Source organism: Gracilimonas sp. BCB1 (assembly GCF_040117685.2).
Taxonomy (GTDB): Bacteria; Bacteroidota; Rhodothermia; order Balneolales; family Balneolaceae; genus Gracilimonas.
The window spans coordinates 173,015-229,440 of the sequence record NZ_JBEDYP020000008.1; the positions used below are offsets into that span (position 1 = coordinate 173,015).

62 protein-coding genes (2 of these 62 running past the window's edge) are annotated in these 56,426 nt (G+C 44.5%); 31 read left to right on the forward strand and 31 right to left on the reverse strand.

Annotation, left to right across the window (positions count from 1 at the left end):
- The 6 genes from ABFW99_RS03750 to lepB all read left to right on the forward strand — a co-directional run.
- On the forward strand, positions 1-2,207 hold the 3' portion of the coding sequence (locus ABFW99_RS03750) for an FtsX-like permease family protein (RefSeq protein WP_349354602.1). Its footprint begins 346 nt before the window's first position; 2,207 of the gene's 2,553 nt are visible here — the last part of the coding sequence; its start codon lies beyond the left edge, outside the window; it ends in the stop codon at positions 2,205-2,207.
- A 15-nt stretch (positions 2,208-2,222) separates the two neighbouring features.
- Complete coding sequence (locus ABFW99_RS03755; protein WP_349354603.1) at positions 2,223-3,401, forward strand: lipocalin-like domain-containing protein; 1,179 nt, start codon at positions 2,223-2,225, stop codon at positions 3,399-3,401.
- 171 nt (positions 3,402-3,572) lie between these two features.
- A complete protein-coding gene (gene hisE, locus ABFW99_RS03760) occupies positions 3,573-3,923 on the forward strand; it encodes a phosphoribosyl-ATP diphosphatase (RefSeq protein WP_349354604.1) in 351 nt (116 codons plus the stop codon).
- Positions 3,924-4,088: 165 nt separating this feature from the next.
- Positions 4,089-5,894, forward strand: coding sequence for a translation elongation factor 4 (gene lepA, locus ABFW99_RS03765; RefSeq protein ID WP_349354605.1), 1,806 nt, complete (start codon positions 4,089-4,091; stop codon positions 5,892-5,894).
- A gap of 5 nt (positions 5,895-5,899) precedes the next feature.
- Complete coding sequence (locus ABFW99_RS03770) at positions 5,900-6,484, forward strand: hypothetical protein (RefSeq protein WP_349354606.1); 585 nt, start codon at positions 5,900-5,902, stop codon at positions 6,482-6,484.
- Positions 6,485-6,495: 11 nt separating this feature from the next.
- Positions 6,496-7,599 (forward strand): signal peptidase I, encoded by a 1,104-nt coding sequence (gene lepB, locus ABFW99_RS03775; protein WP_349354607.1) that lies wholly within the window; start codon positions 6,496-6,498, stop codon positions 7,597-7,599.
- A 147-nt stretch (positions 7,600-7,746) separates the two neighbouring features.
- Here the strand turns inward: lepB and rlmN are convergent, their stop codons facing one another.
- The 5 genes from rlmN to ABFW99_RS03800 form a co-directional block, all read right to left on the reverse strand.
- On the reverse strand, positions 7,747-8,859 hold the full coding sequence (gene rlmN, locus ABFW99_RS03780) for a 23S rRNA (adenine(2503)-C(2))-methyltransferase RlmN (RefSeq protein ID WP_349354608.1): 1,113 nt from the start codon (positions 8,857-8,859) through the stop codon (positions 7,747-7,749).
- Between the two features lie 49 nt (positions 8,860-8,908).
- The gene (locus tag ABFW99_RS03785; protein WP_349354609.1) at positions 8,909-9,421 is read right to left on the reverse strand and encodes a Spy/CpxP family protein refolding chaperone; all 513 of its coding nucleotides are present in this window, start codon (positions 9,419-9,421) and stop codon (positions 8,909-8,911) included.
- Between the two features lies 1 nt (position 9,422).
- Positions 9,423-9,752 carry a hypothetical protein gene (locus tag ABFW99_RS03790; RefSeq protein WP_349354610.1) on the reverse strand — a complete coding sequence of 110 codons (330 nt, stop codon included), beginning with the start codon at positions 9,750-9,752 and terminating at the stop codon, positions 9,423-9,425.
- 3 nt (positions 9,753-9,755) lie between these two features.
- A complete protein-coding gene (locus ABFW99_RS03795; protein WP_349354611.1) occupies positions 9,756-10,385 on the reverse strand; it encodes an RNA polymerase sigma factor in 630 nt (209 codons plus the stop codon).
- Positions 10,386-10,448: 63 nt separating this feature from the next.
- Positions 10,449-10,940, reverse strand: a complete 492-nt coding sequence (locus tag ABFW99_RS03800; RefSeq protein ID WP_349354612.1) for a Spy/CpxP family protein refolding chaperone — start codon at positions 10,938-10,940, stop codon at positions 10,449-10,451.
- 139 nt (positions 10,941-11,079) lie between these two features.
- Here ABFW99_RS03800 and ABFW99_RS03805 point away from each other — a divergent pair, with 139 nt between their 5' ends.
- A complete protein-coding gene (locus ABFW99_RS03805) occupies positions 11,080-11,553 on the forward strand; it encodes a DoxX family membrane protein (RefSeq protein ID WP_349354613.1) in 474 nt (157 codons plus the stop codon).
- Between the two features lie 14 nt (positions 11,554-11,567).
- Here the strand turns inward: ABFW99_RS03805 and ABFW99_RS03810 are convergent, their stop codons facing one another.
- Both ABFW99_RS03810 and ABFW99_RS03815 read right to left on the reverse strand, forming a co-directional pair.
- Positions 11,568-12,296: a M48 family metallopeptidase gene (locus ABFW99_RS03810; RefSeq protein ID WP_349354614.1), complete on the reverse strand. Its 729-nt coding sequence runs from the start codon at positions 12,294-12,296 to the stop codon at positions 11,568-11,570.
- Between the two features lie 16 nt (positions 12,297-12,312).
- Positions 12,313-12,948 carry a peroxiredoxin-like family protein gene (locus tag ABFW99_RS03815; RefSeq protein WP_349354615.1) on the reverse strand — a complete coding sequence of 212 codons (636 nt, stop codon included), beginning with the start codon at positions 12,946-12,948 and terminating at the stop codon, positions 12,313-12,315.
- Between the two features lie 165 nt (positions 12,949-13,113).
- Between ABFW99_RS03815 and ABFW99_RS03820 the strand changes: the two genes are divergently transcribed.
- Positions 13,114-13,959, forward strand: a complete 846-nt coding sequence (locus ABFW99_RS03820) for a mechanosensitive ion channel family protein (RefSeq protein WP_349354616.1) — start codon at positions 13,114-13,116, stop codon at positions 13,957-13,959.
- On the opposite strand, the gene ABFW99_RS03825 is transcribed toward ABFW99_RS03820, so the two are convergent.
- A complete protein-coding gene (locus ABFW99_RS03825) occupies positions 13,956-15,221 on the reverse strand; it encodes a hypothetical protein (protein ID WP_349354617.1) in 1,266 nt (421 codons plus the stop codon). The two genes, ABFW99_RS03820 and ABFW99_RS03825, sit on opposite strands and share 4 nt — an antisense overlap.
- 148 nt (positions 15,222-15,369) lie before the next feature.
- Entirely contained in the window at positions 15,370-16,119 is a 750-nt protein-coding gene (locus ABFW99_RS03830) for a ZIP family metal transporter (RefSeq protein ID WP_349354618.1), read from the reverse strand.
- Positions 16,120-16,293: 174 nt separating this feature from the next.
- Between ABFW99_RS03830 and ABFW99_RS03835 the strand changes: the two genes are divergently transcribed.
- Both ABFW99_RS03835 and ABFW99_RS03840 read left to right on the forward strand, forming a co-directional pair.
- Positions 16,294-17,562 (forward strand): carbohydrate porin, encoded by a 1,269-nt coding sequence (locus tag ABFW99_RS03835; RefSeq protein ID WP_349354619.1) that lies wholly within the window; start codon positions 16,294-16,296, stop codon positions 17,560-17,562.
- Positions 17,563-17,581: 19 nt separating this feature from the next.
- Positions 17,582-18,622, forward strand: coding sequence for a porin (locus tag ABFW99_RS03840; RefSeq protein WP_349354620.1), 1,041 nt, complete (start codon positions 17,582-17,584; stop codon positions 18,620-18,622).
- On the opposite strand, the gene lgt is transcribed toward ABFW99_RS03840, so the two are convergent.
- Positions 18,619-19,452: a prolipoprotein diacylglyceryl transferase gene (lgt, locus tag ABFW99_RS03845; RefSeq protein ID WP_349354621.1), complete on the reverse strand. Its 834-nt coding sequence runs from the start codon at positions 19,450-19,452 to the stop codon at positions 18,619-18,621. The genes ABFW99_RS03840 and lgt overlap by 4 nt on opposite strands.
- Positions 19,453-19,594: 142 nt before the next feature.
- Here lgt and ABFW99_RS03850 point away from each other — a divergent pair, with 142 nt between their 5' ends.
- The 8 genes from ABFW99_RS03850 (at position 19,595) to surE (ending at position 26,028) form a co-directional block, all read left to right on the forward strand.
- Positions 19,595-20,248: a protein-L-isoaspartate(D-aspartate) O-methyltransferase gene (locus ABFW99_RS03850; protein ID WP_440707426.1), complete on the forward strand. Its 654-nt coding sequence runs from the start codon at positions 19,595-19,597 to the stop codon at positions 20,246-20,248.
- Complete coding sequence (locus ABFW99_RS03855; protein ID WP_349354623.1) at positions 20,233-21,384, forward strand: DUF368 domain-containing protein; 1,152 nt, start codon at positions 20,233-20,235, stop codon at positions 21,382-21,384. Before ABFW99_RS03850 ends, ABFW99_RS03855 begins: the two co-directional genes overlap by 16 nt.
- Before the next feature lie 70 nt (positions 21,385-21,454).
- Positions 21,455-22,435 carry a universal stress protein gene (locus ABFW99_RS03860; RefSeq protein ID WP_349354624.1) on the forward strand — a complete coding sequence of 327 codons (981 nt, stop codon included), beginning with the start codon at positions 21,455-21,457 and terminating at the stop codon, positions 22,433-22,435.
- Positions 22,436-22,467: 32 nt separating this feature from the next.
- Positions 22,468-23,085, forward strand: coding sequence for a histidine phosphatase family protein (locus ABFW99_RS03865; RefSeq protein ID WP_349354625.1), 618 nt, complete (start codon positions 22,468-22,470; stop codon positions 23,083-23,085).
- A gap of 112 nt (positions 23,086-23,197) precedes the next feature.
- Positions 23,198-23,887, forward strand: a complete 690-nt coding sequence (gene ubiE, locus ABFW99_RS03870; RefSeq protein WP_349354626.1) for a bifunctional demethylmenaquinone methyltransferase/2-methoxy-6-polyprenyl-1,4-benzoquinol methylase UbiE — start codon at positions 23,198-23,200, stop codon at positions 23,885-23,887.
- A 106-nt stretch (positions 23,888-23,993) separates the two neighbouring features.
- Positions 23,994-24,431 (forward strand): 3-hydroxyacyl-ACP dehydratase FabZ, encoded by a 438-nt coding sequence (gene fabZ, locus ABFW99_RS03875; RefSeq protein WP_349354627.1) that lies wholly within the window; start codon positions 23,994-23,996, stop codon positions 24,429-24,431.
- A complete protein-coding gene (gene panB / locus ABFW99_RS03880; protein WP_349354628.1) occupies positions 24,428-25,258 on the forward strand; it encodes a 3-methyl-2-oxobutanoate hydroxymethyltransferase in 831 nt (276 codons plus the stop codon). The genes fabZ and panB overlap by 4 nt, the downstream gene beginning before the upstream one ends.
- Positions 25,255-26,028, forward strand: a complete 774-nt coding sequence (gene surE / locus ABFW99_RS03885; RefSeq protein ID WP_349354629.1) for a 5'/3'-nucleotidase SurE — start codon at positions 25,255-25,257, stop codon at positions 26,026-26,028. Before panB ends, surE begins: the two co-directional genes overlap by 4 nt.
- Positions 26,029-26,375: 347 nt before the next feature.
- Here surE and ABFW99_RS03890 read toward each other — a convergent pair whose 3' ends face one another.
- Together ABFW99_RS03890 and ABFW99_RS03895 are read right to left on the reverse strand one after the other, a co-directional pair.
- Complete coding sequence (locus ABFW99_RS03890) at positions 26,376-27,227, reverse strand: esterase/lipase family protein (protein ID WP_349354630.1); 852 nt, start codon at positions 27,225-27,227, stop codon at positions 26,376-26,378.
- Position 27,228: 1 nt separating this feature from the next.
- Complete coding sequence (locus ABFW99_RS03895; RefSeq protein ID WP_349354631.1) at positions 27,229-27,669, reverse strand: hypothetical protein; 441 nt, start codon at positions 27,667-27,669, stop codon at positions 27,229-27,231.
- Positions 27,670-27,741: 72 nt separating this feature from the next.
- On the opposite strand from ABFW99_RS03895, the gene ABFW99_RS03900 reads away from it, so the two are divergent.
- Positions 27,742-28,890: a hypothetical protein gene (locus ABFW99_RS03900; protein WP_349354632.1), complete on the forward strand. Its 1,149-nt coding sequence runs from the start codon at positions 27,742-27,744 to the stop codon at positions 28,888-28,890.
- A 294-nt stretch (positions 28,891-29,184) separates the two neighbouring features.
- On the opposite strand, the gene coaBC is transcribed toward ABFW99_RS03900, so the two are convergent.
- From coaBC to ABFW99_RS03920, 4 genes are all read right to left on the reverse strand, one after another.
- Positions 29,185-30,381, reverse strand: a complete 1,197-nt coding sequence (gene coaBC, locus ABFW99_RS03905; RefSeq protein ID WP_349354633.1) for a bifunctional phosphopantothenoylcysteine decarboxylase/phosphopantothenate--cysteine ligase CoaBC — start codon at positions 30,379-30,381, stop codon at positions 29,185-29,187.
- Between the two features lie 2 nt (positions 30,382-30,383).
- Positions 30,384-30,677, reverse strand: a complete 294-nt coding sequence (locus tag ABFW99_RS03910; RefSeq protein ID WP_349354634.1) for a DNA-directed RNA polymerase subunit omega — start codon at positions 30,675-30,677, stop codon at positions 30,384-30,386.
- A gap of 8 nt (positions 30,678-30,685) precedes the next feature.
- Positions 30,686-31,258: a guanylate kinase gene (gene gmk / locus ABFW99_RS03915; protein WP_349354635.1), complete on the reverse strand. Its 573-nt coding sequence runs from the start codon at positions 31,256-31,258 to the stop codon at positions 30,686-30,688.
- A 72-nt stretch (positions 31,259-31,330) separates the two neighbouring features.
- Positions 31,331-32,212, reverse strand: a complete 882-nt coding sequence (locus ABFW99_RS03920) for a YicC/YloC family endoribonuclease (RefSeq protein ID WP_349354636.1) — start codon at positions 32,210-32,212, stop codon at positions 31,331-31,333.
- Between the two features lie 374 nt (positions 32,213-32,586).
- Between ABFW99_RS03920 and ABFW99_RS03925 the strand changes: the two genes are divergently transcribed.
- The 4 genes from ABFW99_RS03925 to ABFW99_RS03940 are packed head-to-tail and all read left to right on the forward strand — an operon-like array spanning position 32,587 to position 35,470.
- A complete protein-coding gene (locus ABFW99_RS03925) occupies positions 32,587-34,431 on the forward strand; it encodes a carbamoyltransferase family protein (protein WP_349354637.1) in 1,845 nt (614 codons plus the stop codon).
- 3 nt (positions 34,432-34,434) lie between these two features.
- A complete protein-coding gene (locus ABFW99_RS03930; RefSeq protein ID WP_020403364.1) occupies positions 34,435-34,584 on the forward strand; it encodes a DUF5989 family protein in 150 nt (49 codons plus the stop codon).
- Position 34,585: 1 nt separating this feature from the next.
- Complete coding sequence (locus ABFW99_RS03935; protein WP_349354638.1) at positions 34,586-34,972, forward strand: SxtJ family membrane protein; 387 nt, start codon at positions 34,586-34,588, stop codon at positions 34,970-34,972.
- Positions 34,973-35,008: 36 nt separating this feature from the next.
- Positions 35,009-35,470, forward strand: coding sequence for a DUF6174 domain-containing protein (locus tag ABFW99_RS03940; protein WP_349354639.1), 462 nt, complete (start codon positions 35,009-35,011; stop codon positions 35,468-35,470).
- Positions 35,471-35,483: 13 nt separating this feature from the next.
- Here ABFW99_RS03940 and msrB read toward each other — a convergent pair whose 3' ends face one another.
- The 6 genes from msrB to ABFW99_RS03970 form a co-directional block, all read right to left on the reverse strand.
- Positions 35,484-35,933: a peptide-methionine (R)-S-oxide reductase MsrB gene (gene msrB, locus ABFW99_RS03945; RefSeq protein ID WP_349354640.1), complete on the reverse strand. Its 450-nt coding sequence runs from the start codon at positions 35,931-35,933 to the stop codon at positions 35,484-35,486.
- 17 nt (positions 35,934-35,950) lie between these two features.
- Complete coding sequence (locus tag ABFW99_RS03950) at positions 35,951-36,841, reverse strand: N-acetylmuramoyl-L-alanine amidase-like domain-containing protein (protein WP_349354641.1); 891 nt, start codon at positions 36,839-36,841, stop codon at positions 35,951-35,953.
- Positions 36,842-37,182: 341 nt separating this feature from the next.
- On the reverse strand, positions 37,183-38,532 hold the full coding sequence (gene glmM, locus ABFW99_RS03955; RefSeq protein WP_349354642.1) for a phosphoglucosamine mutase: 1,350 nt from the start codon (positions 38,530-38,532) through the stop codon (positions 37,183-37,185).
- 6 nt (positions 38,533-38,538) lie between these two features.
- Positions 38,539-40,542 (reverse strand): tetratricopeptide repeat protein, encoded by a 2,004-nt coding sequence (locus ABFW99_RS03960; protein ID WP_349354643.1) that lies wholly within the window; start codon positions 40,540-40,542, stop codon positions 38,539-38,541.
- Positions 40,543-40,544: 2 nt separating this feature from the next.
- On the reverse strand, positions 40,545-41,090 hold the full coding sequence (locus tag ABFW99_RS03965; RefSeq protein ID WP_349354644.1) for a cob(I)yrinic acid a,c-diamide adenosyltransferase: 546 nt from the start codon (positions 41,088-41,090) through the stop codon (positions 40,545-40,547).
- A 43-nt stretch (positions 41,091-41,133) separates the two neighbouring features.
- On the reverse strand, positions 41,134-41,748 hold the full coding sequence (locus tag ABFW99_RS03970; RefSeq protein ID WP_349354645.1) for an IMPACT family protein: 615 nt from the start codon (positions 41,746-41,748) through the stop codon (positions 41,134-41,136).
- 295 nt (positions 41,749-42,043) lie between these two features.
- Between ABFW99_RS03970 and ABFW99_RS03975 the strand changes: the two genes are divergently transcribed.
- The 3 genes from ABFW99_RS03975 (at position 42,044) to ABFW99_RS03985 (ending at position 45,594) form a co-directional block, all read left to right on the forward strand.
- Positions 42,044-42,751 (forward strand): succinate dehydrogenase cytochrome b subunit, encoded by a 708-nt coding sequence (locus ABFW99_RS03975; protein ID WP_349354646.1) that lies wholly within the window; start codon positions 42,044-42,046, stop codon positions 42,749-42,751.
- Positions 42,752-42,784: 33 nt separating this feature from the next.
- Positions 42,785-44,707 carry a fumarate reductase/succinate dehydrogenase flavoprotein subunit gene (locus tag ABFW99_RS03980; RefSeq protein ID WP_349354647.1) on the forward strand — a complete coding sequence of 641 codons (1,923 nt, stop codon included), beginning with the start codon at positions 42,785-42,787 and terminating at the stop codon, positions 44,705-44,707.
- A gap of 128 nt (positions 44,708-44,835) precedes the next feature.
- Positions 44,836-45,594: a succinate dehydrogenase/fumarate reductase iron-sulfur subunit gene (locus tag ABFW99_RS03985; protein ID WP_349354648.1), complete on the forward strand. Its 759-nt coding sequence runs from the start codon at positions 44,836-44,838 to the stop codon at positions 45,592-45,594.
- A gap of 64 nt (positions 45,595-45,658) precedes the next feature.
- On the opposite strand, the gene ABFW99_RS03990 is transcribed toward ABFW99_RS03985, so the two are convergent.
- Positions 45,659-46,804 carry an aminotransferase class V-fold PLP-dependent enzyme gene (locus tag ABFW99_RS03990; protein ID WP_349354649.1) on the reverse strand — a complete coding sequence of 382 codons (1,146 nt, stop codon included), beginning with the start codon at positions 46,802-46,804 and terminating at the stop codon, positions 45,659-45,661.
- A 78-nt stretch (positions 46,805-46,882) separates the two neighbouring features.
- Here ABFW99_RS03990 and ABFW99_RS03995 point away from each other — a divergent pair, with 78 nt between their 5' ends.
- Complete coding sequence (locus tag ABFW99_RS03995; protein ID WP_349354650.1) at positions 46,883-47,359, forward strand: GNAT family N-acetyltransferase; 477 nt, start codon at positions 46,883-46,885, stop codon at positions 47,357-47,359.
- Positions 47,360-47,450: 91 nt separating this feature from the next.
- Positions 47,451-47,993, forward strand: coding sequence for a fasciclin domain-containing protein (locus ABFW99_RS04000; protein ID WP_349354651.1), 543 nt, complete (start codon positions 47,451-47,453; stop codon positions 47,991-47,993).
- Between the two features lie 71 nt (positions 47,994-48,064).
- On the opposite strand, the gene ABFW99_RS04005 is transcribed toward ABFW99_RS04000, so the two are convergent.
- The 3 genes from ABFW99_RS04005 to ABFW99_RS04015 form a co-directional block, all read right to left on the reverse strand.
- On the reverse strand, positions 48,065-48,304 hold the full coding sequence (locus tag ABFW99_RS04005; protein WP_349354652.1) for a DUF1059 domain-containing protein: 240 nt from the start codon (positions 48,302-48,304) through the stop codon (positions 48,065-48,067).
- Between the two features lie 19 nt (positions 48,305-48,323).
- Positions 48,324-48,794: a hypothetical protein gene (locus ABFW99_RS04010; protein WP_349354653.1), complete on the reverse strand. Its 471-nt coding sequence runs from the start codon at positions 48,792-48,794 to the stop codon at positions 48,324-48,326.
- A gap of 61 nt (positions 48,795-48,855) precedes the next feature.
- The gene (locus tag ABFW99_RS04015; protein ID WP_349354654.1) at positions 48,856-49,812 is read right to left on the reverse strand and encodes an endo alpha-1,4 polygalactosaminidase; all 957 of its coding nucleotides are present in this window, start codon (positions 49,810-49,812) and stop codon (positions 48,856-48,858) included.
- A 48-nt stretch (positions 49,813-49,860) separates the two neighbouring features.
- Between ABFW99_RS04015 and ABFW99_RS04020 the strand changes: the two genes are divergently transcribed.
- Complete coding sequence (locus ABFW99_RS04020; protein ID WP_349354655.1) at positions 49,861-51,792, forward strand: RecQ family ATP-dependent DNA helicase; 1,932 nt, start codon at positions 49,861-49,863, stop codon at positions 51,790-51,792.
- Positions 51,793-51,813: 21 nt separating this feature from the next.
- Here ABFW99_RS04020 and ABFW99_RS04025 read toward each other — a convergent pair whose 3' ends face one another.
- The 3 genes from ABFW99_RS04025 to ABFW99_RS04035 all read right to left on the reverse strand — a co-directional run bounded on the left by ABFW99_RS04025 (position 51,814) and on the right by ABFW99_RS04035 (position 53,419).
- Positions 51,814-52,158: a four helix bundle protein gene (locus ABFW99_RS04025; RefSeq protein WP_349354656.1), complete on the reverse strand. Its 345-nt coding sequence runs from the start codon at positions 52,156-52,158 to the stop codon at positions 51,814-51,816.
- 141 nt (positions 52,159-52,299) lie between these two features.
- The gene (locus ABFW99_RS04030) at positions 52,300-52,689 is read right to left on the reverse strand and encodes a DUF4296 domain-containing protein (protein ID WP_349354657.1); all 390 of its coding nucleotides are present in this window, start codon (positions 52,687-52,689) and stop codon (positions 52,300-52,302) included.
- Between the two features lie 10 nt (positions 52,690-52,699).
- Complete coding sequence (locus ABFW99_RS04035; RefSeq protein ID WP_349354658.1) at positions 52,700-53,419, reverse strand: SDR family oxidoreductase; 720 nt, start codon at positions 53,417-53,419, stop codon at positions 52,700-52,702.
- Positions 53,420-53,471: 52 nt separating this feature from the next.
- Here ABFW99_RS04035 and ABFW99_RS04040 point away from each other — a divergent pair, with 52 nt between their 5' ends.
- Complete coding sequence (locus ABFW99_RS04040) at positions 53,472-54,233, forward strand: type III pantothenate kinase (RefSeq protein ID WP_349354659.1); 762 nt, start codon at positions 53,472-53,474, stop codon at positions 54,231-54,233.
- 15 nt (positions 54,234-54,248) lie between these two features.
- On the opposite strand, the gene udk is transcribed toward ABFW99_RS04040, so the two are convergent.
- Together udk and ABFW99_RS04050 are read right to left on the reverse strand one after the other, a co-directional pair.
- Positions 54,249-54,872, reverse strand: coding sequence for a uridine kinase (gene udk / locus ABFW99_RS04045; protein ID WP_349354660.1), 624 nt, complete (start codon positions 54,870-54,872; stop codon positions 54,249-54,251).
- Positions 54,873-54,874: 2 nt separating this feature from the next.
- Positions 54,875-56,134: an N-acetylmuramoyl-L-alanine amidase family protein gene (locus tag ABFW99_RS04050; protein ID WP_349354661.1), complete on the reverse strand. Its 1,260-nt coding sequence runs from the start codon at positions 56,132-56,134 to the stop codon at positions 54,875-54,877.
- A gap of 213 nt (positions 56,135-56,347) precedes the next feature.
- Here ABFW99_RS04050 and ABFW99_RS04055 point away from each other — a divergent pair, with 213 nt between their 5' ends.
- Positions 56,348-56,426, forward strand: partial view of an AAA family ATPase gene (locus ABFW99_RS04055; protein WP_349354662.1) — the start only. The gene runs 2,948 nt beyond the window's last position; 79 of the gene's 3,027 nt are visible here — the first part of the coding sequence; it begins with the start codon at positions 56,348-56,350; the stop codon falls past the right edge of the window.

Genomic DNA, 56,426 nt, shown 5'->3' on the forward strand with positions numbered 1-56,426 from the left:
CTATAGCCGAAGCTCCATTCCGGGATTACGCTAGTCAGCAGGCCGGGATCGAATTATCCGATTTTATTAGTGGCAATAACACAGGGCTGGTAGCACAGCAAGTAGCAGAACAATTGAATGTTGAAGTAGGGGATTCACTTCTAGTTATTGTAGGGGGACGCCCGTTTAATGTTCAGTTAATCGGATTGATTGAGGCAGAAGATGACCGCAGTCAACAAGCATTAGAAAGTTTGTTGGTTGTGGATATTAGCACCGCACAGCGGTTGTTTAATATGGAAGGGAGCCTGACCCGGATTGATCTCATTCTTCCAAAAGATGGTGAGGAAGATCTGAAGAAAAAAATTCAAACCGTGTTACCCGAAGGAGCTTCTATTGTCCGCTCCGAATCCCGAACGGAAACGGTGGAGCAAATGACCCGTGCTTTTGAATTTAATCTGCAGGCCCTGAGTATGCTTGCCCTGTTGGTCGGGATGTTTCTCATCTATAATACCATGACCTTCTCGGTGGTTCAGCGCCGTCCGCTAATCGGACGGCTACGGGCGCTGGGAGTAACTAAATCTGAAATTCTAACAACGGTGCTTAAAGAAGCATTACTGATTGGATTCCTGGGAACAGGAGTCGGAATGGTAACCGGAATATTTCTGGCACAGGTGTTGGTGAAGTTGGTTACTCAATCCATTAACGACTTATATTTTGTGTTGTCTGTGCAGGAACTATCTATTGGGTTATTTCCGATGGTGAAAGGTGTAATGCTTGGGATAGGTGCTACTTTGATTGCTGCATTTTGGCCGGCGAGAGAGGCTTCAGAAGCGGAAGTTTCAACGGTATTAAGGCGATCATCCAACGAGTCTAAAGTTTCGTCCCGGATATCTCCAATTGCACTGTTAGGACTGATGATTGGTGCAGGCGGTGGTTTAATACTCCTGATCCCAAATGGAGGAATAGCAGCCGGATATTCTTCACTGCTTTTTATGATTGTAGGCTTTTCACTTCTCGTACCCTTGATTATTGTTGGACTGGCTAAACTGCTTCGTCCGGTGCTTGGGGCATTAAGCGGATTGATAGGGAAAATGGCGGTGCGAGGAGTAGTCACGGAACTTAGCCGGACATCGGTTGCTATTGCGGCATTGGTAGTGGCCGTTGCGGCAACGGTTGGTGTTGGGGTGATGGTGGATAGCTTCAGAACCACCGTCGTTTCCTGGCTGGAAGCTCAGCTTCAGGCGGATGTGTACGTACAGCCGCCCAGCTCGGTATCCCGGAAAGCTGACGCCACGCTGGAGCCTGAATTGGTAGTTCTGCTCCGCCAAACAGATGGAGTCGGTGATGCCGGAACAGTCCGAAGTGTAGAAGTTCGAACGAACAATGGTACAGATAATTTAGTGGCCATAAATCAGGGACCAAAAGTCGAACAGGCCTATCAGTTGAAATCACAAGCTGATGATTTTTGGCAACAGTTCACCCAGGAAAACATCGTGATGGTTTCGGAAGTATATGCCTATCGGAATGGGCTAAACCCGGGAGATACGCTGACTATTGAAACCGATACCGGAGAACAAAGCTTTACCATTCAGGCTATAAATTTTGACTACGCTTCCGACATAGGGACGATCACCATTAGCCGGAATATCTATAACCAATTTTTTGATGACGATGCTATCTCCGGCCTCGCACTGTATGCGAAACCCGGGGTGGAGGTGGAGACATTGGTAGAACGACTCCGGGAGAATTCCGCCGGAATGCAGGAGGTTTTTATCCGATCCAACAAAGGGTTGAGGGAAGCTTCCATTGAGATTTTTGATCGCACATTTACGGTAACGGTGGTCCTCCGAATGCTGGCTATTTTAGTTGCATTTATAGGAGTTCTGTCCGCATTAATGGCTCTTCAGTTAGAGCGCTCTCGGGAGCTGGCTGTATTGCGGGCCAACGGAATGACGCCCGGACAGCTATGGAATTACGTGGTAACTCAAACGGGGGTGATGGGAATAATGGCGGGACTGCTTTCTGTACCCCTTGGTATTCTGATGGCCTATGTGTTGGTGTATGTCATTAACCTTCGCTCTTTTGGGTGGACGTTACAGTTCATGATTACTCCTGAAGTTCTGTTTCAGGCCTTTGGGCTTGCAGTAATTGCGGCTCTTTTAGCGGGCATCTACCCATCCTGGAAAATGGCACAGGCAAATCCGGCTGATGCTCTTAGAAATGATTAAGTAAGAAGTATGTCTATGAAAAAAATTATTTGGATCTCAGCGGTTGCGATATTCATAGCCGCAGGAAGTCTGTATTTTATAACTCAGGAAGATGAAGAAATTTCAGCTACCGTTTCAGTAGCCGAAGCTATGGGCGGGGGTGATGAGGAAGGATACCTGAGGGCAACGGGGCCAAGAGAATTTGTTTTCCCTGATGATCACGGTCCGCATCCCGGATACCGGACGGAGTGGTGGTACTACACAGGTAACCTATTTACTGAAGAAGGCCGTCAGTTTGGCTATCAGTTCACCATTTTTCGGAGTCAGTTAAATCCACCTGCTAATGGCGAAGCCGGTGCTGCTCAAGGCGAAGATTGGAATACGGATCAGCTTTATCTCGGGCATTTTGCCATTTCAGATGTGCAGGAGGAGAATCATGTTTTTGATGAGCGATATAGCCGTGGTGCAGCCGGTTTAGCCGGCGCTCAAGCCGAGCCATTCGAAATTTGGCTGGAAGACTGGAAAATTACCCGCGAGAACGAAGAAGAAAGTAATGACAAGAATTTCCCGACCCGTATTAAGGGAACAATGGAAGACGGTTCAGCAATTAACCTGGTTGTGACACCGACCAAACCACTGACCCTCCAGGGAGAGAAAGGGTATGATAAGAAAGGGCCGGGGGAGGGAAATGCATCTTATTATTTGTCCTTTACCAGAATGGACGCCCGTGGAACCCTCACCATGAATGGCACAGAGTACAATGTAAAAGGGCAAAGCTGGATGGATCATGAGTGGAGTACTTCTGCTTTGGGGGAAGATCAGGAAGGCTGGGACTGGTTTTCCATTCAGTTATCAAATGGCTATGACCTGATGTATTACCAGCTGCGCAATGCGGATGGATCGGTGAGTACATTTACCACCGGCTCACTCGTTGATCCCCTGGGAAATAAGACGAACATCAATCCGGGGGAAGTAAATCTGGAAGTATTGGACCGGTGGGAAAGTCCGCACAGCGGAGCTGATTATCCTTCCGAATGGGTGCTGGAAATTCCCGGAGAAAACCTTCGGCTTGAACTGGCAACGCTCTTCGACGATCAGGAAATGGACGTTTCGGTACGATACTATGAAGGAACGCTATCCGTAAAGGGCGCCATGAACGGGGAAGAGGTAAGCGGACAGGGGTATATTGAGATGACGGGATATGGGGAGGAGTAGGGGTTAAATTCCAAGTTCCAAGTTCCAAGTTCCAATGACCAATGACCAATGACCAATGGCCGAATAACGAATAACGAATAACGAAAACTTTACCCCAGTATTAAATTTTAGGAAAACCGTTGTTTGGGGGTCATAAAATGGTGAACTTCACACCCGCAAATAAAAGCATACATGAGTTTAGAAATGGCTGATATTAAAACACTGACAAAAAAGGACTTGAAATTTCTGAAAGAGCTGGAAGAATTGCTCTACGATAGAAAGTCTGAAATGCCGGATGGTTCCTATACCACCTCCATGTACAAAAAAGGCATTGACAAGATCGCCCAGAAAGTAGGTGAGGAAGCTGTTGAAACTGTAATCGCTTCAAAAAATACGAAAGATAAAGAGACGATAAACGAAGCGGCTGATCTGATTTTTCACCTCATGCTGTTGCTTGCAGAAAAAGAAATTCCCCTTCACAAAGTTATAAAAAGGCTGCGCAAACGCCACGACAAAGGTACCCATAAGCATATCGGAGAGTGATTTCGTTAATCGTTATTCGGTACCAGATTAAACTTTTTAGATTGATTAATTAGCTAATTCGAGTAACGAATAACTAACTATATTTTTCACTGATAACGAAATTTTAACAGCTCCTGCCTTCTTTGTATCTTTGTTGTTTAAAGTGAGACGCACCGAATTCCGCACATGAATAACATTCGAAACTTTTGCATCATTGCCCATATTGATCATGGGAAATCAACCTTAGCAGACCGACTTCTTCAGCTTACCGGCGCCATCAGCGAACGGGAGATGAAAGAGCAAATGCTGGATGACATGGATTTGGAGCGTGAGCGTGGCATCACCATTAAAAGTCACGCCATCCGAATGGATTATAAAAGTCCTGATGGCAACAACTACATCTTCAACCTGATTGACACGCCCGGGCACGTTGATTTTGCCTACGAAGTATCCCGTGCCTTAAAAGCTTGTGAAGGCGCTATTCTTGTAGTTGATGCGGCCCAGGGAATTGAAGCACAAACCATTTCAAACTTATACCAGGCCATTGATCAGGACCTGGAAATTATACCGGTATTGAACAAAATTGATCTGCCTGGTGCTGATCCTGAAGGCGTGGGGCAGCAAATTGTGGATATGATCGGGTGTGAATATGAAGACATTCTTCACGTATCCGGTAAAACCGGTGAAGGTGTAGATGCGCTTCTTGAGGAGATTGTAAAGAAAGTTCCGGGTCCCAAAAGAGAAGAAGACAAACCACTGCGTGCACTTATTTTTGATTCCGTTTTTAATACCTACCGGGGTTCGGTAGCCTATGTTCGGGTGATGGAGGGTGTACTTCGAAAAGGAGATCTCTTCAAATTCATGTCTAACCATGAAGAGTATAACGCCGAAGAGATCGGTTACCTGAAAATGAAGCAGGAGCCCACCAAAGAGCTGCACGCCGGGGAAGTAGGCTATGTAATTGGGAGTGTGAAATCGCTGCAGGATGTCCGTGTGGGTGATACCATCACCAAAGTGGATAATCCAGCCAAAGACCCTATTCCGGGTTACCAGGAAGCTAAACCTATGGTGTTCAGTGGAATTTTCCCGACGGACTCCGACGACTTTGAAGACCTTCGCGCTGCCCTTGAAAAGCTTCAGCTGAACGATGCCTCTTTGACCTATGAGCCGGAAACGTCCAAAGCCCTGGGTTTTGGTTTTCGGGCCGGATTCCTCGGACTTCTGCATATGGAAATTGTGCAGGAACGCCTCGATCGTGAATTCGATATCGATATCATAACCACGGTGCCCAACGTGCAGTACGAAGTGGAGCTGGTTGAAAGCGGTAACCGGATTGAGGTAGATAACCCAAGCCAGATGCCCGGTGCCGGCGACATCGAAGCTATTTATGAGCCGTACATCAAGGCAAGTATCATTACCCCGGCTGATTACATCGGCCCGATTATGAAGCTGTGCCAGGAGCGGCGGGGTATTTACGTAAACCAGCTGTTCATGCAAAATAATCGGGTGGAGATTACGTATGAACTACCGATGGCCGAGGTGGTTTTTGATTTCTATGACCGGTTGAAATCCGGAACGCGCGGATATGCCTCTCTGGATTATGAATTTATCGAATACCGAAAAGGCGATCTTGTTCGTTTGGACATTATGCTGAACGGCGACCAGGTGGATGCATTGTCAAGTATCACCCACCGTGATAAGGCCTATTACCTCGGACGTAAAGTTTGTGGAAAATTAAAGGAACTTATTCCTCAGCAACAGTTTGAAGTAGCTGTACAGGCGGCTATCGGAAACCGGGTAATTGCCCGTGATACCGTTCGTGCGATGCGTAAAGACGTTACCGCGAAATGTTACGGTGGTGATATTTCCAGAAAACGAAAGCTGCTTGAAAAACAGAAAGAAGGTAAAAAACGAATGAAACAGGTAGGTACGGTTGAAATACCTCAGGAAGCATTCCTCGCCGTACTATCTATGGACGAAGACGACAGATAGGTTTTATGCAACGATTGACGAAACAATTCTTTTTCTTTTTTGTACTGATGGTGATGATATCCACGGCTGCACAGGCGCAGTTCGAAGAGCCGGATATCAAAAAAGTGAGTCAGGAAGACCGGGCTGAATTCCAGTCGCGTTTTGCTGATATAAAATGGACCGGGCAGGGATTCAATTATAATGAACTGGACCGAATGCCCGCAATTGAAATTCGTGCTGTTCTGCAGGGAGCGTATGGCGATCCAACCCAAAAGGTGGAGGATATCATTGAAAAAGACGGATATTTAAGGGATGGAAAATCCATACAATTTGAGTATTGGTTTATCATTGACGGATATATTCCGATGATGGTGCTGGATTTGGAAGGCCCTTTTGATGACGGCTTGGTATATGTAGGTGCCAGTCGCTATGTGGATTTAATGCCGCAGGTAAAGCGAACCCTAACCAAAGAGTTGCGGGAAACATCACCTAAAGAATACGTTGACTACTTTTATTCACCGGAAAGGGGACAGTGGTATAAAGTTTCCTATGAGGCCGGAGAATACAAGAAAGAGGAAATCAAAAAACCCTCTCATATCAAAACAAAATAAATAACCGGAACTTGGAAGAGAATAAGAACCCCGAAGAGCAGGGATTAAGCTCATACTGGAAGAAAAGGAAAGAAAAGAAAGAAGAAGAAAATAAGAAGGCTAAATCATGGCTGCGTGAGTGGGTTGACGCCATTGTATTTGCTTTTATTGCAGCAGCTATTCTTCGTGCATTTCTGTTTGGGTCGTACAAAATTCCCACTCCTTCCATGGAAAAAACCCTGATGACGGGAGATTTGCTCATCGTATCCAATGTAACTTACGGCCCAAGAACTCCGATGGGGTTATGTGTTCCTTTTTTGCAGGGATGGTGCGTGCCCGGCGTTCAGCTTCCATGGACCCGGCTACCCGGTTTCCGTGATGTAGAACGAAATGACATTTTCGTTTTTAATGTGCCATGGGAAGTGAAGCCCGTATCACAAAAAACCAATTACATCAAAAGAGCCGTAGCAATTCCCGGCGATACCATTTCAATTCAGGATAAAATCTTATATGTCAATGGTGGGAAATCGGTGCAACATGAAGGTGTACAACGTCATTATGTGGTGCGAATGGCAGAGCGAGTCCGTCTCAGCAACGCTAAAATGGAATCGGTAGGCGGAGAGTTAATAGGCTACACCAATAACAATACCTATGTAGTAAACATGACAGATGATGTGGCTTCAACTGTTAGCGGATGGGCCGAAGTAGATACCATGTTTTTAAATGTAACTCCCGAGGGGAGTGTTGACCGGAATTATGTACAGAGTTCGGGAGATTTCTCAAGAGCATTTAACAATTCAGATCAACTTCCTGAAATCGTAATACCGTTTGAAGGACAGGAAATTCAGATCACCAATGATAATTGGTTCATCTATAAAGATATTATTGAGCGATACGAGAGAAACGATCTGAGACGGGAAGGCGGAAAGATCTTTATCAACGGGGAAGAGACCAATTCCTATACCATTAAGCAGGATTACTACTTCGCTATGGGAGATAACCGCGATAACAGTCAGGATTCCCGTTTCTGGGGTTTTGTTCCCAGCGATCATGTTATTGGGAAAGCATCCATTGTATGGTTCTCCACCGACAACTGGGTGCCACGCTTCGAGCGAATTTTTACAATGATTGATTAAGGAGGGAGGAGTCAGCACTCAGAATACAGGAGTCGGAATGTTGTATTCTGAGTGCTGTATTATGAAGTCTCACTCTTTTATTACCTATTACTCTGGTTCCGGACGCTCTGCGTCTGAATGAAAGGCAGCCAGAGAAAATCCTTCTCTTTACTTTTTCGCCATCGTCTTACCTTTGGGAGCTCCTTCCCGGATAGCAAGCTGACCGCACCCTGCGTCAATGTCATCACCGCGGCTTCTTCGAACCGTTGCACGGACATCATTTTTGATCAGTTCACGCATAAAATTGTCCAGCCGATCTTCTCTTGCCCGCTGAAGCTCAACACCGGCTACATTGTTGTACATAATGATGTTGACCTTGCTGGGTGCCCACTTCACAATTTTGGCTAATTCACGGGCATCCTGGGGGCTATCATTGAAGTTGTCAAACAACAAGTATTCGTAAGTTATGGGTCGCTCAGTGGCTCTGTAATAATGTTTAACAGCATCTTCCAGGCTTTCCAGGTTCATAGAGCTGTTGATAGGCATGATCTTATCCCGCTTAACATCAGTAGGCGCGTGCAGGGAAATAGCCAGGTTAAATTCTTCCTGATCATCTGCCAGTTTCTTAATCTGCTTGGTAAGCCCAACAGTAGAAACCGTAATTCGTTTAGGGGAAAGTTCAATACTCAGCGGATCCGAGATTATGTGAGCTGAATTCGTGATGGCTTTATAGTTGTGCAGTGGCTCGCCCATTCCCATATACACAACATTGGTGATTTTCTTACCATACTTTTCTTCGGCCAAATCGTTAATGTATTGCACCTGATCCACAATTTCACCGTGCGTCAGGTTGCGGAATAGCCCCATTTTACCCGTTGCACAGAAAGCACACCCGAATACACAACCCACTTGTGAAGACACACAAACGGTGAGTCGGCGAGCGGCTCCGTCAGCAAAAAAGTCCGGGATTAATACGGCTTCTACTTTATAATCTTCTTCAGGATCGTTCAGCTTAAAGAGAAACTTAATGGTGCCGTCTTTACTTTCCTGCTGCTGAACCGGCTTTATTCGGTTGATGGTAGCTATCTCACGCAGTTTCTCTCTCAGGTCTTTAGACAGGTTGGTCATGTCTTCAAAGTCAGACACCCCTTTTTGGTAAAGCCACTGGAAAATTTGGTCGGAGCGAAAGCTTTGCAAGCCCAGTTCTTTACAAAAATGGGTAAGCTCTTCTTTGGTTAATGCTTTAAGGTCGGTTTTTTGGGCGGTTTCAGTCGTAGTCATAGGCTTCAAAGATACGCAATAATCGCCCGAACATCGACAAATGATTAGTTTACCGGTTTCTATGGGGTACTTGGATAGTACCACCTTTTCGGTCGTGCATAAAACTCTCTCTCATCAACTGCTCAAAGCGTTCCTGCTGATCGTTGTTGAGGACTTCTTTCATGTCCGTCATATGCGTATAAAACATATTCTCAATGAGATTGTACCGGTTGGTGAGTTCAGTCAGGATAGAGTCGCGCTTTTGGTCATTACCGGCTTCATCGCCCATAATAAAATTAAAATAGGCACGCCGGTCCTCGTTAAGCTCCTTTCGAAGTTCACGCATCTCTTCAAAATGAGATTTACGCAAAGCGGACAAGGAATCGGTCTGGGCATCGGAAAGCTGTAGCTCTCGTTGCATGTATCGGTGAATGACATTTGGATTCCGGTCACTGTCACGAAAGCTCCTTCCGTCACGATTACCTGACTTTTTAATCCAGATCGTGGTAAGTAGTGCAGCGTTTAGCAACACCATCACAAGAAAACCGGTTAGCGCCCACTTAAATTTGGTTTCAATGTTCATGTCACTCTTCCTCAAAAGTTTGGTAATAATTATTGTCGAAGGATTGGTAATCGGATGCCAGCTGATCAACAACTTCGGTTCGGGTAGTGGCAGTAGAGTCAGTGGCTGGGGGGTATTGGGAAATGGAAATCAGGTTTAAAACCAGCATAATGAATACGGCGGCGGCAGCAACGGCTACTCCAATACCTGAAGATTCCTGAGCCTTGTTGCGCTTTTCAAGCCGTGCAGTAACCCGGCTGTAAAAGAAGTCATCGGTGGTGGCACGCTCTATCCCGTCCAGCGATGCCAGGGTTTTATCCACTTCCCGATCTGTGTGCTTTTGATTTTTCATGATTCAATCCAGTTCATTTTGTTGATAATAGTTATACAACTGCTTTTTCAGGCTTTCTTTTCCGCGATGAATAAGTGATTCAACAGCCGGAACGCTTATTTCCATCACATCCGCTACTTCCTGGTAACTTAGTCCTTCTACTTTCTGTAAAGTGAAGGCCACCCGCTGACGTTCAGGCAGCTTATCAATTTCATTAAATAAAGTCGCAGCTCGTTCTTTGTTCTCGAGCTTAACACCGGGATGCATATAACCTGATACATCCTCCTGCTCATCCGGTTCACTGAAAACAGATCCAATGGCCTTAAAGAAACCAGATCGTTTTTTCCGTTTTCGATACCGAATCAACTCCAGGGATTTGGTAACAGCAATGCGATATATCCAGGTTGAAAGTGCCGCATCTTCGCGGAAATCGCCAATCGAATCGAACACCTGAATAAACACTTCCTGAGCCACATCTTCCGCATCGTGCGGATTTCGTAAAAACCCCAGGCAGGTGTTGTACACCTGATTTTTATGTTCGTTCACCAACTGCTTAAAGGCAGATTCATCGCGGCGGTTAAGCCGTTCAATATATTCAGAATCCTCGATAGAACTGATTTTAGGGTTTTTATGTGATGGTTTTGATGCCTGCATTATAGCTACCAAAAGGATTAAATAAAATGCAGGGAATTCAATCCCTGCATTCAAAGCTACTTACTAACGGTTTGATCTCATTTTCGATAATCTTTTCTGCATTCGAAGATGCAGATTGTCAAACTTAACGCGCTGATCATCATCGAGAAGTTCGCGGATTTGCTGTCGGTGTTCTACCCGGGTTGTTAACATAGTTTTGTTCAGCTCAGAAATTGTACCAATTACTTCCTGAACTTCTGCTTCATCATAATTATCTGCTACGGTAAGCGTGCGAAGCTTGGCATGGGCTTCCTGCAGTTGTGTTTTCAGCGGAAGCATTTCTTTTTGTCCATTCAGGTGAATTTCCCGAATCTGCTCTTTTTGTTCATCACTGAGGTCGAGCATAGCCATGACTCGCTGGTGCTGCTGGCCCTGGACATTTCGTTTTTGCTGAAACCGTTCTACGCGTTCACCTCTATCGCGGTCTGGATTCTTAGATCGTTGTTGACCGATTGCACTCACTGAAAGACTCAACAATAAAGCGGTAATAGCAAAAGATTTAACTAAGGTTTTCATGATATATCTCCTGATATAATTTTGGGTTCACTTACTTAGATGACAGAACCCTGAAAACCCTTCGCTGTAAATAAAAAATGCCTTCACAAGATCTTTATAAACATCCTGTACATTCAACAGCTGAATAAAATGGCCAGCTATGATACACGAGTATTTTGACAAACTAGATGACCGCATCACACAGTGGATGGCCCGGTATGGCCTTATAACATTACGGGTAGGGCTGGGCATAATATTCTTTTGGTTTGGAATGTTGAAGTTTTTTCCCGGATTAAGTCCGGCTGAAGGGTTGGTTAGAAATACCGTTTATTTTATGGATCCGGATCTATTCATTCCAATTTTAGCAGGTTGGGAAGTCCTTATCGGTCTTGGACTGATTATTGGAAAGTATATGAGAACAACTCTCTTTTTGCTTTTTCTACAAATGCCAGGAACTGTTTTGCCACTTTTCATTCTGCCGGAAGTTGTGTGGACCACTTTCCCTTTTGGCCTGACTTTGGAGGGGCAGTACATTGTCAAAAACCTTGTATTAGTTAGTGCAGGATTGGTATTAGGCGCTACCGTAAGAGGTGGGAGGTTAGTTGCAGATGTTGAGAAGGCTGAAAAAAAGTAGTTAGAAGGGCTGTATCAGCAATCTGAGATGCGGGACTTTCCATTCAGCTCATCTTTTAATGATTTCCACTCCGGTAAAAATTCGGACATAAAACGGTAGAAGCGTTTACTGTGCAGGCGTTCCAGTAAGTGCACCATTTCATGGATAACAACATATTCAAGAAGTTCGGGTCTTTTTTTGGCAAGTTCCAGGTTCAACCAAATTCTGTGATCACGAATGTTGCAGGTTCCCCATCGTGTTTTCATTTTCTTAACGCCAAATTCATTTACCTTAACGTTCATTCGGGGTTCCCACTTCTCAATGAGATTGGGAATTCTTTGCTTTAATTCTTCCCGATACCACTTCTTTAGTATGGAAGCTCTCTTTTGTTGATTGGTTCCGGGGCGGATGAATAACTTCAGTTTATCGCCATCAACCCAAACCCGTGGTGGTTTATTTTTTTCTATTACAACCAGCTCGAGGTCTTTTCCCCAAACCGGATGTAGTTCGCCGGATATAAATTTCTTAGGTCGAGGCTTAGCCTTTATTCGGTAGTTGGACAGGTGTTTTTGAATCCATGGAAGCTTGCCCTCAACAAAGTTTGCCACATCAGAATCAGAGATACGCCGGGGGACGGAAATCCTTACCCGGCGTTCGGCAGGATAAACTCGAAGGTTCAGGTTTTTCACATTTTTCCGATGTACTTCAACTGTAAGGCCGGATACATTTAGTTTACTTTTGCTATACAGTTTATACCCGGCCATTCAACAGTTGCCTTGTTTATTCTTCGTAATAGGCTTTAGCGGCGGTAAGTAATACACCGCCATCAATACGCTCTTTGTAATTTGGATTCACATAATTGAACCGGACTATCCCGTCGGTATTTACAATGTAAACAGCCGGGGCCGGCAGCAGATGGTGATCATACCCTGAATCTCCTTCAAGGTCAATACCCAATGACTTATATCTTTCAACGGTTTCATTATCAACCTTAAAAGCCAGGCCGAATGCTTTGGTGGCTTTCATCGGGCTGTCAGAAAGGAGGGTATATCCCAGTTCGTTTTCATTGAGCGTGGCCTTTAGTTTTTCGGGACGATCCGGACTGATGGCTAAAATCTGATACCCGATTTCGTATAGATCCTCTTCAATCTTTTTAAGGTCAGCAAGGTGTCGGCTGCAATAAGGGCACCAGCCACCCCGGTAAAAAACCAAGATGGAAGGCTGTTCGTACACTTTATCACGGAGATTAACGGTCTCGCCATCAATGTTCTTTACGGAGACATCCGGGATATCTGAGCTGATCAGTAGTGGTGTTACTTCATTGGCGCTGGCGGCATAATCCTGAGCTTGCAGAAAAGGCACGGATAGAAAAGATATAATAAATACTGAGAGGGTTGTTTTAAGGCAAAAATTCATGAATTACCGTTACTTGGATTAATATTTCTTTAAAGACGACCTGAATGGAACAATTTCTTACTCAATCTCCTTCATAATAGCATAAGATCAATACAGAAAACAAGTTAGAACAAATGGAAATAGGAAATATTTACGAATTAGTAACCGGAAAAGTAGAAGAAATGGTTGACTACCACCATCGAGATGCTGCCAAATCTTGCGGTAGCACTACTGGTCGTCATCGTTTTTTATGCCATAGCCAAGGGGATACGAAAATTTGTTGGTAAGGTGCTTTCCAAAGTTACGACTAACAAAACCGTAACCGGGTTAGCCCAAACCGTATTGGGAGTTTTGGTAATCGGTATCGGGGTATTTATTGCGCTTAGTATTCTGAACCTGGATGGTATGGTCACCAGCTTGCTTGCCGGTGCCGGTATCATTGGATTAGCTTTAGGTTTTGCCTTTCAGGATATCGCCTCGAACTTTATTTCGGGCGTATTGTTATCGGTTCGTCACCCATTCGGTATAGGTGATATCATAGAAACCAACGACCTTTTTGGAACTGTAGAGAAGCTAAACCTAAGAAATACGGTAATCCGTACCCCGCAGGGACAAATAATTTATGTGCCCAATAAAGTGGTGTACGAGAACCCGTTTATAAATTATACCAAGAACGGAGAGCGAAGAATTGATTTAGCCTGCGGTGTTTCCTACGGGGATGATCTCGAAAAAGCCCGTAAAATAGCCATTGAAGCTATAGAAAAATTGGACATGAGGGATACTTCCAGGGACGTTGAACTCTATTTTGATGAGTTTGGCGGGAGTTCGGTAAACTTCAAAATTCGCTTTTGGATCGCCTTTGATAAACTGCCTCAATATTGGGGAGCTCAAAGTGAAGCGATCATTGCATTGAAAAAAGCATTTGATGAGAACGACATTATGATTCCTTACCCAATCCGAACGCTGGACTTTGGAATCAGAGGCGGAGAAAAATTGAATGCCTCCATGATCCGCAACGGGAATAACGCTTAGAAACGAGGGTTAATCACGTTGTTATAAACGGAACCGAAGTTAAATTCAAATCCGAATGAGCCACCGTATTCATAAGAGGTGGCTTGTTGGGATAAATTAAGCAACCGTTCTTCTTCGGTTAAATCACCGGCGGGAAGACTAAGCTGATCGTTAATTAAAGAGTATCGTCCGGAAAAGAAAATCGAGAGGCCCCGTACGATTCTCATATTAACCCGGAAGCCCATATTCACGCGGTTCTTGCTGAAATCATGCATGTAAGTGCCGGCGTCAAGCCAACCGTAAATTCCTCCCCAGGGTTGAGTGAAATCCGTTCTGATAGTAAGTTCTTGCCTCCACAAGAACTCCTCGTCTTTGTTATAAATGGTGGTTTCACTGTAGTCGTAATAAGAACCAAGAATACCATACCGAAACGTTACTTCCCGCCGGTTAAACTCTTTGTATGGGAACAGGCTATACTCGATAGAGGGAGTGGCGCCGATGCTTAAATCAATGTTATTCTGGGTTGATGATTGGGCACGCTGGTAAGCACCTACCGTCCAGTGATCCCCTAAGCTAAAGGCCTGCAAGCCAAAAAATCGCTGGTTTTCAGTAATGTAAATATCGGTCGTTTCTTTTCCGGTGCTGTCTTCAGAAGTAAAGCTGCGCCGCCGGTAATTCTGATTATAGTTGAAATTGATTTTCCACTGGTCGGTAATACGCCGGGCATCAACGTTCCCATTTAGTCTGAGATTACCCTGCGATTGTTCGCCATCAAAGTCGGTACTTGCTCGTACACGGAATATCCAGCTGTTCCATGGGTCGGTTTCATTCACCACCGTGCTTTCACTTAGCGATCCGGAAAAATTTACGTTCAGATCTGAAAGCACTTCCCGCCCGGCCAGAAAATAGACCAGCCCCAGTTTCACGTGTTTCACAAGGCGGCGGCGCATTTCATCATTAGTATCTGATTTAGGGCTTACAAAAGTAAGAATCTGAGATTTATCCTCGATAAAACCCTGTCCCATAAAATTCAGAGTATGCTCCCAACCTCCGCTTCCTGTCTGTTGGAGGGTAACCAGAAGGTGTACTTCGGCATCCGATTGATCTCGTACAAAATTAATGAAATTCACCTCAGAGCGAACATAACTTCCGTTACACCCCCGGCAATCTAAATAGACGTTGAGGGTTTGTTTCTCCTCAGGGGTGTCAGTAGTCTCTGATTGTGCGAGCGAACATATGGGGATCAGTAAAAAGAGTAAGAGCAGGGTATGCCTAAAGTTCAATGTCTTAAAGAAAAAGCTTGAAAATTTATTTCACCTAAAATACGAAATGAACAATTCAGGCTTTGAAAAAAACTTAAAAAAGAATGTAAATGATGAACGATTCAGGCGTAATGATCAAAATCGTTAAATGAAGATTATTTGGTCTCGTTTAGTGCCCTATTAGAACCTGGAATGCACTCATGGCAAGGATCGCCAGTGTAACCCAAAGCCCCACTTTTTTTGGTGAGCATTTTTCAAGAGCTTCGGGAATGAGATCGGCAAAAACCATCCAGATCATAGCACCGGCGGCAAATCCCAGGCCAAAGGGAAGGTACTCTTTAAAAACTTCAACAAACAGAAAAGCAGGTATAGCCATCAACGGCTGTGGAAGACTCGAAAAAATACTCCAAAGCACAGCTTTAAAAGCCGAGGTTCCCTGGGGGACCATAACCAGGCTGATAGCCAGCCCTTCAGGAATGTTATGAACGGCAATCGCAATCGCGATAAAAACACCAAACTCCATGGTGTTGGCAAAAGAAACACCAACGCTAACACCCTCGGCAAAGGAATGGACCGTCATGATACCCAGGAAAAGCAACATCTGTTTACGCTTACCGGTAATAAGGTCTTCAACACCAACCTCAGTCCGGTCCTCCATCCAGCGATTAGCTAATACCACCAAAACCACGCCGCCCAGCATGCCTCCCAGCGTCATCCATTGGTCTATATTGTACCCTTCCATGATGAGGCTGAAACTGGCGGCAAGCATCAATCCGGAGGCGGCTGCATTGGATTTACCCAGCAGGGAAGGAGAAATATCCTTTATAAAAAAGAAGGGCACAGCTCCCAAACCGGTAGTAACCGCTGTGAGAAGCGCATACAAAAAAACTTTGGTGATGGGAAGCGAGAGTAATTCCATAATTCTATATTAGGTGGGCAAAGATAGAAATCAAGTAATTGATTCCCTAAGCAACCTCATAAATACTGGTAGTTTAAAGACAGTCAAAATAAAGATAGCAGGACGGTGAATGATCAACCCACCAATCACATTAAATAAGATGACTCTTCAAAGGTTCACAAAACAATAAATAGCTTGATTGCTCAACCAACATCTCTCGGTAAATGCGGATTAGTATTCGCTCTTTTTCTATTTTTGCAACCGGCAGCAACCTTTGCTCAAAATGCAGAGGAGAATGCAGCCAACCCATTTGAAGTCAGTGTAAGTTATACCGGAGATTTATTCGGGAATGTAGCCGGAGGGAGAGAAACCGGCATTCGGTACTTCGATAACATTGATGTAAACATGCAGGTAAACTTCGAGGAACTTCCGCTTGGGCTTTCGGGGACTACCTTTTATGTGTACGGTATTGGGAATCAGGGAGGGAGCATTAGCGGACTTGCGGGAGACCTGCAGGGAATAAGTAATATTGAGGCCGAAAACTCCTGGCGCATATTTGAAATCTGGGTGCAGAAAAAATTTTTTCTAGCCAACAGTTCCATTCTGCTGGGTTTGTATGATATCAACTCCGAGTTTAATGTTCTGAACAGCAGTCTTTTATTTCTGAACAGCTCACACGGATTAGATCCTACCATTGCGTTAAGTGGAGTTCTCGGACCGTCAACCTTCCCATACACCTCACTTGCTGCCCGTTTAAAAATAAATCCATTTAGCGGGTTGTATATGCAGGCAGCTGTTTTAGATGGAGTGCCCTCCGATCCGGGCAATACCCGGGGAACAAAAATTCAACTCCGGGAGCGGGAAGGAGTTTTCGTAATTGGGGAAATTGGGTTTCAGTCGCTGAGAGATAATAGTCTGCAAATGAGGAACCGGGTAACCCGATTGCAGAATATGCTGGATCCCGGTGTGGTCAGTAATAACAAAATTGCCTTAGGTGGATGGTTTTACAGTAAGGAAAGAAGCACTTGGGAAGTAACCGGTTTTCGGGAGCAGGAGTTTGGTTTCTATGCTATGGGGGAATACGAGATATTTTCAAATACATCAACATCACCACGAAGCCTGAGGGCTTTTTTCAGAGCCGGTGCAGTGAATCCGGACATAAATATGTTGAATGCATTTTTAGGCGGTGGCTTCGTTTTTGATGGGTTGATACCAGGACGCCCCGGTGATAAAACCGGTTTAGCAGTAGCCCATGCAATGGCAAGCCCTGAATACCGAAGCGTTACCTATCTGAACAGTTATAAACCGGAAAAAGCTGAAACTAATATTGAGTTTACGCATCAATTCGCATTAAATGATTATGTTCAGATTCAGGGAAACGTCCAATATGTACTCAATCCCGGGCTGGATGCCACACTGGATAATGCCGTTGTTGTTGGCACTCGACTGGTAATTGGGTTTTAACCGAAAACCAACATCTATTATGAACTGTTCAAAAAAGCTTTTTCCTACTCTGTTCCTGGCCATAGCACTCAGCCTGTTACACGTTTCAGCTACGGCCCAGGACGATTCATCATTTATGGACGAACTTCGGGATTTGTTTAAAAACGAATCTCTGTCTGTGGGGGCTTTGGTTCAGGTTCAGGCTTTGTATGATTTTGACGATCAGGCACCGGCCTCATCCCGGAGTTTTTCACTTCCCACGGCACGAATAAAGTTAAGCGGAAAGCTGGACGGAGGATTTAACTATGTAGTTCATTTTGATGCGGCCGACAATCCTATTCTGTTGGATGCTACCGCAGGATATAGCTTTAACAATGCATTTAATGTGACCGCCGGCGCCCAGAAACCGGGGATCAGCGCAGAATTCCTGAAAGGCCCTCAGGATCTCGATTTCGTGAGCCGGTCGCAGGTAGTTAAGGCATTAACAGAAAACCGCGACATAGGGGTGAAATTACATGGCCGGTTTGACCAGGGCTTTGGATATTCGGTTGGGATGTTCAATGGAAACAACCTGCAGCCCAATGACAACGACGCTTTCTACTATGCCGGCCGGTTATCTTTTGATGCTGAATTTAAAGATGGGACCAACCTGGCATTAGGGGCAAACGGTTCGTACGGAGAACAAGATGATAAGTCCATAGCCGCGGGAACCATTCCTTCCATAGATGGAGATTATGCTATTTTTGGAGGAGATTTACGGGTTGAAAACAGCGGATTTATTATGGGAGGGGAGTTCCTTTCTGCATTGATTGACTATAATCAGTCCGGAGAATTTGATGATACAATTATGGGCTATCAGGTAACGGGCGGTTTTAAATTTCTTGAAAAAGCACAGTTTTTAGTGCGTTGGGATAGTTTTCAATCGGAAGACATTCCGGCCTTAAACAGCGACTTACTTGTCATTGGATTAAACTGCCTGCCCACTGAGCAAACGAAAATCAGGCTCAACTATATTTTCCCGCCCGAACAGGCTGAGCTGGAAAATCACCGTATAGCCATAAATTTTCAGATTGGGTTTTAAGGATTTGCCGGCGATTTCGAATAGCTACTCCAGTCTACTCTTTTAAGCACAATATATAAACCAATCAACACAAGGGGGATGCTGAGTAACTGCCCCATGTTAAAGATCCACTCGCTGGCAAAATTGGCCTGTGGAATTTTGGTGTATTCCAGGAAGAACCGTCCGGAGAACAGCAGGATTAAAAACATCCCAAACAACGAACCTTCCGGAGGGTGTGCCTTATATTTTTTATAGATATACCAAAGAACGGCAAACACAAGGAGGCAAAGCATAGCCTCATACAACATAGTTGGGTGGCGTGGAATGGTACCGGCCGGTCCGGGCAGATTGGTGAAAACAATACCCCAGGATACATCGGTGGCATGTCCGTAAATTTCAGAATTGAAGAAATTACCGGTTCTGATGAAAGCTCCACCTACGGCTGTAGGAATTACAACCCGGTCAGCCAGCCACCAGAAACTCATTTTCCGGGCTTTTTTAGACTGGTAATACATGGCTACAATAATCCCGATGGCTGCACCGTGGCTTGCCAATCCGCCATTCCAAATAGCCAGCACCTGATCTAAATTCCGCAGGTAATAGGAGGGATCATAAAAAATGACGTGGCCGAGGCGGGCACCAATTACGGTTCCCACTAAAATCCAGGTGAGCATACTTTCCATTTCCTCGACTTTACGACCGCCGTCTTTCCATAATTTCACCCCAAAGAAATAACCGGATACAAAAGCTCCGGCAAACATCAATCCGTACCAGCGAGGGGCAAGAGGGCCAATGGAGAAGAGTTCAGGGTCGATGCCCCATGTCAGGTTTTGCAAAAGTGCGATGATCATTCAGTCGGGTTATGGAAAGTTCAGCAGAAAATAACAGCACTGACGGGAAAGTGAAACTAAAAGCTAATTTATTAACTCATTTTTTACACCAAATGCCTATACTTGATTAAAGACAAAACAGGGAACAAAAAGGGAAGTTAGTTTGCAGGAAGATCGCAGATTTGTCCGGCCAAGAAGGCAGTTGGTAGAAATGCTACGCAAGAAAGGCATCGAAGATGAGCGTGTGTTAATGGCTATTGGGAAGATCCCCCGCCATAAATTGATTGATACCGCCCTGCATACCAAAGCTTACAACGACACTGCTCTCCCAATCGGGATGGGCCAAACCATCTCTCAGCCGTTCACGGTAGCTGCCCAAACTGAGTTACTCAATATCGATAAGGGCGAGAAGATACTGGAAATCGGAACGGGTTCCGGTTATCAGTGTATGGTATTGTGTGAACTTGGAGCGGATGTTTACAGTGTGGAGCGGCACAAGGAATTATATCATCGTGCAAAAGAAGCCCTTCATGAATTAGGTTATCGAGCTATGCTGAAGGTGGGAGATGGAACACTGGGGTGGTCCACCTATGCCCCGTATGATGGTATTGTTGTTACAGCAGGGGCTCCGGTTGTGCCGGACGACCTGGTACAGCAACTGGCCATTGGAGGCCGGTTGGTGATTCCGGTGGGAGACGACACCAAACAAATGATGTTGCGCATTACCCGGGTTTCCGATAATGAATTTGAGCGTGAAGAACTGGCTGATTTTAAATTTGTGCCGCTTATCGGCGAAAAAGGATGGGGTGGCTCGTAGTGACTAAACCGGAGCAAACGTCAACCTCACCCAAAGACACCACTACTTTTAAAGAAGCCCCGTTTTTAGCCCTTAAGGGCTTTTTGATGGGATCGGCTGATATTGTGCCTGGCGTTAGTGGCGGAACCATGGCCCTGATTGTGGGTATCTATGAGCGCTTGCTGAATGCCATTAAAAGCGTAAACGGTAATTTTATAAAGCTGTTTTTTACCCTGAAATGGAAAGCGGCGTTTAAAGAAATTCACATCTTTTTCCTGGCATTTCTGTTTTTGGGAATCTTTTCAGCACTGGCCTTTTTCACCAAGGTGGTGCCACTGCAGGTGTACATGTTTACGCATCCCGAAATTGTGTATGGACTCTTTTTTGGGTTGATTGTGGGCTCTATCTACATTTTGATCAAAGCGCTTGAGCGATTCACCAAAACAGAACTGCTAATGCTGGTGCTTGGAATGGCTTTTGGAATCTGGATTGTATCGCTGGTTCCGGCCGATACACCTGAACACCCGGCCTTTGTGTTTCTAAGTGGCTGCATTGCGATTTGTGCCATGATACTTCCGGGTATCTCCGGTTCATACCTGTTACTCATTATGCGGAAATATGATTACCTGCTTACTGAAATCGGGAAGCTGGGCGGAGTGGAAACGGTAGACGGGCTGATTGGCTTGCTGCCTTTTGTGCTGGGAGCTGTTGTTGGATTAGCCGCTTTCTCGAGATTTCTCTCGTGGCTGCTTTCAAAATATCACTCCCAAACCATTGCGGTGCTTATTGGCTTTCTGATTGGTTCGCTCTATGTGATTTGGCCGTATCAGCATCGGGAGTTTGTACAACGCGCTGAAGTGACACAGGTAGAGTATATGAATCATCCCAAGGTGCAGGAGTTGATGGAAAATCCACCTAATACAAATCTTCCGGAATACGAACGTATCGGTGAAATCAGGAATGCTGAATCTACGTTTGAGGAGATGAAACAGGTAGAGATTGAAACAGTGAAGAATAAGCTGATTAAAACGGAGCCTTATGTGCCGGGTTGGATGGGAGCCAATCCCGGCGATGATCCAAATGTATGGGGTGGTATCATCGGGATGTTGATTGGAGTTATTTTAGTGGGAGGTTTAGACCGGCTCCGCGATAAATAAAGATGGAACATTAGCGGCCGCTAACTTATTTTATTAATAGAGTTAGTTATTCAATAAAACAGGAGTGGTTATGAATGTTGAGCGTGTATTAATACCTACCGATCTTTCCGAGAAATCGAATGCTGCTTTGAAATCAGCCGATCTTTTTATTGACCGATTCGACTGTACCGTTGATTTAATGCACGTTATACCCCTGTCAAAATACTTAGGCGATAGTTTTGATAAGATCGGGGTTCCATTGAGCATGGATAAAGACGTGTATCCCAAGCTTATTGAAAACCAGCGGAAGGAACTGAGTGCATTCGCCAACGAGCATATCAAAAAGAAAGACAAGCGCGGCGAATACATTGTAAATATTGATCGAAAGCCGTCCGACTCCATTCTGCGCCAGATTGAGAAAGGGAATTATGATTTGGTCATGATGAGTGCCAAGGGTGATCACTTTGCTGATTTTTTCCACGGCAGTGCTACCGATAAAGTAATTCGCCGTTCCAAAACGCCGGTACTAACCCTCTCAGAGAAGATGGTATCGGATCATATAAATACCATCGTAGTTCCGTGCGACTTTTCGAATCACTCCCTTGCTGCCATCCCGTTAGCATTTGATGTAGCTCAAAAATTTGGAGCTAAACTGGAGTTGCTGAATGTAATAGAAATGTATGCCCACGATGTGCATGGTGTTGAACCTACTACCATAGGAGTAGATGAAGAAGCTGTTTATGGAGGATTAAAAGGCCGCTTAAAAAGCTTTTTTGATGATTACGAGGAGTATAATTTTTCGGTGGAAGATGGCGAGGGTGATTTCAAAGACACCCTGGTGCACCGGGAGGGTGGAGAAGAAAAAAGCATTGAAGTCAAGACCATAATCCTGAAATCCATTGCTGCTCACCACGAAATCATCGATTATGCCAACGAAAATGCCGATCTGGTGGTAATGAGTACGCACGGTCGCACCGGACTGTCTCGCATGTTACTGGGTTCTACCACTGAACAGGTAATTCAGCACCTCGAAAAGCCGCAGATTACTATTAAGCCGGAGCTGAAGGAGTAGAATGATTTTTGAAGAAACCGATTCTTAGCTAAATGAAGCAACTATTCATCATTCGCCACGGAGAGACGGATAACAATAAGCAGCATATCATTCAGGGGAGGAGCCTGGATGCTTCCATCAATGAGTTGGGGCGACTGCAGGCGGAAGCCATATGTGAAGCTCTTGAACCCTATGAAGTGGATAAAATCGTCGCAAGCGGATTACGCAGAACCCACGAAACGGCACAACCTTTGGCATCACAAAGAAAGCTGGATATCCATAAATACCCGGAACTCGACGAGATTAATTTTGGCGTTCTCGAGGGAAAGATTTTTACAGAGATTAAAGATGAAGTAATGGAAGTACATGAAAAATGGAAAAGTGGAAACGTTGATTATGCTCCCGAAAATGGAGAGTCACCCCGACAAACCTATGCAAGAGCCAACACCAAAGTAGAGGAGGTCCTGGAGTCATCAGCTGAGGAGAGCATTGTATTTATGATTCATGGCCGACTAACCCGTATTTTATTATCCGAGTGGCTGGGGCACGGGTTGAAGAACATGCACAAAATTGAACATCAGAACGGAGCCATTAATCATCTCACCTGGCATGATGGAAAATTTAAGGCTGTGGAGCTCAATAAAACCGACCATTTGATGGAGCTGGTCTGACCGGTTTTTTCTTGTCATCAGGGTTGCATTATTTCCTTATATTCTAAGTCTGTAAAAGAACCATTTCAGCCTGCTTTGGGTTTTATAGCCAAAGCAAAATTAACTGATATTTATGAGTGAAAAAGTAAGATCTATGTTTGCCGACATCGCCGATGATTATGATCGGGTAAACAGCGTACTGTCTTTCGGGGTGCATCACGCATGGAGGAAAAAGGCGGTATTGGAAAGCGGAGCTCACGAAGGGGATCATGTGCTGGATTGTGCAACCGGAACCGGTGATTTGGCGATCGAGTTTAAAAAGGCTGTGGGAGAATCCGGCTATGTTTTGGGTACCGATTTTTGTGCTCCTATGATTGAACCAGCACCTGCAAAAGCAGAGAAAGAAGGATTGAAAATTGATTTCGAAGTGGCCGATGCAATGAATCTTCCCTATGAAGACGACAAGTTTGACATTTCCAGTATCGCCTTCGGCATCCGAAACGTGGATGACCCGGTGGTTGCTTTGAAAGAACTGGCGCGAGTGGTAAAGCCCGGCGGAAGAGTTACAGTCTTGGAGTTCGGGCAGCCAAAAGGACTCATGAAATATCCTTATGAACTATACAGCCAGCATATAATGCCGGCTATCGGCGGATGGCTGAGTGGAAACCGGGAAGCTTATACCTATCTGCCACGGACAAGTGCAGAATTCCCCGCCGGTAATAAATTTTTAGCTTTGATGGACGAGTCGGGTTCTTTCAAAGAGAAGCGAGCCGTAAAGCTAACCGGTGGCATCGCATACGTTTATGTAGGAGTGGTTCAATAATTGTATATTCAAAAAATTCAATAGTGCCACTAAATCACGAAACAGGGATATATCAATCCTAAACTTGGTGCTTTAGAGCTTTAGTGGCAGTTAAAACAAACATTTTATGAAGATAGAAGACATCAAAAAAGTTCTCCCTCACCGATATCCTTTTTTACTTGTAGACCGCGTGCTGGAAGTTCAAGAAGAAAGCATTAAAGCCCTCAAGAACGTAACGGCCAACGAAGAGTTTTTTAACGGGCACTTTCCGGGTCAGCCAATTATGCCTGGGGTATTACAGGTTGAAGCATTGGCTCAGGCCGGTGCTATCATGCTGATGACACAAAAAGCGGAAAATCCGGATGAGACGCTGATGGTGTTTACCGGCATCAACAACTGTAAGTTCAGACGACAGGTAGTACCCGGAGATCAGCTGATTCTTGAAGTTGAAATGGGATCGATGCGCCGGAATTTTGTAACCATGAAGGGTAAGGCCACTGTTGACGGTGAAGTTGCTTGCGAACTGGAAGCATCGGCCGCATTGGTGCCGAAGGATAAGGCATGAGCACTCAAAAAAGTTCAGACCGCCCGGTAAAGATCACCACTCAAACCGTGGTGGATATGAAGAGAAAAGGCGAGAAGATTTCCATGCTTACCGCCTATGATTTTACCATGGCTCAGATTATCGATCAGGCGGGCATTGATATCATTTTGGTTGGAGACTCGGCCAGTAACGTGATGGCCGGTCATGAAACTACGGTTCCTATGACCCTTGATCACATGATTTATCACACCTCATGCGTAGTTCGCGGTGTGGATCGGGCTTTGGTGATAGCAGACTTACCCTTTATGAGTTATCAGGTAACCACCAAAGAAGCTTTGATTAGTGCAGGACGGATGATGAAGGAGGCCGGAGCTCACGCTATTAAAATGGAGGGCGGAAAACCGATCATCAATTCAGTGAAGAAAATTGTAGAAGCCGGAATTCCTGTAATGGGCCATTTGGGATTGACCCCGCAAAGCATCTATAAATTCGGAACATATAAAGTTCGTGCCACCGAAGAGCAGGAAGCCGAGGAACTAATTCGCGATGCCAGGTTACTCGAAGAAGCCGGATGTTTTTCAATCGTATTAGAAAAAATTCCTGCTAATCTTGCTGCAAGGGTCACGGAAGAAATTTCAATTCCGACTATTGGAATCGGAGCCGGAGCCGGATGTGACGGGCAGGTGCTCGTAATCCATGACATGCTCGGTCTGAATAAAGAATTTAACCCTCGATTCCTGAGAAGATATGCAGATTTGAATTCGATGATGACCGACGCGGTTCAAAATTACATCAAAGACGTTAAAAGCAAAGATTTTCCAAACGAAGAAGAACAGTACGGCGGATGAGCGATTCAAAAGAGCGACCTTTTATTTTAGTTAGTAATGATGATGGAATTTTCTCACCTGGTATCAAAGCGCTCGCTGAAGTAGCAGCCGAATTTGGTGATGTATATATAGTTGCACCTGATAAAGAGCAAAGTGCCGTTGGGCACTCCATTACCATTCAGGTTCCACTCCGATCAAGCAAGTTCACTGTGGCTGATAAGTTTGAGGGAGAAGCCGTTAACGGAACACCGGCGGATTGTGTGAAACTGGCTCATGGACAGCTTTTAGACCGGAAGCCGGATTTAGTAGTGAGCGGAATCAATCATGGAAGTAATGCAGGTATCAATATCATGTATTCGGGAACCGTGAGTGCTGCCACGGAGGGAACCATTTTGGGATATCCATCTATTGCCGTCAGTTGTACCGAATTTAATGAAGATGCCAACCTCCGGGGATGTCAGGAAGCCGCACGGCGTGTAATTAAACATGTATTGAAAAATGGATTGCCAACAGGAGTTACCCTGAATGTAAACGCTCCTGCCGGCGAGTTTACCGGCATCAAATGGACCCGACAAGCCGATAGCCGATACGTTGAGGAATACGAAAGCCGAACGGATCCTTTCAACAGAGCCTACTACTGGCTGACCGGTAAATTCGAATTGCTGGACGAAGGAAAAGATTCGGATATCCATGTACTGAATGAAGGGCTTGCTTCGGTTACGCCCATCCAATATGACCTTACCGCTTATGATCTGTTAGAGGATAAAGAAGACAGTGACCTTCAAGGGTAGGTAAAGCTACTCCCTACCTGATTTAGTAGCCGGTTACGACGCAGAGCGTCTTAACCAGAGAGAGTCTTGAAATAGTAAAAGATCACTTATTGAACCTTGTTCTGACGCTCCGCGTCGGAACGAAAAATTTGAGATGCCGACGCGTGCTTCCTTTCCACAACGTTTCCCAATAGCTACATTTTCGGTCTCTTAATCTCTACTCCGCAAAGAGAGGAGTTTGCCGTGCCTCTTTTAATTCAAATCTTAATCTTGAAATAAATCCCTTAAAAGCGTCCTTCTCCTTGATAAGGAGAAGACAGAAGAGGTCAAAGAATACAGGCTATAATGCCAAATATTGTTGTGAATGATCAATGCCCGTTTTTAGCTAATCTTTTCAATAGATTCAGCCAGAATTTCTCATAAATTTTTTGCGACTCCTTATTCATTTGTAAGTGCATTTGAGCCAAATGAGAAAGAGGAACCGTTTCAAGGTGTGTTCCCCATTTTGCACTTTCAACAGATACAAAAGCATCGTTCTCGCCTTCCTTGTCAAAAATCTGGTTATTCTGAAATTTTAACATGGGGTTGATAGAAAACTTAGTTCCCTTTCCTACTGCAGCTGAATAGGAGTAATAGTCTACTTCTTCAGCGTCAGGGTGATCGGGATTGAAAACATCAGTTACATAACCACAGGTAAGTTGCTCGAGTGAACCAAGAGCATCACTTTTGGTTTTGGGGTACATGTTATCCCCAAACCAATCGAACATTTCACTCAGTTTTTCAGTAACCAATTCCGGAGCTTTCAACACCAAATCAGCCAGGCTGGAACCGTGGTGGGGCGTTGCGATAGTAGTCAGGCTTTCCACCCGGTGAGCAATTTCCAGTTTGGACAGGGCACATCGCATATCAAGTCCGCCCATGCTGTGAGAAACCACATTCACCTTTTCACAACCGAACTCTTCACAAAATTTTTCGATGAGTAAAACCCAGTTTTCAGCTCGTGTTTCTATCCGGGCATAAGGGACCACATTAGGGGCGATAGCAGGCACTCCGTGTGCACGAATATCCATGCAAGGGTCGTGCATGGGACCCGATTTAATTACAGAACCTATAGCACCATAGCCATGGCACATAAACACAGGGTATTTAAGCTGTACCATTTCAGGCTGTGGAAACTCCTTAAGCTCAAATCGTTTCAAAAGGGTAGATCGGTCGGGCATGTTATTCTTTTGGGGTGGCTAAACTGTCAAGTTCGGGATTAGTGGTTAAACGGAGGGTTCTTAAAACCGTTCCCTGATCATAAACATAAATATCCATATCGTAAGAAGGGAAATGCACTTTGGCCGGTGCTTGTATATCATATTTAAACAAATCCTTATGCAAATCTACATGAAAAAGTGTTTTTGAGAATCTTGATGGTACTTCAATACGATATGCCTTTCGGGTAAAGATGGTGTCAATTCTTATGTCCGATACTCTGATTTGCTCAGCCTTGATTTGAGCATCCTGAATGTGAACACTCAGAAGCGAGTCGAGTTCACGGGTGTTTTCAATTTGATAGTTCTTGTAATCAGGTGAAGATGCGAGGATAATTCCGCTTACAATACATGACAGTACCAGCAAAACTGTGACTAACTTCTTCCCTTTTTTCTTGTCCAGCATAAACCGGGTTGGGTTCTTAACTTCTTAGATTTACCTTAGGCTGAATCTATAAACTTCTGCTGAAAAAAAGATATGTCTTTTCAGATTCAAAAAATTGAAACTCAACAACATATAAACGCTTTTCACCGGCTTCCCGAACGGCTCAACAAAGATAATAAATGGTATCGGCCGCCTTTTCGGTTTGAATTGGAAAATGTATTCAGTCGAAAGAAAAACGAACGGTTTCGGAAAGGTGGGGAATGTGAGCGATTTCTGGTTCTGAAGAATGGTGATTTTGTGGGACGGTTTGCGGTTTTTACTGATCCGGAAAAAGATGAGCGATATGATCCAAAGCTGGGTGGAATCGGCTTTATTGAGATGCAGAATATCCCGGGGATTGCCGGATCAATGATCAGTTTTGCAAAGAATTGGCATCGGGATAGAGGCTATGCCGGATTTCGGGGCCCCATTAATTTCGGGGAGAACGACACCTTCTGGGGAATTCAGATCAGCGGGTTTGAAGATCACAATGTATACGGAATGCTGTATCATCAGGAGTACTACGAAAAGCTGATTGAAGAAACTAATCCCGAAAAATTTGATGATGTATACATGTACCAGCTGGATTTAGAACAGCCGTTGCCCGAACGTTTGCTGAAAATAACAGAGCGATTGAAATCAAAAGATCATGTTGAAGTCCGCCCGATTGATAAGAAGAACTTGCAGCGGGACGGAGAGATGATTCGTCAGATCTACAACCGGGCTTTCAGTGATCAGGTAGTTGGAGAAAGGGAGGAAGAGTTCATCGGTGTCACTCAGCAAACGATCCGACAAATGATCAAGAAGCTGAAGCCTGTGCTAATGCCGGAAACGTCACCGATTGCTTTTGTACATGGAGAGCCGGCTTCATTCCTCGTTAGCGTTCCTGATTTACATGAAATTTCAGCTAAAACAGGGGGTACTCTGAAGTGGTGGCAGCTTTATCATTTAATTGGCTTCAAAAAAAGAGCTCAAAAATTCAGGCCCCTGGCTTTCGGAACGGACCCTCGATTTCGGGGAAGAGGTCTGGAAGCATTGGTGTTTATTGAAGGTTTTAGGTGGACCCGGGAACACTATCCAAATCTAAAAATACTGGAGGGCGGATTTGTTAGCGAAAAGAACTGGATCATGCGCCGAAGCCTGGAGGCATTGGGTTGTGAGATTGCCAAAACCTACCGGGTTTATAAGTGGATGTGTGAGTGATGAGGTGATGAGGTGATGTGGTGATGAGGTGATAGGGTGGTGGGGTGATGACGGTATGAACAATTCATAAACCAAGCGAGGAATAGCGCAAATGTCCACTTGTGCGATGCTAAATCAAAACAGTTGTAGCTAAAGTCCATCCAAGCGGGCACTTGAATTAGATCAAAGGTGTGAGTGATTAGGTGATTAAGTGATAGGGTGATTTTTAGAATTCAAAAATCAAATCTGGTATGCTAATCTGCTCAAGCGGGATCTTTCGGAGGCATGTTCAAGGTGACACCATTCATCACCTGATCAATCACCGCTTCTAAAAATCGTATTCAGAATCTCGATGGAAATATCTTTTTTGCTTCCCTGAAATTTTTGTTCGGAGTTTTTACTCAACAGATTAACGGCATTGGTTTCCGCTTCAAAACCGGCATCTTTATCGTTCAGAGAGTTGGCGATGATAAAATCGGCATTTTTCTTATTGAGCTTGGAAGTGGCGTTTTCGATGAGGTTTTCGGTTTCCATAGCAAAACCGATCAGAACCTGTCCGTCTTGTTTATGCTCACCCAGCCAGGATAAAATATCCGTTGTTCGCTTAAGCTTAATCTCATTGCCGGCTTTATCTTTCTTCACTTTATTGTTGTGTACTTCTTCCGGGGTGAAGTCAGAAACAGCAGCAGCCATGATGATCACATCTGCAGCGGCAAATTGCTTAACAGTATTAAATAAATCGGCTGTGCTGGTAATTTTAACAGAGTGGATGCCTTCCGGAGTGGGAATTGAAAGAGGGCCGTGTATCAACGTTACATCTGCGCCGAGGTTTTGAGCAGCCTCCGCCATAGCTACGCCCATTTTCCCAGAACTTGGATTGGATATAAATCGAACCGGGTCAATATGCTCCCGGGTTGGACCAGCTGTAACGATCACTTTTTTTCCTTCTAATGGACCTTTTATCGATCCAATGATATCAGAAGCTTTTTCGAGGATGGATTCTATTTCAGGTAAGCGCCCTTTTCCTTCTAATCCGCTGGCAAGGTAACCGGATTCCGGCTCTAAAACATGATATCCATTTTTCTGTACCTTTTTCAGGTTATCAGAAACTCCGGGCGATTCATACATCTCACCGTCCATGGTCGGGCAAATCAGTATTGGACAACGGGCAGCTAACACGGTGCTGGTGAGCATATTGTCAGATAGGCCGGTAGCGATTTTAGCGAGTGTGTTGGCCGTACAGGGAGCAATCACGAAAAGATCGGCCCATTCGCCCCAGTTAATATGGCGGGTCCAATCGCTGGAATCACCTTCATCGGGGAAAATATCTACGGCAACTTCATGGGCAGACAGGGAGGCGAACGTCTCTAAACCAACAAAGCGGGTGGCTGAAGGCGTCATGGTGACGCGGACTTCGGCTCCCGCTTTTTGAAATTCTCTGAGTAAAAAAGCAGCTTTATAGGCTGCAATTCCTCCGGTAACACCAAGAATGATGCGTTTACCGGAGAGCATGATTAATCCTCTTTTTCAGGATGTCGGTAATAAATTTGGTCTTCCTGCATTTCCACAATAGCACGCTGAGTGGCGTGTGGAAGTTTTTCGAAGGCTTTGGAGATGTTCTCCTGCTCTTCGTTGAAAGAAAACTCGTCTTCTTCTTCAAATCCTTCGAAGTACTGAAGTTTTTCGTCCAGTTCTAATTTTTCCTGAGCTGCAATCTGGCGTGCTCTCTTGGAAAGGATCACAAGTAACTCATATTTGTTACCTGTTTTGAATTTCAGTTTTTCAATGTCTAATGTTTGGACTGCCATGGATGGTATCAGTTTTGATTCATGAATTCGACAACGGCTTTCTTAACCTCTGCATAAGCCGTATCCAAATTGTCATTTATAATAACCTGATCGAATTGATCAGCATATGTAAGTTCTTCTTTGGCGCGTTCGAGCCGCAAAGCCAGTGTTTCATCATCTTCGGTTCCGCGGGCAAGCAAGCGCTGCTTCAAAACATCTATTGAAGGCGGTTTAATAAATAAACTAAGACTTTCGTCTCCGTAAATTTTCTTTATGTTCACCGCACCTTTTACTTCGATGTCAAGCAGAACAAAATAGCCTGAATTTAGTTTTTTATCAACTTCAGAACGCAGTGTGCCGTATTTCTTTCCGCCATAAAATTCCTCCCATTCCAGAAACTCACCGTTAGCTTTTTTCTGGTCAAAATCAGCCTCAGAAAGGAAATAATAGTGTTTTCCTTCCACTTCGCCTTCCCTTGGGGGGCGGGTGGTTGCTGAAACTGAGAACTTGAGATCTTCAAACTCTTTGAAAAGCCGGCGCGCGAGGGTCGTTTTTCCGCCTCCGCTGGGTGCGACTAAAATGATGACTTTACCTTTTTTCATAGATAGTTGTACTAAGACTTAAGACACAAGATGTAAGAAAAGTTTTCTTACATCTTGTGTCTTACATCTATTTTATTCGACGTTTTGAACTTGTTCACGGATTTGCTCCAGCGCTTCTTTGCATTTTACAACGTACTGGGCAATGTCAGAGTTGTTGGCTTTGGAACCAATGGTATTCAGCTCCCGGTTAATTTCCTGGGTCAGGAAATTGAGTCTTCGGCCGGCCGGTTCGGGTTGTTCCACAGCTTCAATAAAAAATTTGAGGTGTGAACGCAGGCGTACAATCTCCTCCGTTACATCCATCTTATCTACAAGAACAGCCACTTCCAATTCAAGGCGTTCCGGGTCAATTTTGTCTTCCTCAATCAGGTTGTTGATTCGCTCCAGCAGCTTATCGCGAGTGTCTTTTGCTCTCCCTGCCGTTTCTTTGGTAATGATTTCGAGATTTTCATCGATAAACTCGATTCGATCCACCAGGTCATTTTTAAGCTGACTGCCTTCCTGAGTTCGCATTTTAAGAAGAGATTCTATGGCTTCTGAAAGTGCCTGTTCAACTACTTCCCATTTTTGCTCAAGTACTTCTTCGTCTTCTTCCTCATTAATAAAAACATCCCCAAACTGGGTTATGTCTTTGATGGATATGGGATCTGAAATACCGGCTGCCTCCCTTAAAGTATCCAAAATCCGCGAGTAACCTTTCACTTTCTTTTCATCCACTTTGATGGAAGGCTCACCCGTTTCTGATTCCGACAAATAAACCGTGATATTAAGCTTACCACGATTAATCGTTTTCTGAACCAGCTCCTTAACCTGCAGTTCTTTGTCTTGCAAACGCTGGGGGAGGCGAATACTAAGATCCAGATAGCGACTGTTTAGTGATTTGATTTCAACCGTGGCCGTGATGCCGTTTTCAGAGGCTTCTCCGCGGCCAAAGCCGGTCATTGATATAATCATGATAATCTTGATGATGAAAATTGAGCGAGAAAATACGAAAGTATAGCCCCTTTAAAAACTTTACTCGAATTGGGAGTGATGGGGTGATGAAGTGATGGGGTGATGTGGTGATATGGTGATATGGTGATATGGTGATGTGGTGATGTGGTGATGTGGTGATGTGGTGATGTGGTGATGTGGTGATGTGGTGATGTGGTGATGTGGAAAATTCGTAAATCAAACCTGACATGGTAAGTAGTTCAGGTATGGATCTTTCGGAGGTATCCTCAAGATGACCCCACTCATCACTTTATCACCATATCACCTATCACTCACCACTAATCCATTCAAGGAAAGGGAAGTTTTGTTATCTTGGCAGCCACTCAATTTTTGATATGACTATTTTAGGAATTTCAGCTTTTTATCATGATTCGGCGGCTTGTATTATTCAGGACGGCAGAATTGTAGCTGCAGCCCAGGAAGAGCGGTTCACCCGAAAAAAACATGATGAAGGATTTCCGTCTCATGCCATCCGGTTTTGTCTCGATTTTGCTGACATCAAGCTCAGTGAACTGGATGCCATAGCTTTCTATGATAAGCCCTTGCTGAAGTTTGAACGCCTGTTGGAAACCTACCTTTCTTTCGCACCGCGAGGGGTGAAGTCTTTTATAACCGCTATGCCCGTTTGGTTAAAGGAAAAGATGTTTATGAAACGGGTAATGCACGAGGAGCTGGCTAAGATTGGAGAGTATGACCGAAAAGAGTTAAAGCTCCTATTTCCTGAACATCATTTGAGTCACGCTGCCAGTGCATTTTATCCATCCCCTTTTGAAGAATCAGCTATTTTGACGATCGACGGGGTGGGAGAGTGGGCCACGGCTTCAATTTGCTCCGGAAAAGGTTCGGAAATTACCATACATCGCGAGTTAACTTTCCCGCATTCTCTGGGATTATTGTATTCAGCTTTCACTTATTATTTGGGATTCAGGGTGAACTCCGGTGAATATAAACTCATGGGCTTAGCTCCTTATGGAAATCCGGATTCCAAAATGGTAGAGGAATACATCTCTAAAATTAAAACAGATTTGATTGAGCTCAACGGAGATGGCTCAATTTACCTGAATCAGGATTATTTCGATTACGCTACCGGACTCAGAATGGTGAAAGAAAAGAAATGGGAGGAGTTATTCGGATTTCCGAAGAGGGAGGAAGAAGCAGAACTGCAGCAGCATGAGGCAAACCTTGCTCTGGCCATTCAGATAGTAACGGAAGAAGTAGTGCTGAAAATGGTGCAGGAAGCCCGGCGCTTGACAGGTTCAAAGAACCTTTGTCTTGCTGGCGGAGTAGCTCTTAATTGTGTGGCTAACGGAGTAATTCAAAATGAAGGTGTTTTTGACGAGATCTTCATTCAGCCGGCAGCCGGAGATGCAGGCGGATCGGTGGGTGCAGCATTAGCAGGTCATTATATTTATTTTGGAAAGAGCAGGGGTCTTCAAAAACCTGATGCTATGCAGGGCAGCTATCTGGGGCCGGATTATCATGAATTTGAAATTCTGCAGCAGACCAAAAAATATAAACCGGTTTATAAAAAACTGGATGATTCTGAGCTCTACCCCAAAGTGGCAGAATGGCTGGATAACGGAGATGTTGTTGGATGGTTTCAGGGGCGCATGGAATTCGGTCCGCGGGCATTAGGTGCCCGATCTATTCTCGGAGATCCGCGCAATGCCGACATGCAGAAAAAATTGAATCTGAAGATTAAATACCGGGAATCGTTCAGGCCGTTTGCACCGTCGGTGCTGGCTGAAGATGCCGGGAAGTATTTCGAGTTGAAATCAGACTCACCTTACATGCTCTTGGTTCAGGAAGTGAAAGAAGAGCATCGTAACGAGCTTCCGGAGAGCTATCACAACCTTCCACTTCGGGAAAAGCTGGCCTATCAGCGATCTGATTTCCCGGCTATCACCCACATCGATTTTTCTGCCCGTATTCAAACGGTTCACAAAGAAACCAACCCGAGATACTGGGAGCTGTTGAATGCATTTAAGGAGCTGACGGGAGCGGGAATGTTGGTTAACACCAGTTTTAACGTGAGGGGAGAACCCATTGTTTGTACACCGGAAGATGCATATCGTTGTTTTATGAACACAGAAATGGATTATCTTGTGGTCGGCAATTATGTTTTTGATAAAGCTGATCAGCCCGAATGGGAGAAAGAAATTACATTTGAAAATGACTGATATATGGAAACACTGAAGGACTTATGGAATTTCATGAAGCAGCGGAAAAAATTCTGGCTGGCTCCGGTGATAATCGTGCTGCTTCTGCTTGGATTTTTAATCGTGATTGGTGGCGGTTCATCTATTGCTCCATTCATTTATACCCTGTTTTAATATGCTGGAACCCCGATCTCTTGAATTCATTGAAAAAGACCCTGCTACCCCCAAAACCCAATTGGTGATGGTAACGGGACTTTTGGTGCTTGCGGCAATTTTTGACAGCGAGCACATTGCTTATCTGGCGTTAGCTGTTGGGCTGTTGTCTTTTGTTCCGCCCATCGGTAATCGAATGGTATGGGGCTGGTATAAACTGGCAGAGGGATTGGGTTGGTTCAATTCCCGGGTGCTACTTTCATTGGTTTATTACCTTATAGTGACTCCCATTGCACTGTTGTTTCGATTATTTGGGAATGACCCTCTGTTGCTCAAAGACACCAAAGGGAGTATGTTTCATTTCAGGGATCATACTTATTCTAAGGAAGACTTAGAGAATCCCTGGTAAGTTTTAATTATACTTTCATCTTAAAAGGAGATACTTATGAGGGTGTTTCTATCCATTTGTTTGGTATTCTTAATTACATCCTGCAATGCTGAAAATGGTATTGTTACGGTTTCGATCGACGAAGATTTCAGCGAAATTCAAGATCCAAGAGAACGCTGGCAGGCTTACCAATTATCTGATTATCAAATCGTCCAGCAAAGAATTTGCGAATGTCTTGGTTTAGAATACACCACACTAATCATAGCTGATTCCGTTCAAAAAATAAGTTATGATTCTAAAAGAACGGATGAGTATGATGAATTTGCATTAAGAAATGCGATAACTATTGACCAAGCCTTTGATCTGATTGAAGAATATGGGGATATAGCTGCTTCAATATCTGTTAAATACCATCCTAAATTTGGATATCCAGAAAGGCTATTTATAGATATAAATGAAATGACAGCTGATGAAGAGATTATTTATGAGATTAGAGATCTCAAAAAAATAAAAGATTAGCTGCTGCCTTTAATTAAGCCTCTTCTACAAGTTCCAGGCTAACTGCATTCATACAGTACCTCAATCCGCTGGGTTCAGGTCCGTCCGGAAAAACGTGCCCCAGATGAGCATCACACACATTGCAAAGAGCCTCGATCCGTACCATACCGTGTGAGGTATCCATTTCATATTTCACGGCATTTTCTTCTACGGGTTGGGTAAAAGAAGGCCAGCCCGAGCCGCTTTCAAATTTAGAAGTCCCGTCAAAAAGTTCGGTTCCGCAGCAAACGCAGGCATATAAGCCGGGATCAAACCGATAGCACATGTCGCTGGAGCCGGGACGTTCCGTTCCTTTCAACCGGGTGATAGAGAATTGTTCATCCGTGAGTTCCTGTTTCCATTCTTCCTCGGTCTTCTCAACTCTGCGGCTTGGATCGGGATTGCCATTTTTTGCAAAATCTTTAAGGTCTTTCCAGGTAAGCATTCTTGAGATTGTTTAAATCAATTTAAATTATCTACCGGACGTGCAATCATGATTCCGGTGTTTTTTGAATTTGGTTTGAGGAAGGAACTCAGTGGCTCATCAGAAACTTCAACCTTCAGGTTCGATTGGGATGCATGCATCAGGTGCAGTTTGCCATTTACTTCTACCAGAACACCAACGTGAGCTACATCCAGGCCTTCTATGCTGGTTGTAAGCCCTATGATGTCTCCCTCACGTAACAGATGCATTTTCTCATCAATTTGTTCCTTGGGGATGTAGAAATAATCTTTACCGGAGATTTCCTTCTCCTGCTCAGCAACAACAGAAATGAAAGCAGGGTTTCGTTGAAGGTGTTTGTAACTGTCCGGGTGGGTTGACATGAAATTGACTTCCACATCCAGTGGCGCTCCAAAACTGTCGGCGGGAGTAGTTACCAGGTTGTTGGCAGCGTTGTTATAAATCCAGTCGCTGAAATAGTGTAGACGGGTAGGATAATCACCTTTTTTACCATCACGATACCGGATTTTTTCAAGTTCATGTGTGTATTGTTTGAAGGTAGCCTGATTAGATTTTAACGTTCGTGCCAGGGCCAACAGGTGCTCCGCATAGGTAGTACAGTCCAAATCCCTCAAATTGACAATCAGCTTTTCTTCATCGGTTACTTCCAGGGCAAAAGCGACATACTCATTCCCCAAAAAATACCGCCCGATATCCGGGATCAGCTTATGGATAGGCTGATCTTTTTTGGGCTCAAATTTCCGGATGATATCCGAAAAGATGGCTACGTCCTGCTGCGTATAAACGACATCATCAGGTAGCTCTTGCTCTAAAGTATCGGTATTCTGCGCAAAAGCATGGCTGCTTAAAGCCACCATAAATACTACGAGGAAAGTCAGGTTAGTTTTCACAACGGTTGTTTTTAAATTCGCTATTCTCACTAATAGTAAGAATTAATTTGGTAACAGATTATTGTGTTTTGTCAGATTCAGTCTTCTCAAGCAGCTTATCTACTCCTATACCAGATACTTCTTCTTTCTCGAGAATCAGGCTGGCGACTTTATCTCATGCTTCCCGGTTTTCTATTTCTTTTCTCTATGCTGTTCCTTTTTTTCTTCAGATAAACCAGGTGTTGTATGTACACCATTTAGAACAATGAAAGAGACCGATTTGGTTTCTCCAAACTAAAACAGCCTCGATTTATCCGAACCGGGTAATTAAATATTATTTTATAAACTGCAGGGGCAGACTATCACTTCAGTAAATCAAAGATTTTATCGGCAAAAGCCTTGGCCGCTTCCGGTGATTTTCCTTCAGAATAAATCCGGATAATGGGTTCGGTATTGGATTTTCTAAGATGAACCCAGCCTTCTGCAAAGTCTATCTTAACGCCATCAACCATGTTGGGCTCAAGGCTTGAGAAGTGTTCCTTCACCATTTCGAGTACTTCATCGGCATCTTTGCCCAGCTCATCCAGCTGGATTTTATTCTTACTCATAAAGTAATCAGGCAGTGTTGCTCTGTAATCGGAGGAGCTCATGTCTTTCTCGGTAAGCAGCTGCAACACCATCGCAATGCCAACCAAAGCGTCCCGACCGTAATGCAGATCGGGGCAAATCACCCCGCCATTTCCTTCACCGCCAATCACAGCTTCCTGTTCCTGCATCACTTTAACTACGTTAATTTCGCCTACTGCAGACCGATAGCAGGTTTGGTCGTACTCACGCGCAACATCATCAGAGACCCGGGAAGAGGATAAGTTAGTGGCGCAAGGACCGGCTTTTTTGCTCAAAATAAAATCGAACGCCGCTGCTTGAGTGTATTCTTCCCCAAAAAGCTTCCCGTTGTTATCTACCAGTGCCAGCCGGTCGGCATCGGGATCGGTTACAACTCCTAAATCAGCCTTCTTCTCTTTTACCAACTCACAAATTTCGGTGAGATGCTCAGGTAAAGGCTCCGGGTTGTGAGGGAACAACCCATTGGGAGTACAATGGATTTTATGCACTGTTTTTACCCCGATTCTTTCCAATAAACGCGGGATGGCTTCTGAACCTGCGCCGTTCACGGCATCCACTGCAACCGAGAAATTTCTGGCAGCGATTTTATCTGCATGGATGTATGGAAGGTCCAATATCTTATCGATGTGATGATCCAGCAAATCCTTATCTTCCCGTATAACACCGATTTTGTCGTAAGGCTGATATTCAAACTGCTCACTCTCCGAAATGCGAATCACCTCATGGCCCTGATCGGCATCCAGGAATTCACTTTTGTTGTTCAATAATTTGAGGGCATTCCACTGAGCCGGGTTATGACTGGCAGAAATAATGATTCCACCGGCAGCCTTGTGTTTCAGAACTCCCATCGCAACGGTGGGAGTAGGTACCACGCCTACCTTAATGACATCACAACCAACGGATGCCAGGGTGGCTGCGATGATGTCTTCACAAATCTTTCCGGTAACGCGGGAATCCCGACCCAAAACTACCGTTCCTCCTTTCAGCCAGGTTCCGTAGGCGGCTGTAAATCGGGTTAAATTTTGAGGGGTAAGGTCGGTTCCAAATATGCCCCGAATGCCCGAGACGGATATCATTAATGCCATGATGAATTAGTTTCTTCTTGAGTTTATAATTCTTTCGAGTTGCTGTTTCCATTGCTGAATGCCCGGATAATTGGGGTTCAGCTCGATAACGCGGTTCGCAATTTCCAGCGCTTTTTCAAATTCACGATTGGTCCCATAGGCTCCGGAAAGATTATACAACATCTGCGGGTCTTTAGGGTTGATTTGCCGGGATTCTTCCAGAAAACGGATCGCTTCTTCCGCATTGCCTTTGTTCAGTTCGATAGACCCTAGCATCTTAGTGGTGAATGCCTCACGCGGAGCCAATTCGTATGCTTTTCTTAAATATGGTTCTGCGTCCGTAAAATTATTTTGATTAATTAGCATCCGCGCAGCATAAACATAAGGAGAGTCGTTCCAGGGCTGATTTCTAATCAAGCCTTTATATTCCAGCAGGGCTTTGTCGGTCATTCCCTGATTCTTGTAATAATTACCCAGCTCTACTTTAGCCGCATCCCAGCGGATATTCTTGTGTACCACACCAAAAGCGAGGCTGTCAACGATTCCCTCGGGGTCATAACTGAATTGATAAGGATTATCGGTTCCGTCAATCACAAAAGGAAACCCTTGTTTCAAAGTACGCAACCGGTGGTGAACAATCCTATTGTCGAAATCAGAGATATACATCTCATCATAATAGGAGCCGGGATTCAGATTATCCGCAGAGGTTATGCCTTGATCTGTTAAATCACCAAGCAGAGATTCGGCAAAACTTCTGCCCATTAAAAAATATCCCTCCTGATTGGGGTGAAGGTGTTCCAGCATCAGGTTATTTCCGATGATGCCATCCGGTGAGGCATCTTCAAAAGCATCATGGACCGGAACCAATGTTGTACTGGGATAAGAGTCAGGAAGTGAGTTAATGATTTTATTGATATCAGAGGGAGCTCGGAATTTCAGTCCGTCCAGATCTTTGGCATATTCAAATTGCTCTTTAGCAGATGCGGTATCGCCGTTCTGATATAATGATTGAGCAGTACCATAAATTTCGTCCGCAGGCGGATTTTGATCCTCATCAATAGACACAAAAGGCGGCTGGTCTTTAACATTGCTGGCTATGGTTGAGAGGTAAACCGGTACATCCGCATCGGCAAATCTTTGAATGATCGCTTTCATGTTACTCCGAAACTGAATCATAGCCAGTTCATATTCGGGTCCGTTCAGTTCTATGGATTGATCGCTGATAATGCGCTCCATCAGAGTACCCGTTGCAGGCTGCTCGTTGCTGAGGGCGGAGGCGAGCCATTGTCCGGAATTCACAATCATCTCCCGCAGCAGCATGAAAGTTTTGAAACGCTGAAGTTTTAAGAAAAACCGAACAAACCCCGGAAAAGCCCCCAGGTTTTCGTTGGAACCAACACCAAGAGCACCGTAAAATTCATTATGTCCGGCATAAATCATGATGGCATCCGGTTGCTGTTCCAGAATCTCATCCACCTGATCGAAAAGGGTGTAGGTGCTGATGGCCGAGGTTGCAACGTTCACCACTTCCACCTTGCGGTCGGGCATGGCGTCGGAAAGCATATCACTTACGACCCGGGAATAGGTACCGTTATAACCATAAGGATATCCTGCTGCACTGGAACCACCCATGGCAAAAACCCGAAAGCCATTTTCCGGTTTTTCCTGTAAAAACACATCAGAAGAAGGGTTGGGAATGGTTTTGGTGTAGAAGAAGTAGCGGGCAGCAAAGTTTGGGTTGGGCATATAGTATTCACCCTGCGGAATATTCGGATCGATGAACAATTCCGTATTTCCCATATAATCGACCCCGCGTAAAACCACCTCTAAAACCACAAAAAACAGAACAGGGATAGATAGGGTAATAGCATAGAAAGCGGCCTTCTTTTTAAACGGAAGGGGCTCGCTTATTTCATCGATATAGGCCTGTACGTCTTTCTTATCCTGATTCAGTTTTTCAGCAATTTCGGCAGCACTTTTCTTTTCGTGATGCTTGCGGATGTACGCTTTGGCCTTATTGGTCAGGGACATACTTATCGGGCTGGAATCCAGGTTTTTTCTTCCGTTCCGGCTTCTTTGTTTTCAAACCGAGCCAGTACAAAAAGAAAATCAGAGAGGCGATTAATATACATGATGGCCACTTCTGAAATTTCTTCTTCATGCCGGCACTCTACTGTAATACGTTCAGCCCGTCTGCAAACCGTGCGGGCAAAATGTAAGGCAGCTCCGGCCTCGGCGCCACCCGGTAAAATGAAATTCTTGAGAGGTTCTAAGGTTTCCTCCATTTCATCAATGGCTTTTTCCAGAAATTCGACTTCCGAATGACCGATACGTTCAATGCGCACTTCTTTGGATTGCGGGGTTGCAAGGTCAGCTCCCAATACAAAAAGCTGCTGCTGAACGGTTTTAATAAGTTCAGCACCCTTCTCAGATAAACCGTGAGCCGCTGCCATTCCTAAAATGGAGTTCAGTTCATCCACGGTACCGTAGGCATCGATACGCTTGGAGCTTTTGGAAACACGCTGCCCGCCAAACAAGGAAGTATTTCCGCTATCGCCTTTCTTGGTATATATTTTCATAACATCCTTTTTTTAGAAAATAGGGGTTTGAAGCGTAAGTTTCTTAACCGGGAATGAAATGTTCCCCCAGTTTTTGAGAAGTAATATTCAGGTGTTCCATTCCGGATAGCTCTTTCTCGAATCCGGGCGCTGTTTTTATGGGACAAGCAACTTTTAGTATGACCTTTTCCAGGTACTCCGATTCCATTATTTTTAAGTCATAATTGTTAATCAACTGTTGAATGGTGTTTTCTTCAGGGTAGTGATATTGAACTTCAAAAAGCCGGACCGGTTTAATAGAAACTAAAGAGGCCTTTTCGAGGCATTGCTTAGCTGCAAGCCCGTAAGCTTCAATTAAACCGGACTTGCCCAGCTTAGTGCCACCATAATATCTAACCACTACAATACCCGCATTTACAACCTCGAACGATCTAAGCTGATTCAGTATAGGAAGCCCGGCCGTACCTGAAGGCTCACCATCATCGGTGCTGAATTCTTTGGGTTGAGCCGGATTTAATCGCCAGCCGTAGCAATGATGGGTGGCATCAGGGTATTTTGATTTGAGCTTTTCCAGTTCAACCGCAAATGAGTCTTCAGAATCCGCCGGAAATAAAAAGCCCAGGAACTTAGAGCCGCGCTCACGAAAACTGCTTTCGGTAAAATTATTTATACTAAACATATTCTGGATTTATAATGCAGCCAAAGGTAGCAGGAGAAAGAACGAAAGTCATATTTCTAAATAGAAACCTGAGCCGGCCGATTCATGGTTGTGCAAACAAATGGGCGTAATGGAATTAGAAGAATGCATCAGCATTCAGGGTTTATTTAGAAGTAATCTGCCTTGTTATTCAGACTGGAAAAAGCGATTTTCACGGCGCAGTTAAGCTTTGTTGAAGTTTCACTAAAAATTGAAACTAAGCTCAGTTAGCCACTGTTTTATTAGCACAAATTGAAATTATTTAAGACGCAATTACATGCCTTCTCTTATTAAAGCACTGAATTCTCAGGTGGGCCGAAAAATCATGACCGGTATTACGGGTATCGGACTCATGTTGTTTTTGATCGGTCACCTTGTCGGTAACCTCACCATTTTCGGAGAGTCTCAAGCATTCAACGTTTACACTTACACACTGGAAAGTTTAGGTCCTCTTCTTTACGTAATTGAAGCCGGCCTGGCATTCTTTTTTCTTTACCATGCAATTTTAGGTATTTCGATTTGGCTTCAGCGCAGAAAAGCCCGTCCCGAGGGATATGCGAAATATCAAACCAAAGGAGGGCCAAGTCATCAATCACTGGCTTCCCGAAGCATGATCTGGACAGGAATTATCATTTTAGTGTTTCTGGTATTTCATATCTGGCATTTTAAATTTGGTCCGACCGAAACCATTGCACTGGAATCGGTGGGTGCAACAGAAGCTCGTGATTTAAGAGCATTGGTAATTGCTGAATTTCAGAAACCACTGGTGGCATTTGGTTATATAGCAGTGCTTGCACTGGTTATTCTCCACCTTTCTCACGGTGCCTGGAGTGCTTTCACCTCACTGGGAATGAAACACGGTGAAACTTCCAAGAAAGTTCAGCTTGGGGCTTACATCTTTGCCATCGTGCTAATGCTGGGCTTCATTTTTATCCCGCTGTACATTTTTCTGACTGGCGGACAAGGATCACTCATCGCATACTAAAGAGATTAAGTTTAAGACTATAGATTTAGGATTATGAAATTAGATTCAAAAGTACCCGGCGGACCGTTACAAGAGAAGTGGGATAAGCACATCAAGGATATCAAGTTGGTGGCTCCCAATAACAAGCGGAAGTATGAAATTATTGTAGTAGGAACCGGATTGGCCGGTGGGGCAGCCGCAGCCAGTTTTGCTGAGCTTGGCTACAACGTAAGAAGCTTCTGTATTCAGGATTCGGCCCGGCGCGCCCACAGTATCGCGGCTCAGGGTGGAATTAATGCTGCCAAAAACTATCCGAATGATGGCGATAGCATCTGGCGGCTTTTTTATGATACCATCAAAGGCGGTGACTATCGTTCACGCGAATCTAATGTGTACCGCCTTGCCCAGGTGTCGAATGAAATTATTGACCAGGCCGTAGCACAGGGGGTTCCTTTTGCACGGGAATACGGAGGTAACCTGGCCAACCGTTCGTTCGGTGGAGCTCAGGTATCCCGGACATTTTATGCTCGTGGCCAAACAGGACAGCAGCTTTTGCTGGGGGCCTACCAAGCGATGATGCGTCAGGTTCACAACGGAAACATCAAATACCATCCACGCCACGAAATGCTGGATGTGGTTGTGATTGACGGACAGGCTCGCGGAATCATTACCCGTGATTTGGTTTCCGGTGAACTAAACAGGTATGAAGCCGATGCTGTTGTGCTTGCTACCGGTGGCTATGGAAACGTATTCTATCTTTCAACAAACGCAAAAAATTCAAACGTAACCGCCGCATGGAGAGCTCACAAAAAAGGAGCTGCTTTTGCGAATCCATGTTACGTTCAGGTTCATCCAACATGTATTCCGGTTTCCGGCGACTATCAGTCAAAATTGACTCTTATGAGTGAAAGTCTCAGAAATGACGGTCGCGTTTGGGTACCGAAGAAGAAGGGGGATGACCGACATCCTAATGACATTCCTGAAGACGAGCGATATTACTATCTCGAAGAGCGCTACCCAAGTTTTGGTAACCTGGTTCCGCGTGATGTGGCCTCTCGTAATGCCAAGATGGTTTGTGATGACGGACTAGGTGTGGGAGAAACAGGCCTGGCTGTGTACCTCGATTTTCGTGATGCCATTAAGCGAGACGGACGAGATACCATCGAATCCAAGTATGGAAATCTGTTTGAAATGTATGAAAACATCGCAGGCGAGAATCCATATGAGCGTCCCATGAGAATTTATCCTGCTGTGCATTACACCATGGGGGGGCTTTGGGTTGATTACAACCTACAGACTTCCATCCCGGGGCTTTACGCAGCCGGTGAGGCTAATTTCTCTGATCACGGCGCGAACCGCCTTGGAGCAAGTGCACTGATGCAGGGACTTTCGGACGGATATTTTGTACTGCCTTATACCATTGGTGATTACCTGGCCAAACAAGAGCCTGGCAAACGCTATGGTACTGATCATGAAGCCTTTGTTGAAGCAGAAAACTCAGCACAGGCCCAAATTGATAAACTTCTGAATATTGATGGTAACCGAACCATCGTAGATTTCCATCGCACGTTGGGTAAAATCGTTTGGGACAAGATCGGAATTGCCCGGAATGAAGAAGGCTTGAAATCGGCCATCGAAGAAATTCGCGAACTCCGGGAAGAATTCTGGAAAAACGTGAAAGTGCCGGGTGAGAAAAATAATTACAACAAGTATCTGGAATTTGCCGGCCGCGTTGCCGACTTCTTTGAGTTGGCAGAATTGATGGCACAAGATGCCCTCGACCGGGAAGAGTCTGCCGGTTGCCATCTTCGCGAAGAATATCAAACCGAAGAAGGGGAAGCCCTGCGTAATGACGAAGAGTATTCTTACGTAGCTGCCTGGGAATACAAAGGCCTGAATGGCAAACTGGAAGAAACCCTACACAAAGAAAATCTTGAATTTGAATTCGTTGAGCTAAAACAACGCAGTTATAAATAGAGCCACTAAATCACGAAAACACAAAATTTAATGTTAAACCGGAAGAGCAATAACATGATTCAACGTATGATTTCTTACAGATTATACCCTTCGTGTTTTAGAGCTTTTGTGGCAAAAATTATTGCACTATGAGTAAAGAAATGACCATTCATCTTAAATACTGGAAGCAGAACGGCCCGAATGCACAGGGACATTTTGAAGAGTACACGCTCGACAATGTCAATGAGCATATGTCTTTCCTGGAAATGCTTGACGTGCTTAACGAAGAGCTGATGCTGAAAGGCGAAGAGCCCGTTGAATTTGATTACGACTGCCGGGAAGGGATTTGCGGATCCTGTAACCTGGTAATCGACGGCCGTGCACACGGACCTAAACAACGGGTTGCTGCCTGTCAGCTGCACATGCGTAATTACAGCGATGGCGATCATATCACAATTGAGCCACCAAGAGCTGCTTCTTTCCCAGTTATTAAGGATTTAGTTGTGGATCGTAGTGCTTTTGACCGAATTATTGAAGCCGGAGGTTACGTATCTGTGAAAACAGGTTCTGCTGCTGAGGCCAATGCCATTCCGGTTGAGAAGGAAAAAGCAGATGCGGCTTTTGACTATGCCACCTGTATTGGTTGCGGAGCGTGTGTAGCAGCTTGCCCGAATGCTTCTGCATCCCTATTTACCGGCGCTAAAATTGCACATCTCAACAAATTGCCGCAGGGCGAAGTTGAGCGTAAAAACCGAGTTGTTGCTATGGTTGACCAAATGAAAGAGGAAGGCTTTGGCGACTGCTCCAACTATGCAGAATGTGAAGCTGTTTGTCCGGTAGGAATCTCCATTTCAGCGATCGCCGAAATGCGCCGCGATTACATGAAAGCTGTGATGAGTGGGGATTAATTAGTTATTTAGTTCAATCCACTATGTAATTAAAAGCCGGCTACAAATGCCGGCTTTTTTTATGTCAGTATGTTAGTGCATGAACAAGCTTATCAAATTCTTCAGATGTATTGTACACATTTGGCGAAACCCGAATAGAATCTCCCCGAAAGGAAACCAGGATGTTTTGCTCTTCAAAAGCAGATTTAATCTGATCCATTTCATGTGATTCGCCCAACCGAATTCCAAACAAGTGAGAAGCTCTGTACTCCTGATCTTCAATTCTATATCCGGCTGCTTTCAGCTTCTCGACAGGACCTGCAATCAAATTCCGGCAATACTGCTGGATGTTCTCCGCGCCCCATTCATTCAGCTGCTGAACCGCTTTAAGCATCATCGGAACCAGGATGAAGTTACTGTGCTCACCTACTTCATATCGTAAAGCACCCGGTTGATATTGATCGTTGTAATTAACCAAGTTTGCAAAATTTTCGCTCTCGTAGCGATTGATCCAGTTTTCTTCTACCGGTTTCCCTTCATCCAGTGCAGGACCATAATAGGCAAGCCCGATAGAATAGGGCCCCATCAGCCATTTATACCCGGCGCAGACCAGGGCATCAGGTTGAATTTCAGAAACATCAAAAGGCAGTGCACCTACCGATTGCGTTCCATCTATGGCCAGCCAGGCTCCTGCTTCACGGGTTTTGTTACGGATCATTTTCAAGTCGAACAGTGTGCCATCGGCCCAATGAATATTTCCCATAGCTACCAGTTTGGTTCGATCGTTGATAGCATTTAGTACCTTTTCATTCCAGTTTTTGCTTCGATTTTCATGCTCTTTGGGAGGAGTGATGGTAATAATTTCGCCGCCTTTCTCCTGAACCACCGACCGCCATGGATAAACATTACTCGGAAATTGTTCACCCACAAGTATGATATTATCGCCTTGAGAAATCTCTACGTTATTAGCCACATTGGCCATACCATAGGAAACGGAAGGTATAACCACAATGCGTTTAGGATCATTGGCATTAATTAGTTTGGCATATTCTTCCCTAAGCTGTTCCGTTTCACCAAAAAACTCATCCGGTGAAATTTTAAACGGGTTGCGCTTTCGCTGAACACCCCAAACTCCGGCCTCTTCTACCGACTTCAGCTGTGGCGACATATACGCACAGTTAAGATAGGTGACAGATTCATCGAGCTGGAAGTGAGATTTTTTGCAGTCCATAAATAGCTATTACAATTAGTTTGATTTAGGTTACAGAACGTCGAAATTTCAGCTGTTAATTACCAAACTTTTTTATTGATGAATATCAGGCATGCTAAAAAAGAAGATCTTCCGGCAGTTCTCGTTATGAACGAAGCCTCTGTACCTCATGTAACCAGTGAGGAGCTTTCGGAGATGGAGTATTACCTGAACAAGGCAAATCCATTTCTTATTGTAGAAGAAAAGGAAGAGCTGGCAGGATTTATGATTGTGCTTCAAAAAGGGCTGGATTATGAAAGCCTGAACTATAAGTTTTTCTGTACTAATTATGACAATTTCGATTATGTGGATCGCATCGTTATCTCAGAAAAATTCAGAGGGAGAAATTTAGGTACAGCTCTGTATCAATATCTTGCCGACAACTCTGGGCAAAAGTATATAACCTGTGAAGTGAATCTTGAACCTCCGAATCCAAACTCATTGGGATTTCATAAAGCGTTGGGGTTCAGTAAAGTAGCAGAGCAAGTAACCGAGGGTGGAGAAAAAAGGGTGGCTCTGATGGTTAAAAGGTTGTAAAAGAGAAAATTTCTTTCTTTCAATTTGGAATGAAAGTTCTTGTTATGGGTTTATGAAGCTGACTATTCAATCATAAAAAACCTAAAATACTATGAAACTAATGAAGAGAGTACCCGGAGTTATTGCACTAATTTTTGCAGTGCTCCTATCAACAAATATAAAGGCACAGGACAGTGACATCGTTGATCTTGCTGTTGCCACCGATGAACTTTCAACCCTTGTTACAGCTGTACAAGCTGCCGGGTTGGTAGAGACGCTTAAAAGTGACGGACCTTTCACTGTTTTTGCTCCGACGAATGCAGCATTCGATGCCCTGCCGGAAGGTGTACTTGATATGCTATTGAAGCCGGAAAACAAAGATAAGTTGACGGCCGTACTTACCTATCATGTAGTACCTGCAGAAGTAATGTCTGGCGACCTGGAAGACGGAATGATGGCCGGAACCGTACAGGGAAGTAAAGCTAAAATTACCCTTATGAATGGCAAAGCCATGGTTGACGGAGCCACAGTAATGATGGCTGATGTGGATGCCAGTAATGGGGTTGTTCATGTTATTGACCAGGTAATTTTACCACCAAGCATAAAAGAGGCACTGGCTTCTGCTGAAAAAGAAAAGAAAGACAAAGACTGGTAAGTTAGAAATCAGGCAGAACCATCCGGGCCGGAGTCGAGAGACGACGGCCTTTTTTATTGGCAGGCAATTAGTCAGGCTTTATCAGGGAGAGCTTCAAATTCCTTCCGTTTATTTTCCATCCACTGCTGCATAGCTTCGGGATCATTCATCATTTCAGACATCTCTTGCATAGCCTGGAGGTGAGCAACATCACCTTTCTTATACATCTCGCTCCCATGTTGCCGACTTTGTTCGGCAATTTCTTCAAAGGTTTCTGCGGTGAATTCCTGGTCGCAGGCTCCACCCAATTGTTTGCAGGTCATGGTTTTCATAAATAAAAAGAGTTAGAAGTTATTCCCGGGGACTTAAACTTTCACGGGTTTCTCTGAGCCTGTCAGCCAGTTCTTTAATCTGGGCCGGTGGTTGGCCGTATTCGAAAGTAACTTTCTTTACAAAACCGGGACTTTGAATTTCCACCCATTCGGCTCCTCCATCGGCACAATCGGGACAGCCAATTACTTTAGGTAATGCATTTAAAGCCTCCTGATCAACCAGCGACTCAATTTCTACCCATTCCTGAGGTGTTACAGCTCTTTTACTTTCCACTTTCAATTCAGAAAGGCCACCTTCCCCCTTGTATTCCCGTACTCTTAATACCGCCTGGGATTCGTTAACAGACATTTCCTGGTAACAAGGTCCGGTACACATATTAAATGAAGAACCGGATTTAATGGTATAGTTCGACTCGATGATATCCCCCTGGGAGCATCCGGTGATGATCATGAATGCCATAAAAAGTATTGCTGGAATGAAGTTCTTCATAATAGTTGATTATTCGTACTGATTAAATAGGCTGATCTGTAATTATTTTTAAATAAAAGACTTATTCAAAAAACTCAAACCCGTCAATAATGTCAAGGTAAACGCCGTCAAAACCGGCATCCAGAATTTTTTGGAGGTAAGAATCTTCATTTCCATAGATAACGGATTTCCATTCAGGATGCCAATACATCACCTTGTAGTTTCCTTCCCAGTTCGGGTTTTCCTGAACAAGCCACTCCGGGTTACCGGTGCCCCATTCTTCCTGCCAGTAGTATCGATAGTCTTCGGCTTCCCCGATGCTCATATAACTAATCACCATTCGCTCACCGCCATTTTTCTTCTGCCTGAGCTGTTCCACCTCACCGGAAGTGAACATTCGGTTTCCATAGAAAGCATCCATCACGATGATGTCATAATTTGTGTTTTGTACAGATTTGATGAAATCTGCCCTGGAATCAAATTCTGATTTATTCAACAAATACAGAAAATTCCTAGCTTCTGACAAATCGGAAATTTGCTCTTCATTTACTCCGGGTAATGGGCTTGGCTGGCCCGGGATTTTGGTTAAGTCCCTATCAGGAGCCGCAAAGGAAAGATATCCTAATGCTGAATTCTGATTATAGGAATTGTTTACCTTGAAAGAGGTGGAACAGTAGTCGGTTACCAGGATGGTTTTCCCTGCTTCCTTACCGATGTTGAGCAGCTTTAACAGCTGATTGGTTTCGGTAGCCGGTGTAGGCTGATCATCATTACTGTACCCGAAAAAAAGACTTTCCTGGGCCAGGCCATCCACAGCGTTGAGGTAATCAGTGGCAACATTTCCGTTTTTTAGTAGGAGGGGATGCCCGTTCTGGGGGATAACCGCAAAGCTTGGATCTTGATTTTTGGCGTACTCAGAAATTTCCTGAACAAAACTTCGCATCTCTTCCCGATAATCAATACTGTCGTTGTTGAAAACAACACCGCAGGAAAACAAGGTGGAAATAATTAAAAAGAGGAATAGAAATTTTGTTCGCATTGGTTTGTATTTTGAAGTAAAACAGAGAAAAAATCTAACAGGCTAAAATTGCAGGATTATTTTCAGAAAGCAGAATTAAATTTAAAAAAAATTTGGGGGTTTGATGGATTCCGTCCCGGTCAGGATGAGGTAGTCCGCTCTGTTTTTGATGGGAAAGATACCCTGGTACTTTTCCCAACCGGTGGCGGTAAATCGCTTTGTTATCAGGTTCCGGCTACAGTTTTTGAAGGTATGACGCTGGTAATATCACCCCTTGTAGCCCTGATGCAAGACCAGGTTCAACAGCTGAAAGCCAAAGGAATCTCGGCCACATTCATAAACAGCACGATCCCTTCTTACGAAGTCGAACAACGATTGGTGAATGCCCGAAATGGTATGTACAAACTGTTGTATTGTGCCCCTGAGCGGCTGAAAACCAGCCTTTGGGAGGCCGAAATGCCACGGTTAAATATCGATCTGGTGGCCATTGATGAAGCACATTGTATTAGTGAATGGGGGCATGATTTTCGACCCAGTTACCGGGATATAAGAGAATCGCTGGAATCCATTGCGGATCGAACCCGTTGGATTGCCCTTACGGCAACAGCCACGCCCGAGGTTCAAAAAGACATTGTGGATTCAATGGGATTTGAAGATGCTAACGTCATTTCCCGGGGTTTCTCTCGGCCTAATTTAAAATGGTGGGTAGTTAATGCTCCCAATAAGAAACAGAAACTGGATGAGTCGGTAAAAAAAGGGGCACAAAAGGGCGATGGACTGATTTACGGAGGAACCCGCAAGAACTGCGAGATACTGGCTGAGCGGTTTTCACGCATGGGAATAAAATCGGAAGCCTATCATGCGGGGGTAGACTCGGAAGAACGCAAAGCCATTCAGCAGCGGTGGATTTCGGGGCAGACGCCATTGGTAGCTGCCACCAATGCATTCGGGATGGGTATCGATAAACCTGATTGCCGGTATGTGATTCATGAAGAGATGCCGTATTCGTTGGAGGCTTACTACCAGGAAGCGGGTCGGGCAGGCCGGGATGGGGAAGAAAGCTTTCCCATTTTGCTCTACAGAGAATCGGACTACCACAAAGCCGACGATCGCATAGATCAGGGTTACCCGACTTTGGATGAATTAAATCATGTCTATCAGGTTTTATGCGATAGTTTTCACCTGGCGGTAGGCTCGCAAATGGAAGAGTCTATGTCGTTTGATATTGAGCAGATTAAAAAGAGAGGCAAGCTTAAATACGGAAAAGCACGTGCGGCCATGCGACTGCTGGATCAGTTTGATGTGATTGCCATGCAGGAAGAAGTGAAGCCGGCGGTAAGCGTGCAGTTCACCCTTAGTCCAAATGCGATGAAGACTTTCCGGGAAAAGTGTAAAAACGACGAGAAGGCTGAATTCACGGATAAACTGGAGCGAATGTTCGGGAGTTTGGCTTTCAAAGAGATGGTACAGCTGGATGAAGAATATGTACTTGATAAACTTGGCATCCGCAGAAATGCCCTTGTAAAAGGATTAAATGTACTGATGCAGAATGATCAGGTGCTGGTTTTTGAGATGCACAAGCAACGAAGCCTGGTCAAAGTGCTGGAAGCCCGTTCCAAGAACTTACCATTGACGAAGAAAGAGGTGGAGTCGCACCGCAACAACCTGTTCCGAAAGCTTGAGCATATGCATGGATATATTTTAACAGACCAGTGCCGGGAAGTATATCTGCGAAATTACTTCGGCGATACCGATGCCGAACCCTGCGGACATTGTGACAATTGTCTGAAAACGGTGGCTTCAGAAGAAGTAAGCCCAACTGATGAGGAGATTAAAGCTGTTTATGATGAACTTGAATCGGAGGAGCGGACTGTTTCTCAACTTTGCAGTTCAACCGGCCAGAATAAACGAAAAGTGCAGCAAACCCTTCAGTTTTTAATTCGTGAAGACAAAGTGACTACGGTGCCCTCTAAGCCGGGCTATTATTGTAGGTTAGGATAGGTTTTAGGTGTTAGGGGTGGGTTATTTCTTTAATAAGGTGTGAAGCATTTTTTGGATTTCGGTATTGTGATTTATAGCTGAGTCAAGCTTTTGCTCATTCATAATTTGATTTTCTTTCAACAGGAGTAATTGGGTTTCAAGCTCAAAACTGGAGCCAAGTGAGATTCTCAGAAACCGTTTAAAGTCTTTTCTGCTTTCTCTGCTGCATGCTTCTGCAATATTGGAGGGAACCGAAATGGAAGATCTTATAATTTGATCCCTATAGGTATATCGTTCGGTTTTTGGCAGTTCTTTTATAATGGCATGTACAATAGAAGTCATCTCCATGCTTCTCTGCCAAACGATAAGCTTTTTAAAATTTTTCATAGATATACTCTTTTGGCTTTGTTCACCAGTAAGAGCTCTGAAAACCCAATTCCTTACAAATTTAAATGAATTATTACCTCGACAAGAAGCCCTTGCCATCCCACCCCTAACACCTAAAACCTAAAACCTAACACCTAAAACCTATCCCCCCGTCGAATCTCTCCTTGCTGTCTTCACTGAATCAATATGCGCCTGAATATACTGCTCTTCATTTTCCAGCTGACGGACTACTTCCTGTACCCTAATTAATTGGCGCTCTACCTGCTTTTGGTAAAATGTATGAGAGCGTAGAAATTGCTCCTCGGTTATTCCAAACTTACCGTACACCAATGCTTTGAGCGAATCAGCGTTTATGCTGTCAGGTTGAGCATCTCTATAAGTAGAAATATGCTGCATCTCAATCAGGAGGTCGATGTAGTTTTGTTCACTGATCAGGTCGTCAGGCTTTGGGACTTCATCCGGGCCCATACATCCATACCCCGCTAACACTGCGAGGATGAGAACAACGACTTGTATCGAAAGCGTTTTCATGTATCGTTTCCTAATTAGTAGGATCTTTGGGGTTCAGAGGACGCATGGTAATTTCATTGATCAGGAAATTGTCGTCTGTTTCGAGCAGAAACTTCACCGTGCTTGAGATGTCGGTTGTTTTCATCATGTTTGGGTGGTTGTCGATGCCGTCTATTTTATCAAACAGATCGGTGTCGATAGAGCCGGGGAAAACACAGGTAACTTTAATCCCATCATACCGAAGTTCCTTAAATAATGCTTCACTGAAACCTCGTACGCCGAATTTGCTTGCGTTGTATCCGGAGATGGTTGGATTCCCTAACAGTCCTGCAATCGATGAAATATTGATGATATGACAGGTGTTTTCGTTGTCCTTCATTAAGGGCACAATAAGCCGTGTGAGATAAAAAATCCCGTTCAGGTTCACATTAATCATCGTATGCCACTCGCTCATGGAAAGGTCATCGACATTAGCTGAGTACATCACACCGGCATTATTGATGAGGATATCCGGCAGGTGATTTAAATCGAAAGTATCATCCACCCATTCTTCCAAAGCATCGGCATCGGTGATATCCATTTTTACGGGATGAAACTTATCGCCGAGTGATTTTTGAAGGTTCTTTAACTTATCGAGGCTGCGCGCAAGTCCATACACTTCCACTCCGTTTTCGACAAGCATTTTACTGAATTCGGCTCCAATGCCGCTGCTGGCTCCGGTCACGATGGCGATTTTTGAATCAAGGTTCATTGTAAAAATGGTATTTTGTTTACATTCAATGGTTTAAAAGTACTACAAAAAGATGAGCAAAATCGATTCCAATTCATCAAAAAAAGCCCTGTACCTTGATGCAGGAAATTCTTCCATCAAGGGAGCATATAAGAATGGGGTAAGCTGGGAGACCATTCACACCAAAGAAAAATATACGGCTTCAGAACTGGTGCAGTGGATCGATGATCATCCGGAATCTTTTTCTCAAATTGTATTGGCTAGTGTTCGGAAAGATGTTCAGGATGCAATCCGTCATCAGTTGAGTCATGTAGAGCTCATAGAATTAGGGGCGGAGGACATCCCCCGCGAATTACTTGACTATGAAACTGTGGAGACTCTCGGTGTAGACAGATTTTTAGCGTGTTATGGAGCTACCAATCAAACAAATGGATCGGTTGTGGTTATTGATGCTGGAACTGCGCTAACTATCGACTTCATGGATCAGGATAGTGTTTATCATGGCGGCTTGATTGCTCCCGGCTTATCTTCATTCACCGGGATTTTACCGCAAAAAGCCCCAGCCCTACCGAGTGTAGAATTAGAAATTCCCGAAACCTGGCCGGGTAAAAGTACCATCGACTCACTGAAATGGGGACAAGCCGGATTCTATAAAATGGCGATGGAAGGAGTTCTTCAGCAATATGAAGAGGCGTTCGGTGAATTTGAATTATTCATCACCGGGGGAGATGCACGAAAAATTGAAAATCTTCTGGAAAGAGAGTGTAAAGTGAGGCCTTTTTTGGTTTTTGATGGGATGCAAAGGTTAGAACACCGATCAAGGAACATCAAATAGCGAACAAAGAACGGTTTAGGCGTTCATCTTGCCCCGGATGAGGGCCGAGACCATTTCCAAAGCTACTTTGTTTTTCCCGCCGCGGGGGATGATCACATCAGCGTAGCGTTTGCTGGGTTCAACAAATTCAAGATGCATGGGGCGGACAAATTTTTCGTATTGGGTAAGTACACCGTCAACCGATCGTCCCCGTTCCTGAATATCCCGTTTCAGCCGCCGAAGCAGACGCACGTCATCATCGGTATCCACAAAGATTTTTACGTCCATCAGGTTCAATAAGTCAGGTTCAGAGAAAATGAGTATTCCATCAATCAGGATTACTTTTGAAGGAGTAGCTGTGATGGTTTCATCCTTGCGGGTGTGCTTCTCAAAATCATAAACCGGAACTTCCACCGGATAGCCTTCCATCAGTGCTTTGATATGGCGTATCATGAGCTCGGTTTCGAGAGAGGCGGGATGATCAAAGTTCTGCTTCACACGTTCTTCAAAAGGCAGGTGGTTGAGTTCGCGGTAGTAGGAGTCGTGCTCAAGCCGCAGAATATTATCTTTGGCAAATTCCTTGCAAATATAATTGATAACTGTTGTTTTTCCTGAACCGCTTCCTCCGGCAACGCCAATAACTAAAGGCTTGGTGGACATGCTTATTTTTGATTTGAAGATGAAGAAGTAGTGTTGTACGCCTGCTTTTGATCGTACTCCACTTTGTAATCCCGGATGGCGCGAAACATTGCTGAAGCCATGATGCTTTGGCCATAGTCGCTGGTGAGGAATCGTTGTTCGGCCGGATTGGTAATAAATCCTAATTCAACCAAAACTGCCGGCATGGACGCCTCAAAAAGAACCTGGAAACCAGCTTGTTTTACACCACGTGATTTTCGTTGAGCACGATTTTTAAACTGATCTTCAATCATATAAGCAATTTTCTCACTGGTAGCGATATAGCCGCTGTGAGCCAGCTCATAAACCAGCAGGTCTTCTTCGGTAAGTTCTTTATTCGTCTCGTTTTTGAACACACTGTTCTCCCGTTTCATCACTTCGAATGCGGCATCACTTTTGTGTAATCCAAGGAAAAACACCTCGGCTCCACGCACATATTGGTTGTGGTACGAATTACAGTGAATGGATACATATAAATCAGCCTCGGCAAGGTTGGCAAAGTGCCCGAGTTCTGCCAAGCCAAGGTAGGAGTCGTCGGTACGGGTATAAACAACCTCAACATCGGGCAGATGTTCGTTGATATAAGCACCAAGTTTTTTAGCTACGGCAAGAGTAATTTCTTTTTCCTTCACCCCTTTATATCCGATAGACCCTGGATCCCAGCCTCCGTGCCCGGGATCAATAACGATCTTATCAAACCGTAGCTTATCCTTTACATCATAATAAAACTCATGGTTGGGAGCCGTATCAACAGGTGCCACTTCCAGGGCACCTTCATCCACAATTTCTTCATACCAGTTACGGGCTAAAAACTGTTGGGAATACCTTTCCACTTCCCGCTGATCCGCAACTTCCAGATTTACCAAAATATCAGATCCGTTTTGATCCAGGTAAGCATTTGATTTGTAATAAGCTCCGTTTCCAAGGTAAATATCTACTCCGTAGCCGTATTTAAGCTTATATAGGCGCACTTCTTTCAGCTTTTCGCTTTCTTCAGGCAGTGTTAATCCGGTGGTGTCTATCTCCTCATCATATAAAACCATTTGTATGAGATCGGGAGCAGGCTGAATGATATCAAACGAATCGACCGGAGCAGTGAGGTGATACCGGACTACATATCCCATCCCATCGCTGCGAGCGGTGTTTGAAACCCGGTAGAGCTGGGTTTGGGCAAAGCTGCTGGCGAAAGAAAATACAAATATGAACAACAATGGAAGCGCTCTGTAAAAATGAGATATGCGCATATTGAAGCCGGGGTTATGATTTCGGTAAGTTACTTGCCTGATAGATGATGCTTATAATGTAAGATATTCTCTAAACCATTGAAAGAGTTCCAAAAAAAGGATAAAGTGTGAAAATTCAGTTTTAATGATACCTTCGGCTCGGACAATAGATATATTGTTTTCAAATAATAACGGCTTAGGTTTAGGCTGCACCAAGAAATCGATTTAACCTTTATGAAATCCGACGATTCCCGGGATGAAATCTTAGACAAGCTCCGAAATGACTGGCTTTCTGATGTGAAAGCTAACCTGG

Coding starts and splice junctions, on each gene's coding strand:
- coaBC (WP_349354633.1), bottom strand. CDS start 30,381: ATGCTCTCCGGTAAACGCATCATTCTTGGTGTTACCGGAGGAATTGCA.
- rlmN (WP_349354608.1), bottom strand. CDS start 8,859: ATGACTACGACTGAAACCGCCCAAAAAACCGACCTTAAAGCATTAACC.
- ABFW99_RS03895 (WP_349354631.1), bottom strand. CDS start 27,669: ATGCTGGACAAGAAAAAAGGGAAGAAGTTAGTCACAGTTTTGCTGGTA.
- ABFW99_RS04010 (WP_349354653.1), bottom strand. CDS start 48,794: ATGAAGAACTTCATTCCAGCAATACTTTTTATGGCATTCATGATCATC.
- ABFW99_RS03860 (WP_349354624.1), top strand. CDS start 21,455: ATGAATGTTGAGCGTGTATTAATACCTACCGATCTTTCCGAGAAATCG.
- ABFW99_RS03855 (WP_349354623.1), top strand. CDS start 20,233: ATGGGGTGGCTCGTAGTGACTAAACCGGAGCAAACGTCAACCTCACCC.
- ABFW99_RS03930 (WP_020403364.1), top strand. CDS start 34,435: ATGGAAACACTGAAGGACTTATGGAATTTCATGAAGCAGCGGAAAAAA.
- ABFW99_RS04025 (WP_349354656.1), bottom strand. CDS start 52,158: ATGAAAAATTTTAAAAAGCTTATCGTTTGGCAGAGAAGCATGGAGATG.
- ABFW99_RS03960 (WP_349354643.1), bottom strand. CDS start 40,542: ATGTCCCTGACCAATAAGGCCAAAGCGTACATCCGCAAGCATCACGAA.
- ABFW99_RS04050 (WP_349354661.1), bottom strand. CDS start 56,134: ATGCGCATATCTCATTTTTACAGAGCGCTTCCATTGTTGTTCATATTT.
- ABFW99_RS03920 (WP_349354636.1), bottom strand. CDS start 32,212: ATGATTATATCAATGACCGGCTTTGGCCGCGGAGAAGCCTCTGAAAAC.
- ABFW99_RS03965 (WP_349354644.1), bottom strand. CDS start 41,090: ATGAAAATATATACCAAGAAAGGCGATAGCGGAAATACTTCCTTGTTT.
- ABFW99_RS03970 (WP_349354645.1), bottom strand. CDS start 41,748: ATGTTTAGTATAAATAATTTTACCGAAAGCAGTTTTCGTGAGCGCGGC.
- glmM (WP_349354642.1), bottom strand. CDS start 38,532: ATGGCATTAATGATATCCGTCTCGGGCATTCGGGGCATATTTGGAACC.
- gmk (WP_349354635.1), bottom strand. CDS start 31,258: ATGAAAAAAGGTAAAGTCATCATTTTAGTCGCACCCAGCGGAGGCGGA.
- lgt (WP_349354621.1), bottom strand. CDS start 19,452: ATGATCATCGCACTTTTGCAAAACCTGACATGGGGCATCGACCCTGAA.
- ABFW99_RS04000 (WP_349354651.1), top strand. CDS start 47,451: ATGAAACTAATGAAGAGAGTACCCGGAGTTATTGCACTAATTTTTGCA.
- ABFW99_RS03900 (WP_349354632.1), top strand. CDS start 27,742: ATGTCTTTTCAGATTCAAAAAATTGAAACTCAACAACATATAAACGCT.
- ABFW99_RS03935 (WP_349354638.1), top strand. CDS start 34,586: ATGCTGGAACCCCGATCTCTTGAATTCATTGAAAAAGACCCTGCTACC.
- ABFW99_RS04035 (WP_349354658.1), bottom strand. CDS start 53,419: ATGAACCTTGATTCAAAAATCGCCATCGTGACCGGAGCCAGCAGCGGC.
- ABFW99_RS03990 (WP_349354649.1), bottom strand. CDS start 46,804: ATGGACTGCAAAAAATCTCACTTCCAGCTCGATGAATCTGTCACCTAT.
- ABFW99_RS03755 (WP_349354603.1), top strand. CDS start 2,223: ATGAAAAAAATTATTTGGATCTCAGCGGTTGCGATATTCATAGCCGCA.
- surE (WP_349354629.1), top strand. CDS start 25,255: ATGAGCGATTCAAAAGAGCGACCTTTTATTTTAGTTAGTAATGATGAT.
- ABFW99_RS03980 (WP_349354647.1), top strand. CDS start 42,785: ATGAAATTAGATTCAAAAGTACCCGGCGGACCGTTACAAGAGAAGTGG.
- ABFW99_RS03840 (WP_349354620.1), top strand. CDS start 17,582: ATGAACTGTTCAAAAAAGCTTTTTCCTACTCTGTTCCTGGCCATAGCA.
- ABFW99_RS03910 (WP_349354634.1), bottom strand. CDS start 30,677: ATGGCAGTCCAAACATTAGACATTGAAAAACTGAAATTCAAAACAGGT.
- ubiE (WP_349354626.1), top strand. CDS start 23,198: ATGAGTGAAAAAGTAAGATCTATGTTTGCCGACATCGCCGATGATTAT.
- ABFW99_RS03830 (WP_349354618.1), bottom strand. CDS start 16,119: ATGGAATTACTCTCGCTTCCCATCACCAAAGTTTTTTTGTATGCGCTT.
- fabZ (WP_349354627.1), top strand. CDS start 23,994: ATGAAGATAGAAGACATCAAAAAAGTTCTCCCTCACCGATATCCTTTT.
- ABFW99_RS03890 (WP_349354630.1), bottom strand. CDS start 27,227: ATGCCCGACCGATCTACCCTTTTGAAACGATTTGAGCTTAAGGAGTTT.
- ABFW99_RS03790 (WP_349354610.1), bottom strand. CDS start 9,752: ATGAAAAATCAAAAGCACACAGATCGGGAAGTGGATAAAACCCTGGCA.
- ABFW99_RS03865 (WP_349354625.1), top strand. CDS start 22,468: ATGAAGCAACTATTCATCATTCGCCACGGAGAGACGGATAACAATAAG.
- ABFW99_RS04040 (WP_349354659.1), top strand. CDS start 53,472: ATGAGCAAAATCGATTCCAATTCATCAAAAAAAGCCCTGTACCTTGAT.
- ABFW99_RS03975 (WP_349354646.1), top strand. CDS start 42,044: ATGCCTTCTCTTATTAAAGCACTGAATTCTCAGGTGGGCCGAAAAATC.
- panB (WP_349354628.1), top strand. CDS start 24,428: ATGAGCACTCAAAAAAGTTCAGACCGCCCGGTAAAGATCACCACTCAA.
- ABFW99_RS03795 (WP_349354611.1), bottom strand. CDS start 10,385: ATGCAGGCATCAAAACCATCACATAAAAACCCTAAAATCAGTTCTATC.
- ABFW99_RS03985 (WP_349354648.1), top strand. CDS start 44,836: ATGAGTAAAGAAATGACCATTCATCTTAAATACTGGAAGCAGAACGGC.
- ABFW99_RS03800 (WP_349354612.1), bottom strand. CDS start 10,940: ATGAAAACCTTAGTTAAATCTTTTGCTATTACCGCTTTATTGTTGAGT.
- ABFW99_RS03940 (WP_349354639.1), top strand. CDS start 35,009: ATGAGGGTGTTTCTATCCATTTGTTTGGTATTCTTAATTACATCCTGC.
- ABFW99_RS04005 (WP_349354652.1), bottom strand. CDS start 48,304: ATGAAAACCATGACCTGCAAACAATTGGGTGGAGCCTGCGACCAGGAA.
- ABFW99_RS04030 (WP_349354657.1), bottom strand. CDS start 52,689: ATGAAAACGCTTTCGATACAAGTCGTTGTTCTCATCCTCGCAGTGTTA.
- ABFW99_RS03815 (WP_349354615.1), bottom strand. CDS start 12,948: ATGAATTTTTGCCTTAAAACAACCCTCTCAGTATTTATTATATCTTTT.
- ABFW99_RS03925 (WP_349354637.1), top strand. CDS start 32,587: ATGACTATTTTAGGAATTTCAGCTTTTTATCATGATTCGGCGGCTTGT.
- ABFW99_RS03770 (WP_349354606.1), top strand. CDS start 5,900: ATGCAACGATTGACGAAACAATTCTTTTTCTTTTTTGTACTGATGGTG.
- ABFW99_RS03805 (WP_349354613.1), top strand. CDS start 11,080: ATGATACACGAGTATTTTGACAAACTAGATGACCGCATCACACAGTGG.
- udk (WP_349354660.1), bottom strand. CDS start 54,872: ATGTCCACCAAGCCTTTAGTTATTGGCGTTGCCGGAGGAAGCGGTTCA.
- hisE (WP_349354604.1), top strand. CDS start 3,573: ATGAGTTTAGAAATGGCTGATATTAAAACACTGACAAAAAAGGACTTG.
- ABFW99_RS03995 (WP_349354650.1), top strand. CDS start 46,883: ATGAATATCAGGCATGCTAAAAAAGAAGATCTTCCGGCAGTTCTCGTT.
- ABFW99_RS03810 (WP_349354614.1), bottom strand. CDS start 12,296: ATGGCCGGGTATAAACTGTATAGCAAAAGTAAACTAAATGTATCCGGC.
- ABFW99_RS04015 (WP_349354654.1), bottom strand. CDS start 49,812: ATGCGAACAAAATTTCTATTCCTCTTTTTAATTATTTCCACCTTGTTT.
- lepA (WP_349354605.1), top strand. CDS start 4,089: ATGAATAACATTCGAAACTTTTGCATCATTGCCCATATTGATCATGGG.
- msrB (WP_349354640.1), bottom strand. CDS start 35,933: ATGCTTACCTGGAAAGACCTTAAAGATTTTGCAAAAAATGGCAATCCC.
- ABFW99_RS03785 (WP_349354609.1), bottom strand. CDS start 9,421: ATGAACATTGAAACCAAATTTAAGTGGGCGCTAACCGGTTTTCTTGTG.